This is a genomic window from Rossellomorea aquimaris (assembly GCF_001877785.1).
In the GTDB taxonomy this organism is placed as follows: Bacteria; Bacillota; Bacilli; order Bacillales; family Bacillaceae_B; genus Rossellomorea; species Rossellomorea aquimaris_A.
Genome location: NZ_MINN01000074.1, coordinates 288,358 through 346,028 on the forward strand (window position 1 = coordinate 288,358; position 57,671 = coordinate 346,028).

A 57,671-nucleotide genomic window follows, 5' to 3' on the forward strand; every position below is an offset into this window, starting at 1 on the left:
TTTATTGATTTCATAAGGGATTTCTGTGATGACGATCTGCTGTTTGCTTCCGCGGATATTTTCTACTTCAGCTTTACCGCGGACAACTACTTTCCCTTTTCCTGTTTCGTATGCCTTTTTGATACCATCCACACCCTGGATGATTCCCCCGGTTGGAAAATCAGGTCCTTTCATGACGGTCATTAAATCATCGACCGTGCATTGAGGCTTCTCGATCCTCAAGATGGCTGCATCGATCACTTCCCCCAAATGATGGGGAGGAATATCGGTTGCATAACCTGCAGATATTCCCGTGGAACCGTTGACCAGGAGATTCGGGAACCGGGACGGCAGGACGGTGGGTTCACTTGACGTATCATCGAAGTTTGGGATGAATTCAACCGTGTCCTTATCGATATCCCGGAGCAGTTCCATCGAGATTGCTGAAAGCCGGGCTTCTGTGTAACGCATCGCAGCAGGGGGGTCTCCATCGATACTCCCGTTGTTGCCGTGCATTTCTACAAGGAAGTTACGCACCTTCCAATCCTGGCTCATCCTTACCATCGCGTCGTAAACGGATGTATCACCGTGGGGATGATAGTTACCGATTACATTACCGACTGTCTTGGCAGATTTACGGAACCCTTTTTCCTGCGTGTTCCCGTCCACATACATGGCATAGAGAATTCTTCGCTGTACAGGTTTAAGCCCGTCCCTTGCGTCCGGCAGCGCACGTTCCTGAATGATGTATTTACTGTATCGTCCGAATCGGTCGCCAAGCACCTCTTCGAGAGGCAAATCCTGATATCTTTCCACTGTTGTCATATATTACCCCTCCTCCTGGACTGTAATGTTCTCATTTTCCAGAATGCTGCCGTCTTCTTCCAATCCGAAAGCCACATTGCTTTCAATCCACTTGCGGCGCGGCTCCACCTTGTCTCCCATCAATGTGGTCACACGGCGTTCGGCACGTGCAGCATCATCGATCCGTACTCTGATCAAAGCGCGCGTCTCGGGATCCATGGTCGTCTCCCATAATTGATCTGCATTCATTTCCCCAAGACCTTTGTATCTTTGGATCATGTACCCTTTCCCGATTTTCTTCATGGCACCTTGAAGCTCTTCATCCGTCCATGCATACTCGATTTTTTCTTTCTTTCCCGTTCCTTTGCTTACTTTATAAAGCGGCGGCAGGGCAATATAGATTTTCCCCGCTTCAACAAGCGGCTTCATATAACGGTAGAAAAATGTCAGAAGCAGGACTTGGATATGTGCTCCATCCGTATCCGCATCAGTCATGATGACGATCTTATCATAATTAATGTCATCCACGTTGAATTCAGGACCGACTCCGCCTCCGATGGCATGGATGATGGTATTGATCTCTTCATTCTTGAAGATATCCTGCAATTTCGCCTTTTCAGTATTGATGACTTTACCGCGGAGAGGCAGGATTGCCTGGAACTTACGGTCACGTCCCTGTTTGGCAGAGCCTCCGGCAGAGTCACCTTCGACAAGGTACAATTCATTCCGCTGAGGATTTCTCGATTGAGCAGGGGTCAACTTCCCGGAAAGAACGGTTTCTGACCTTTTTCGTTTTTTCCCGTTGCGGGCATCTTCCCGTGCTTTTCTCGCTGCTTCCCGGGCCTGGGCCGCTTTAATCGATTTCTTGATCAGAAGGGAGCTTGTATCCGGGTTCTCTTCAAGGAAATAAAGCAGATGTTCTGAAACGACGGAGTCCACCGCTGAACGCGCTTCACTGGTACCAAGCTTTCCTTTTGTCTGTCCCTCGAATTGAAGCAGTTCTTCCGGTATTCGCACAGATACGATGGCTGCGAGACCTTCCCTGATATCTGTCCCTTCAAGGTTTTTATCACGATCTTTAAGGATGCCAGTCTTACGTGCATATTCATTGAACACCCTGGTCATGGCCGTCTTGGCACCGGCTTCATGGGTACCGCCGTCTTTTGTCCGCACGTTATTGACGAAAGACAGGATATTCTCAGAAAAACCGTCGTTGAACTGAAAAGCAAATTCCACTTCTATGTTATGGTTAACCCCTTCAAAAAAAGCAACCTTGTGAAGGGAGTCCTTTTCTTCATTTAAGTATTGTACGAATGCCTGTATGCCGCTCTCATATTGAAACACTTCTTTTTGATCATGACGCTCATCTTTGATTTCAATCTTCAAGCCTTTCAGCAGGAAGGCTGATTCTCTTAAACGTTCACACAAAGTGTCGTAATTATAAGTAGTCGTGCTGAATATACCGGGATCTGGTTTGAAGTGGATAAGTGTACCCGCTTTTTTTGTATTGCCGACCCTTTCAAGGGTCGTTGCCGGTTTCCCTCCGTCTTCAAAACGCTGCTCATATTTGATTCCGTCTCTTTCAATCGTAACGACAAGCCACTCGGAAAGCGCATTAACAACAGAGGCACCTACCCCGTGCAGACCGCCGCTTGTCTTATATCCTCCCTGACCGAACTTACCGCCTGCATGAAGGACCGTAAGGATGATTTCTGGTGTGGGTTTCCCCATCTTATGCATGCCGGTTGGCATCCCCCGTCCCCTGTCCTGTACGGAAATACTGTTATCTTTATGTATGGTGACGATGATTTCATCTCCGAAGCCCGCTAAAGCTTCATCTACAGCATTATCTACAATTTCATATACTAAATGATGCAGCCCTCTTGTATCAGTAGAGCCAATGTACATCCCAGGTCTTTTGCGAACGGCTTCCAAGCCTTCTAAAACCTGAATTGCATCATCATTATAAGCCATGGGCTGTGTCTTGTTGGCCACGAACATTCCCCTTTCAAACTTCTCTGCCCGTAAATAAAACCGTATACGGGATTTTATGTTCTCTTATTATCATAACACAAGAACATTTGTTCGTTTACCTGTTTTTCGTCATTTCAAGTAAACCACTATGCTATATTGTAGCGTTTTATTTCATTTTCGCAAATTAATTTTATGAAAAGGGCCTCAGTCAAATCATACTATTTCCCCGTTTTTCACTTAAAAAAGAGTGTGAATTCATGACATTAATGCGGTCCGAAAAAAAGCAAGCGGTAGACGCCGCTTGCACCGGAAGAGAACTATTTGGTTAAAGCATGTTCAACCTTTATGCATCGGTCCATAATGACCGTATAGCCTCGTTCTTTAAGGAAAGAGTAAGCTTCTTCATTCATGACACCCAGCTGGGCCCAGAATATTTTTGCATCTATCTTATCAAATTCACGTGCGAGATCAGGCAGAAATTCCGAACGCCTGAAAATATTGACAATATCAACAGGTCCTTCAATTTCCTCTAACGAAGCGACTGCTTTCACTCCAAGGGCCGAGTCGATGACCGGGTTGACCGGTATGATTTCGTAGCCCTGGTCCTGCATAGCTTTTGATACCGAGTGAGAAGTGCGTTCGGGATTGTCGCTCAGTCCCACGACTGCTATCCGCTTGGATTGTTTTAGTATCTGTCCGATTTCTTCACGTGTTGGATTTTCAATCATGAAAATGCACCGTCCTTTTGAATATCTGTGTAAGCGTTCTAAAGTCCTATTCTCTTTTTATAGCATAATATCCTCTATTTTTCAAAATTTTACGAATAAGTCTCTAAAAGATAAAGTGAACCCTGCATTGGATTCACTTTATCTTTGATTATTCTTTTATTAAGCCTTTTGAAATGAGGAATTCCCTGGCGACATCTTTCGGTTCTTTCTTATCGATGTCCACCTTGGCATTCATCTCGCTCATTTCTTTTTCAGATATCTTGCCTGCCAGTTCGTTCAGGACATCTTCCACTTCAGGGTGCTCTTTCAGCACTTCCTGTCTGATGACCGGTGCAGCATCATATGGGGGGAAGAAACCTTTATCATCTTCTGTTGACTTCAGATTGTACCTTTCGATCCTTCCATCCGTGGTAAAAGCAGGAATGATATCGACATCACCATTTTTAACGGCTTCGTACATGATATTCGGATCGTAGCTTTCTTTCGCTTTGAATTCAAAGCCGTATGCTTTAGAAAAAGCGTCATACCCATCGCCTTCACGTTCATAAAATTGATGCGGTGCTCCAAAGCTGAGGTCTTTGGAAAGAGGCACCAGGTCAGAGAATGTTTTTGCATCAAAATCCTGATCTTCTGTGTAAGCAAGTGTGTACGTGTTTTCAAATCCAAGCGGTTTTAACCAGGTTACATCAAACTTTTTCTCATACCCTTTTCTTACTTGTTCAAGAATCTCGTCTCCAGAAGCTCCTTCGGCTGCCTGTTCTTTAAGCACAGCTTCCAGTCCCGTTCCTGTGTATTCAACATACACATCAATATCGCCTTTTTCCAGGGCGGGGGTCAGGATGGAAACCTCCCCCAATCCTTCGTCAACCTTAACATCAAGGTCTGTTTTTTCCTTAAGTAACTCAGCCATGATATGGGTGAGGATAAATTGTTCTGTCCACATTTTCCCTGATACAGTAATCGTTTCTTTGCCGCCGTTGTTTCCGCAGCCTGCAATCAATAATGAAGCGGCTAGCAGAATGATAAAAGGCGAAAGTATTTTTTTCATATGTATGCTCCTTTTTATTTCTTTTTATTTACGGGCTTTTAAGCCTTTTGGGGTCGTTGCCTTTTCTAAGAGTCTTAACAAAAAATCAAAAAATAATGCCAATAATGCAGCTGGGACCGCTCCTGCAAGCACAAGGGAGTTGTTCCAGGTGGAAAGTCCGCGGTAAATCAGGTCACCCAGTCCTCCTGCCCCGACAAATGTTGCAAGCGTTGCGACACCCACTGTCAACACGGTTGCGGTCCTGATACCGGCCATGATAAAAGGCAGGGCGAGAGGGAGTTCGACCTTGAATAATAGCTGTGAATTCGTCATTCCCATCCCTTTTCCTGCTTCTATGACCCCTTCATCCACTCCTGCAATACCGGTGAATGTGTTCCTGAGTATCGGAAGCAGTGCGTATACAGTGAGGGCGATGATGGCCGTTGTGCTGCCTGTACCGAGAAGCGGGATCAGGAACCCGAATAATGCAAGACTCGGGATGGTTTGAAATACAGCGGTGATCCCGATATAGAATTCTGCAATATTCTTTTTACGTGAAATATAAATCCCTAACGGCAATGAAATGACAATCGCGATAAAAATCGATACGAATGACAGATAGAGATGCTCGACCAACCCTGTTATGATGGCATCCGATCGGTTTGTAATCGTAGTGATGAATGATAGCGAAAGGGCATGAATCATTTTGACTGTGCCTCCCTTCTATGTTTTGAAGCGACAGCCCCCAGAATATTGCTTCTGGATACACTTCCGATGCGTCTGCCCTCTTTTGTTACGACCAGCATAGGAGGTTCCTTTGAAACATAGAGAGCCGCAGCTTCAGCAATCGAGGCATCGTGCGGGATGCTTTCGAATTCAGATTCATCATATTCGAGAAATATCGGATTTTCACTCATGATATCCGAAACTGACATTTCTGTTTTGCCTTCATCCAGCCGGTGCTCTCCGATGAAGGAACGTACGAATTCATTTGCGGGAGAAGAAACCAATTGACCTGGTGAAGCAATCTGTTCGATTCTCCCGTCTCTCATGACAGCGATTTCATCGGCGATTTTCAGCGCTTCATCGATATCATGCGTGACAAATACAATGGTTTTATGTATGGAACTTTGAATGTGCTTCAGTTCGTCCTGCAGCTGCTCCCTGCTGATCGGGTCAAGTGCGCTGAAAGGTTCATCCATCAGGATGATAGGGGGTTCTGCCGCAAGTGCACGGATGACACCGACACGCTGCTGCTGGCCGCCGCTCAGCTCCAGGGGATATCTCTTCCGGTAGGTTTCCGGTTCGAGCCCCACCAGATTCATCAACTCGTCCACCCGGTTTTCATATTTTTCCTTCTTCCAGCCTTTCAATCGTGGAATCAGGCTGATATTCTCTTCGATCGTCATATGCGGGAGGAGGCCGATGCGCTGAATGACATAACCTATATTCCTTCTCAGTTCCACTTCATCTTCTTCCGATATGTCCCGTCCGTTGATTGTAATTGTACCGCTTGTAAGTCCAATCAGTTTATTGATCATTTTCATCGTGGTCGTTTTACCACATCCACTGGGACCGATCAACGCGACGAGTTTTCCTTCGGGGATAAGCAAGTCAATTCCCTTTATCGCTTCTGTCCCGTCTTCGTACACTTTCCTGACATTCTTGAACTCAATCATGTAACCACCTGCCTGAAATCTAATCTAAACATATTAAGAATACCCCCAATATCAACTGGATAAACATGTCAGAATCCTCATAAGGAAATTCTTCCACAAAACCATGCTATACGAAAAAAAGCAAGTAAACAAATAGTTTACTCGCTTTACATTGATTTATCCGATTTTGCCTTAACCGTCTGCTCTACTATGATTCCAGTTATGGTACCAAGAATCAATCCGTTATTAAGCAGGGAAGCGGCTGCGACTGGTACATTCGTGAAGGCCTCCGCAGGTACGAACATGGCACCGACCCCCACAATCAGAGAAATTCCTGCGACAAAATGTGTACGCTCCAAATCTGTTTCTTTTTGATATTCACCGAGTGCAAGCCCAACCATCTTGATAAAGATGACTGTCGTAACAGCATATCCTACCGGAGCCGGCAGACTCGCAAACACATTCATCACTTTTGGAACGAGAGAGATGATGATGATCATGGCACTTCCCGCTATGAACGGTATTATGCGGTACATTTTAGTGGCAGTAACGAAGCCCGCCGATCCGGATATCGGCACAGAACCGATTGCAGAAAATATCCCTCCCAGTATCTGATTAATACCAGATGCATACCCGCTTGAAGTATAGCGTTCATATACGGGTTCACCTTTCGACCTCATCACTTCCTCCATGACCCTGATCGAAGCAATCATATTTGTCGTCAACAGGAAGGTGATGAATACAGATGTAACAATAACACCCGTATCAAAGGCTGGTGCGCCGAATGAGAAAATCTGCGGCAGGGAGAACCATGAGTCTGAAACCGTTACATGACCGCCGAGCCCCATCACAGCAAAAATGACCCAGCCGGCAATGAGGGCGAGGATGATGGAATACTGCTGAATCCATTTAATCTTATGGCTTGAAAAATAAAGAGCAATCAGGACTGTCAGCACACTTCCAATCAACACGGCCGGCTGCAGTGTTTCCGATTCTCCGCTGATTCCGAACATCCCCTTCACAAACGACCCGCTCAGCTGCAAAATCAGAAGCATCAAATATACGAATGTGATTGTCGGAGTAAATAGGGTGGTCAGTTTTTTTAACAGGCCAGTCGCACTCAAAATGAAGAAAATAATTCCACTGACGATCATCCCGCCCTGCAGGACAGTCAATACTTCAAGCTGGCTGCTGTAGAGGGTCCCTGAAAACCCGGCATAAATGGCAAATACACCCCACCACAATCCAGCAGGCCCTTCATTGATCGGCAGTTTATGACCGATCAATGCCTGGATGAGGCTGGCTGCCCCCAACACAAAAATAGTGCGCTGTATGAAGCCGGCTGTCTCCTCCGCTGGCAGCTGAAATAAATCCGCTATTGCAATGGGAGCGGCAATCGACCCGGCAATCATAAAAGCAACCCATTGCAAAGCTGATAGTAATAAATGCATTAAATATCCACCTTCTGTTCATCTAGTATCAGCCTTGATGCATCATCAACTGAATGTTTCGCTCAACCGCCAACTTTTATCATATGGCGTAATCATTTTACCATATACAGGAGGGAATTCCCGGGAATTCAAACTGGTTTTAATGATATTATCTAGTTTTATGAACAGGTACTAAAAAAAAGCCTGATTTTCTCCCGTTTTCATGGTAAAATAAAGAACGCAATACATAAAAAAGGAGCAGTGATCATGTTTTATGCCCTTATCCTTGTTATAGCTTATCTCCTTGGTTCCATCCCCTCAGGGTTGATCATCGGAAAGAAGTTCTATGGAATCGATATACGGGAACATGGAAGTGGAAATCTTGGCGGTACGAACACTTTCAGGACACTTGGTGTAAAAGCAGGGCTTATTGTCACCATCATGGACATCCTGAAAGGGACAATCGCAGCATTATTACCGCTGTTTTTCAGTGTTGAACCAAAGATGTTCATGCTGGTGGCCGGTATATTTGCCGTAATTGGACATATGTACCCGCTTTTCGCAAACTTCAGAGGCGGAAAAGCCGTCGCAACCTCCGGAGGGGTCCTGTTGGGGTACGACCCCCTATTGTTCTTGATATTACTGGCTGTTTTCTTTCTCGGATTATATGTATCTAAATACGTTTCATTATCTTCGATGATTGCTGCCATCATTGCTTTTACTTATACGTTATTTACCGGGGATATACCTTTGATGATTGTCGTAGGTGTACTTGCCTTCTTTGTCATCTACAGGCACCGTGCAAATATTGTACGCATCAAAAATAAAACCGAACCTAAAATTAAGTGGCTTTAAACAAGAAAAAGCGGCTGAAATTCATTCAAAATATGAATGGATTTCAGCCGCTTTTTGTTTTCTGTGTCATCATTATGACGTGCCGTTCCATTCGGTGCATACAGTAATGCAAGACGGTTACTTCGCTGTTGATCCGGCAATAATGGTATAAATAGTGATTCCGCTTTTCATATTTTTACTGTAAAATAATGTTGTGTATGTGAAAAGAGGACAAAGGGGTTAGAACATGAACAAAAAGATGTATTATATGGGTTTATTTCTGGTGATTCCATTGGTAATGGTGATAGGTTATTTGATTACTGACCAATATAAAAGCTGGAATTCGGATAAGCAGTCCGTCAAGACTTCCCTTCTTCATGCGACGAGGGAAGTGCAGGCAGAAGGAAAGACCATGAAATCCACCGCCAGCATTGCAGCCATCGGTGACATCCTTCTCCACAATACAGTATATAATGATGCAAAATCAGGGTCCGGCTATAATTTTTCACCGATGTTTGCACCCGTTAAGGAGATGCTGGCAGAACCGGATTTCTTGATAGCCAATCAGGAATCCACGCCTGGCGGCAGTGAGATCGGCCTATCAAGCTACCCTCTTTTCAATAGTCCCAAAGAGATTGTTAAATCGCTTCAGGACACAGGGGTGGACGCAGTCACCACAGCAAATAACCATTCGCTGGATCAAGGAGAAAAAGGGCTTCTGAGTGCAATTGATTACTACGAAGAGATTTCAATGCCGTATGTGGGGGCTTTTAAAAGCCCTGAGGATAAAAAAAGAATCCGCACATTCAATATGAATGGCATCAAGTTTGCCCTGCTTTCCTATACGTATGGTACGAACGGAATCCCGGTACCGGAAGGAAAAGATTACCTGGTCAATCTTCTGGATGAACAGAAGATGGTCGCTGAAATTAAGAAAGCCAGGACAATGGATGTTGATCTTGTTGTTATGAGTCTTCACTGGGGGAATGAATATCAACGCTTTCCTACGGAGGAACAACAAAGACTTGCAAAGGTTTTGACTGATAATGGGGCAGATATTATTTTCGGTCATCACCCACACGTATTACAGCCGATTCAGACCTATAAAACCAGTGATGGACGTGACGCTGTTGTCATCTACTCTCTCGGGAATTTTCTTTCAGGACAAAAAGATGATTTTAAGGACATCGGCGGCATGGCAGAGATTCAGGTAGAAAAACAACAAAGTCCTGCGGGTACTCTTATTAATTATCCATTGATCGAGTTCCATCCGACGTTTGTAGCTGAGAACAACTATAATAATTATCGTATTTACCCACTTGACTTTGCTCAAAAAAATGGATTCATCACATATTCCAAAGAAGAGATGGTATCTCACATGATGAATGGAGTTGAGCAATAAGAGATGCAATGGATCATCATCTGCATATCATCGCACCTGTGAAGAGCTGCCGGAATGCCCCGGGTACACGCAAGAAAAAAAGAGCTGACTTCTTTCAAAAAGACGTCAGCTCTTTTCTGTATCCAATTAATGTGTTCCAAACAGTACATGATTGAAAAAAATCCCTCCAAGTGCAAGGACGGCCAGGACCAAATTAACGGTTAGAAATGTGTTTTTCCTGCTTCGATAATATAGGGCAACCATACCATAGTAAAGAAGCGCAGATATAATAATAAAGGTGCCTGCTTCTATCTTATAGCTCGCTTTTTCCAACTGTAAGAAGGTCAATACACCCAGACCCCCGAATATCAGTGCGCCGATATAATATAAAAGTACTTGAGTTTTCAATTAACCCACTCCTTCTGTGCGAATTAGTAGATGTTCCGGTGTTGTTATGTATATAATATTAAAACGGTCTCCGGTTTGTCCAGGAGCGCCGCGGGTGGAAAATCATTGTAGAGAAAGGAGTCCAATCCTCATGAACATACATATATCAAAAGATGCCCTCCAATGGTTCAAGGACGAAATGCTCGTAAATGAAGGCGAATATGTCCGTTTTTATGTGCGTTATGGAGGTTCCAGCCCTCTGCATGACAGTTTCTCATTAGGCGTCACGAAGGAAGAGCCTATAGAAGCTGGTGAGCTCATTGAAGTTGACGGCCGCTTGTTTTTTGTAGAAGAAAGGGATCTGTGGTACTTTGATGGACACGATTTACATGTTGGTTTCAATAAAGAACTCGAAGAACCTTTATATGAATATAAAAAATAAGCGGATGCTGAGGCCTGATGTCTTGATCAGGCCTCTTATTTATTCAATGAAACGCTTAATATGATCATGCAGGCCTTCCTCTTTCAAGATATGGAGCTGAGTATCGCCCATAAGATCAAAATGTGGGAAACCGTCGCTGCGCATATGGATCCAATCTTTTTTCAATCCATACTTTTTACCCCATTGAGAGAGTTTCTCAAGATCCGCACAGCCTGCTTTTGTAACGGATTTGACTGCAGGGAATCGTTCGTCCACCCAGAAATGGGTGATAAATGCCACTTCACCTTTTCCGACCCTTTCTTTCCATTTGTTCAATTCTCTCCTGTTCACCCCGAACGCCATTTAACTTCCTCTCTTCTTCTATTGTTCATTAGCCTGCTTTTTTGCCTTTTCATATGCTTCATGCCAATCCGGAAACATTCTGCGGATTGATATTGGTCTGAAACTTTCTTTCTTGACGCAAACATGTTTTGATTGTCCGCTGACTGCCAGCTTATTTTCCTGATTATATATTTCATATGCATATGTAATTCTGATTCCATCATATTCTTCGACCCATGTTTTCACAAGCGCTTGTTCACCATATCTAACCGGTATCTTATAACTTATCGTAAGATCCACGACCGGAGAAAGGATCCCGTCCTTTTCTACCTCTGCATAATTAAATCCGAGATCTTCAATAAGTTTGGTTCTCCCGAGTTCCATCCAAATGAGATAGTTCGCATGGTAAACGACACCCATTTGATCAGTTTCAGCGTACCTGACTTGAACTGTGTTTTCTGAAATATGCACTCTGTGTTCACCTCTGTAATTATTTTATTCATGTTAATTATAGTAACACAGTAGTGCCCGTCATTGTATAAAAACGCTTGTTGCAGACCCCCATGGAAAAAGCGCGAATATGCTTATATAAGAGCATATTCGCGCGCGTTGTACCAGTAAATTGATTACTGGTTATTATTTTGACCGGCTTCATCTTTGATTTCGCTGCGGAATGCCTCAAGACTTTCGCGGCGGCGTTCATTCTTAGCCTTTATAGACTGAAGCTGTTCTTCACTGTCTGTGAAAGCCATGGATTCTTCTGCCTTCTCCATGTTTTCAATCGTATGTTGAACCATTCCCTGAAGCTTTTCGACGTTATCACTGCGATCATCCGGATTCGGTTTACTGTTCCATGCCATCCTGAATTCCCCCTTAGTTGTATGAAGACAAACCACAAGCTGGGTCGGTCCCTTCATTATTTTTCTTCAAACTAAGCGATGTTATTCACCTTTTGTCTGGATTACCTGTGCATGCTTTCCGGATTTATCTTGCATTTGCTTTCCTTTGTTTCCACCAGCTTCTCTCGATTGTGTTCCGATATGGTTCGGATTGAAATGCTTATTGTTTCTTTTAGGATTGCTCATTGTACTTCCCCCCTTAGTAGTATCATTTCCATTTTAGAGAGGAATGTTAGGCGTAATAATTGGCAGGAGATTATTTTTATCCCCATAAATAAAAAATAAAGCCTCGTAAAAGATTACTCGGCTTTATTCAAGGGACGCTTGATTTCAAATCGTGCGTCAATTCTTTCTTCAATTGCATTCATGGCTTCCTGATCGAGAAGCAGCTGTTTTTTGTTCTCTTTTACCAGGTCGGCAAAAGATTTCTTTCTTGGTCTGCGCATATAAAGGAAAACCTCGCTCTCTTTAACGACTTGTATAAATAGTATATCCAAATTTCAGATATTTTAAACAAAGGTCATAAAGAGAGCCAGTCCCTTATTTTATTAATGCTTTGAAGGCTTCCAGGCTTGTGATTGCACCGATTTGTTTATGCGTGATTAATCCCTGTTCGTTGATTACGTAAGTTGTCGGAACCGTTAGGATATCATAGGCCTTGTTGATCTTATCATCTTCATCAAGGAGGATAGGAAAGGAAAGTCCCAGTGATTGTTGATATTCCTTAACGTTATACTGAGGATCAATATTGATGGCGAGGATCTCGATTTCATCCCGATTCTTCTTATAGAAGTCCTCCATGACCGGCATTTCTTCTTTACAAGGCGGACACCAAGTTGCCCAGAAGTTGATGATCACTTTTTTACCTTTGAATTGTGACAGTGTCACCTCTTCACCTGATAAGTCCTTTAGTTTGAAGTCAATGGCTTTATCCCCTGCATTCGGTCCCGGAAAATGTTCAGCTGGTTGGGAGCTGTCAGCTGCTTCGCTTTCTTCAATATCAATCAGCTGGTCGAAGGATTGATTGACAGGTGACTGTTCAAACTGATCTTTGGAAATAACATTTGGGCTGGACTTATTTTCAACATAAAAAGTATAGACCAATAATGCGATAAGCAATATTCCAAAAAAAGATTTCAAAAGTCCGTCTCTCCTCTTCCGATTAGTTGCTTATATTAATATATGATGGCTTGTCTCGGTTTAGTCGTGAATAGTGGGGGAATTATGAAGGAAACTTTGTGTAAAATGGTTTTGGATGTGAACTCAGTTATACTTGCTCAACATTTTTTTATTCTTCAAATAGGACGAAACTATAAAGCCAATAACTTAAGATGAACAATTTAGAAGGAGCTTCAATCAACGCTAATGATTTCCGTGCAAGACTTCGCTTTCCGCGGGTAGCCCGTGAGCCTCCTCGGCAAGCCTGCGGGAAGAAAAGCGGAAGGGCTTTGCTCAGAGGCGTGTGGCATAAGACGAATCGACCACGAAGGCGTTCTTTGCCTTCTTGGTCGGTTTGACTTATGACATGTGCCTCTAAGCCCTGCAGCTAGACAAATAGAAAAGCGGAGGCGGCTCGTTCAGCCCCGACAAGCATAAGATGAATGGACCGAGAAGGTGCTTTTTGCCTTCTTGGACCATTTAGCTTATGACCTCGAGGGGCTAGCCGCCGTAGCTAGACAAGTCTCACATAAACTATTCTTCCCGCAGGAGTCTTCGTCTTGCACTCCAATCAACCGCTGGAATGAGTTGATATATCTAAATGTATAATTAAAAACCCGAACTGATTTACCAACTATCAGGCAAATCAGTTCGGGATTATTCAGGCTAAAAGACTTATGTCCCAGCCTCATCTATCTGTTTATTATGATTGGAACTTGCCGCGCAGAACCATTTGAAGGATACCACCGTGACGGTAGTAGTCAACCTCTACTTCTGAATCGAAGCGTGCAAGAACTTCGAATTCTGTCTTCGTTCCATCTTCAGCCACAGCAGTGACAGTTAAGATGTCGCGTGGTTTAACATCATTCGTAATGTTAACAGAAATGCTTTCTCTTCCAGTCAGACCCAGAGTTTCAGCGCTTTCGCCTTTCTTGAACTGAAGTGGAAGCACACCCATCATCACAAGGTTTGAACGGTGAATACGCTCATAGCTTTCAGCGATGACAGTCTTGATGCCAAGAAGGTTCGTACCTTTGGCTGCCCAGTCACGGGAAGATCCCATACCGTAATCTTTGCCTGCAAGGACAACCAGTCCAGTTCCGTCTTCTTGATACTTCATGCATGCATCATAGATCGGCATAACTTCATCTTCAGGCCAGTACGTAGTGAATCCGCCTTCTGTACCAGGAGCGATTTGATTTCGGATACGGATGTTCGCAAACGTTCCGCGCATCATGACTTCGTGGTTACCGCGGCGGGAACCGTATGAGTTGAAGTCGCGTGGTTCTACACCATTTGCGCGCAGGTATTTACCGGCTGGTGTATCTTTACCGATCGCACCTGCAGGGGAAATGTGGTCAGTTGTCACTGAGTCACCGAATTTACCTACAACCCGAAGGCCGTTCAATCCCTGGATATCTTCAGGTGTCGGAGCAAGCCCTGTGAAGAATGAAGGATTTTGGATGTATGTTGAATTCTCATCAAAACTGTACAAAGGTTCATTGCTTGTTTTGATTTCATTCCAGCGGTCGTTTTCTGTGAACACATGCTCATACTCCCTGCGGAATAGTTCAGGTGTCACTGTAGCTTTCACAACATCCTTTACTTCATCCTGAGATGGCCATATATCTTTGAAGAATACATCGTTCCCGTCTTTATCTTTACCGATCGGATCATGTTGAAGATCGATATCGACTGTGCCTGCGAGCGCATAAGCAACTACAAGCGGCGGTGAAGCAAGGTAGTTTGCTTTCACTAACGGGTGGATACGTCCTTCGAAATTACGGTTACCTGAAAGCACAGATGTTAAAAGAAGATCTGCATCAGAAACTGCTTTTTCGATTTCCGGACGCAGTGGACCGGAGTTACCGATACATGTTGTACAACCGTAACCTACAAGGTTGAATCCGATTTGTTCCATATAAGATAACAATCCGGAGTCTCTTAGATAGCCTGTAACAACCTTTGAACCAGGAGCCAATGATGTTTTCACAAAGTCAGGAACGTTCATTCCAAGTTCCACTGCTTTTTTAGCTACAAGACCTGCTCCAAGCATGACATAAGGGTTGGATGTATTTGTACAAGATGTGATCGCAGCAATTCCGATCGCTCCTGTAGGCATCGTTACATCCTTGCCGTCTTCTGTTGTATATTTTGCTGTTTTATTGATTTCAGATGCATCCAGACCAAAGCCTTGAACGCCTTCTTTTGCTGTGATTGATTTGTGGAAAGTTTCTTTCATATCAGAAAGAGGAATCAAGTCCTGAGGACGTTTTGGTCCAGAAAGGTTTGCTTCAACTTCTGAAAGGTCGATTTCCACTACATCTGTGTAAACAGGTTCTTCTTTTTCAGGTGTGAAGAACATTTCGTTTTTCTTAAGGTACTCTTCTACCATCTTAATATGCTCTTCATCACGGCCTGTCAGTCGCAGGTAGTCAAGTGACTCTGCGTCAACCGGGAAAAATCCGCAAGTTGCACCATATTCAGGAGCCATGTTGGCAATTGTTGCACGGTCTGCCAGTGGCAGAGTGGCAACCCCAGGGCCGAAGTATTCAACGAATTTACCTACGACACCTTTTTGGCGAAGTACTTGTGTCACTTTAAGTGCCAGGTCAGTAGCCGTTGCTCCGTTTGGAAGCTCGCCGGTGAACTTAACACCGATTACTTCAGGAATCGGGAAGTATGAAGGCTGGCCAAGCATGCCTGCTTCTGCTTCGATTCCGCCTACACCCCAGCCAAGAACACCGATACCGTTGATCATGGTTGTATGTGAGTCAGTTCCAACAAGTGTATCCGGGAACGCTTCAAAGTCGCCTTCTGTTGTTTCAATAGCGTGGACTACATTTGCAAGAAATTCTAAGTTAACCTGGTGAACGATACCTGTAGCCGGTGGAACGGCACGGTAGTTTTCAAATGCTTTTTGAGCCCAGCTTAGGAATTGGTAACGCTCGGCATTACGTTCGAATTCAAGATCCATGTTTGCTTTCAAAGCGTCTGCTGTACCGTATTTATCAACTTGTACAGAGTGGTCGATTACAAGGTCAACCGGAATTTCAGGGTTGATTTTTTGAGGATCTCCTCCGATATCCGCCATTGCTTTACGCAAAGAAGCCAAGTCAACGACAGCAGGTACTCCTGTGAAGTCCTGAAGGATAACACGTGAAGGCTTGAATGGAACCTCCGCGTCTTTGCTTGATGCTCCCCAGTTTGCTAAGTTTTCAACATGCTCTTTACTGATTACACGTCCATCAAATTGGCGCAGTACAGATTCAAGTAATACCTTTACACTGTATGGTAAACGGTTAATGTTTGAAACGCCTGCTTCTTCAAGTGCCTTTAAACGATAATAATGATAACGTTTCCCTTCAAGTTCGAAGGAAGATCGTGCATTAAATACATCGTTCTTTGCCATTTTAATTCCCCCTCTAACTACAAATGCGCATTAAGTCGAAAAGTCTTCGTTCTTAACTAACGAACTTTTCTCACATTAATAATCTTAATACAAGCGATTACATAAGTAAATAACAATAAAGTTATTGTTTTTGATAAGTTTTACTTATCTGAAAAACTAAACACCTTTTGTTTTCTAACAAATGATTGATGCATCAGCATTATCGTCATTGTCAAAAGATGTCGGATGGAGAAAAAAATTATTCCAAAAAAACATTAGGACATGTTAGGGTTTTCCTCTAATAGCCGCCCTTTTCAAGTGGCACCCTAACTGTATGGAGGTGTTTCAATTGGCCAAACGCAAAGCAAACCACATCATCAATGGAATGAACGCGGCTAAAGCGCAGGGTAAAGGAGCAGGGTACAACGAAGAGTACTCCAACGAGCCATTGACGGAAGCGCAGCTGCAGAACAATAAAAAGCGAAAAACAAATCAATAAAATCCGGGACTGAATCTATGTATCAGGCGAAGGGAATTTCCGCATCTATCCGGACTCCCTCCTTCATTACCCTTTCTTGACATAAATAAACAAAAAACTCTGCAAATTTCTTGCAGAGTTTTTTGCTGCTTACATATCGTGATTACTATTATGCTTTTGGCGCGTATGGTTTTGGTTTTTTACTTTATGGGATCCGCTCAGCGGTTCTGGCTGGCCGGATTGTTTAGGTGCATTCTTCCTCATGTCTTTGCTGTCATTTTTGTTCATTGTCCATCCCTCCTCTTAATTAGGATGGATACCCGTCCGTCCGTTTATGCATACGTATAGAAAGGTGCTGAAATGCCTATAATATAAAGGCTATTTTATATTTGAAGGAGAGAATGAAAATGCCTTATCATAAAGATAAACAACAAGCGTTCCAAGCTGCCCAGCAGGGGTTCACTGACGTACAGAATACCGTGAACGAACTGGTCCTGGACGGTGGAAGTTACGGTTCCCAGCTTTCACACCTTCGTAATGAAGTGAACGAAGCGTATCAGCAGATTGAAAATGCACTCGAAGTTGCTTCTGAGACACAAAAAGAGCAGCTTCAAAAATTCAAATCCGATCTCGAATCGATTGTAAGTGAAGTCAACGGACAGCAATAAAGTAAAAAGAGGCACTTTCGTTATCCGAAAGTGCCTCTTTTGTTTAGCTGAAAGGTAAGTCCTTTTCAATTTGACCGTTGAGTTCCACGAGAGCTTCCAGGATTTCGTCATGTTCCTCAGGGCTAACGGTCCTGAGATCGATAAGTATGTGATCTTGGTGTATCCTGGTAATGACTCCGGGATCTTGCATCCTTAGTCTTTTATGAATTTCATTGGCTGGAATATGATTATGTTGAATAGAAACAAGATATGTATCGAGTTCAACTTCCGGCATGGTCCCGCCTCCTACTTTGCTTGTGCCTTCTCTCAATTCAAGAATGAATGAAACGTTCCGGTGTTTAAGCTGCTCAACCAGTTTCATCGATTGCTGATGGATATCTTCTTTCTGCCGGGTGATTCCGAATACGGCAGGGATTTTATCTTCCTCTTTTTTCAAATAGTGAAGAAGGGTCATTTCCAGTGCTGCAATGGTCATTTTGTCAACACGCAGTACACGTGCGAGCTGATGTTTCTTTAGCAGATCAACAGCTTCTTTCTTACCGGCTATGATCCCCGCTTGGGGACCGCCCAGCAGTTTATCCCCGCTGAAAGAAACGAGGTCGGCCCCTTTCTCGATCACATCGCTTACGAGTGGTTCTTCTCCAATACCATACTTCGAATAATCAAAAAGTGCCCCGCTGCCTAAATCTTCATAATACAGCACATGATCATACTCTTTTGTCAGCCCTGCAAGCTCTGCCGATTCAACAGCTGAAGTAAAACCCTTCATAACAAAGTTGCTCTGGTGCACTTTCATGATCATCGCAGTATCTTCTCCTATATGGCCTTGATAATCCTTTAAGTGCGTTTTATTGGTAGTGCCCACTTCAACAAGCTTTGCCCCGCTTTCTTCCATGATCGAAGAAACTCTGAAGGACCCTCCAATTTCAACGAGTTCCCCCCTGGACACAATCACTTCTTTATTTTTCGCAAGAGCAGACAGTATGAAGAATACAGCTGCAGCATTATTATTTACGATCATGGCAGCCTCAGCCCCAGTCAATTCACAAATGAATTTTTCTGCATGAGTGTGGCGCGTTCCTCTTTTACCCTCATCAATATCATACTCAAGGTTATTATATGAACCTGCAACAATGCTTATATGTTCAATCGTTTCAGCTCCAATCCTGGCCCTGCCAAGATTCGTATGTAAGACGATCCCGCTTGCGTTGATGATTCTATGTAAAGATATCGAATATTTTTTCCTTTTTATTTTTCCCGCATGCATAAACATTGCGTCAAGAAAGCCTTTGGTGTCGGGCGGCGGTCCCTCCCAAGTTCCTTCAAGAATGTGCTTTCTGATCGTTGCTATGCTTTCTTTCACCAGTTCTTTTCCTTGATTGGAGGAAAGGTCATTGATTTCAATAAATCGATTGAATCCGCCGGTTTCAAGGACTTCATGGATCGGGGGTATCTTTCTCAGCAGTTCTTTCATGATTACCCTCCTTTACTGCTTTTTCCCCATTATAACACCCTCACCAATTAATGCAGAAAGAATAGAATGTGTAAAAGAGAAAGTTAGGGGTCAGATGTAAATGAGTAAGGAAAGGGAAAATTTTTATTTAGAGAACTGGGAAGAGCGAATGAAAGATTGGCTGTTGGATCCCGATACAGTTCGGCTAGATGAAAAGGAATTCCGAATTGACTTCCTGGACACGACAGATGCGTTCATCGTGGAAGTGGAAACAGAAAATATTTGTCCGGATGAATTGATCTTGATGAAGAGGGATCACCGGCTCATTATATCAATCAGATTGAAAAATGAATTAAAAGCGAGAAGCAGATATGTTGAGTTCCCTTTTTGTCTAAAGCAGCGGGATTTAACCTATTCTTTGGAGCACCATACAATTGAAATCAATGTTCCTAAGCAGGAATGCAAGGAGAACACATCATTGGTCATCCGTGTTCAGGGAATTTGTAATGAAGACAGCCCCTCCATATAATATGGAAAAGCCTGGAGAATCCAGGCTTTTCAGGGTTATCGCATCTCTTCAATTTTAGAGATGATGTCATTTACGTCAGGAAAGACTCCTGTATCAAGTTTGGAATAGATTTTGGTTTCGCCTACTGTGATTTCGAAGGCGCCGCCAGAGGATGGAATCAGCAATAGTTCTGGAATATCATATCTAAAATGGGTAAATAACTGTTCCGCGAAACTCGCGGCTTTTGGTGAGTAGTTTCACCTCAGGCAGAACTCAATCTTGATATTTAGGTTATCCATTAAGGAAACCACCTTTCTTTCGTATTTTCTTTCATTTTAAAGCAGGCCTTTTATTGATGCAAATCACAATGAAAGGCCTCTTTATATTTTGCCTCATCTCTTATCTTTCCTGTACAATATGTGTATCTATACATAAAGGAGTGAATGCAATGAGTAAAGAAGAAATCATCCGTTTGACTTCTCTGTCATCAAAAGCCGGCTGAGGATGCAAATTAAGTCCGAGCGACTTGGCGCAAGTTTTGCGTCAGCTGCCCCCTCAGAAAAAACATGAAGAATTACTAGTTGGAAATGAATCCTCCGATGACGCGGGAATCTATCAATTAACGGATGAGATCGCTCTTGTTCAAACAGTTGATTACTTTACTCCTGTGGTCGATGATCCATACTTGTTCGGTCAAATCGCTGCAGCAAATGCCTTGAGCGATGTTTATGCAATGGGCGGATGGCCGAAAACCGTCATGAATATAGTCGGATTTCCCATTAAAAAGCTGGGTGGCGATGTGCTGGCCAGGATCCTTGCCGGTGCTCAGAGTAAAGTGGCGGAAGCAGGGGCCGTCACAGTGGGAGGACACTCCATTGATGACCAGGAACCCAAATTCGGGCTTAGCGTCACGGGACTCGTACATCCAAAGAAATACTGGACCAATATTGGTGCGGCACCAGGGGATGCCATTGTACTGACGAAGCCTATCGGTGTCGGGATATTAACGACCGGGATTAAGCGCCAGGCTGTTACAGAAGCTCAGGAAAATGAAGTGATTGATACAATGAGGACGTTAAATAAGGAAGCCTCTGAGGTGCTTAAGGATTATCCTGCGAATGCCGTGACGGATGTAACCGGATTCGGTCTATTGGGCCATGCCTTTGAAATGGCAAGCGGAAGTGAAGTAACCCTGCATATTTCCTATGATTCCATCCCGCAGCTGCCGGGTACGAAAGAACTGGCTTTGGAGGGCATTATCCCTGGCGGATCGAAAGCCAACCATCAATGGTTGAGAGATGATGTCCTTTTTGACCCTGGTCTGACCCTTGAAGATCAATTGATTCTGTGTGACTCAATAACATCAGGCGGATTATTGATCAGCCTGCCGAAAGAACAAGCCGGAAAATATCTGAAGGAAATGAAAAAGCGTTCACTCAATGCGTGGATTATCGGGGAAGTTACAGAAACAGCAGATAAACGCCTTTATGTCACCAAATAGGTGTTATCCGATTTCCGAAGGCGAAGAATAGAAATAGCCAAACAAAAACGCCTGGAGTCAGACTTTCCGGGCGTTTTTGTTTATAAGCTTGAAAAAATGATGATGAATCATTTTTGAAAATATCCTTATTTGCAAAAGGTGCCTTTTTCCCCCTCCAGCCGGAAAGCAATTAAACCACATGACTTTCTTATCAAGACTGATAAAAGGGATTGGGGACGCAGGCTCTTCTACTATAAAATCGTGATCACCCAGATCATCATGTTTACATAGCATTCTTATCGTTGCCTTATTACTTGCATCCGATAGAATAGTTAACATTTTGAATGGTATGTCGCTCAACTTATCAACATTGACGATGATTTCCTCTTTGCATGCCAAGAGATCTTTATGAATCCTTCCCGAATCAGTTACAGGATACCATGTGAATTTCTTTATTGGACTTTTGTTGGAATCAATTACATCAATTCCCTGTTTTACAGAACCTTTCGTGTCAAGGAAGTCAATTAATTGATGGATGGGCTGGCCGGCATTGGTTTTTTTTCTGAAAAATGCATCATTTGCAACCAGGATGAACTTCCCTCTGGCTCGTGTCACAGCCACATTGATAAGCCTGTCGCTTCCTTTCTTTGTAAAGAGCGCACCAACCTTTTCATGTGCAGTCCCATCTACAGCATCGAAGACGATCATATCATTTTCAGATCCTTGAAAACCGTGAACTGTAGCAGCATAAAGATTGGTTTTGTTTTTCGGGAAGAAGGGTTCAATCAGTTCTTGAATCAGTAGATTATACCATCTTGCCTGCGCGCGATAGGGGGTGACGATCCCTATTGAAATGTTGCGGTCATTCAGCGCCCTGATGACGAGAATCAAGGTGATAAAACTTGAAAAGATGTTCCATCTTGAGCCCCGGTCGGTAACTCCCCATTCTGATCCTTCCTCTAAAGAAAATAAAATACTTCCTTCTCCGGAGAATGGTTCACTTCCGAGAATGCCGTCTCTCATCTGTGCGGCATCTGGATGATCGCCAACTCTGGAGTGATATATATGGCGGTTGGTAAATGCAGATATGCTCGGATGCATTCGCCTTTGTTCAGGAAGCAGCAGTAATTGAGGATGTCCGCTCCCTTTTTCAACCGAATCCGCTACTTTTGACAGGTGAAAGATATCATCCTTTAACCACTTTTCAGCTAATGGATGAAAGCTTCCTGCAATGGGAGGCAGCTGTTTGAAATCACCGCAAATGATGATATTTTTTGCCATCGTAGACGCAAATGCCACTTGAGGCACATAGGCCATACTTGCTTCATCCACAATGACGAGGTCGAATTCCTCCTCATATATGAGTGGGTCGATGGCCGCTTTACTCAGGGTGGTACCAATCACCATTGCATCATTAAGAAGCGTCCCTTCCTTTCTTTTCAGTTGTTCCTTCAGTTTTTGATAGTGTACTTCTAATTGGGATAATCGTTCTGAATCATAGCTTGAGAAGTTTAATGACAGCTTCTTTCTCAATCTCCTTCTATACGTTTCCACTTTCCCCTTTTCTTCGGCAAGCTTCGGGTCCTGCTTTTCCAACAGCTGTATCACATTCAGATCAGTTATGTCATCCTGATATGATTTCCTGTTGATGCCGTATCGGATGACTTCTCCAGATTTCCAGCGGTCGTGAGCGGACAGGAAATGATATATTTCTTCTATTAATACATCAACAGCTGCATTGCTGTGAGACAATAGTAAAATGCGCCTGCCCTCTGAATAATGGTAAGAGGCAACACGGGCGAGTGTGTAAGTTTTACCGGTTCCCGGCGGCCCCCACAGATAGGTTACCGGATTGTATTTGCTCCTTAAGTAGGCTTCATGCAGTGTGCTTTTAATTGAAGCTTTGTTATGTGAAGTACATTTGGGCGGGACCATTATATCCCTGATTCTCAGGGCTTTATTATGTCTTTCTTTTGCTTCTTCAAGCCTTTCAATCAGCTTTTCAAGCAGTTCTCCCTGATCGTGAAAGAGCTGCCCTGATGTAATGGGGTCTCCGATAAACTGTTCGAACTCAATTACACACTCCCTTTCTTCCGAACTGATCACTGTTCCGGACACTTTTTTTCCCCGGGTTTCACACGTAACCGTCCCTCCTTCAGGAATGGACACGGGATACACAAGGGTAAACCAGTAGATGAAAGCTGCGTCACCCTTCCTGAGGCATTTTCCTTCTTCTATAAAGACCCCGGAAGAATCACGTTTTCTTAAATGCGCTATTTCTATCTCAAGAGCGGTCCTCCACTCTTCTATCAAAGATGTAATTTTCATTATACAACCACCTGCAGTTACAAAATCCACACAAAGTTTAATCATAACAATTCCCCTTGAACGTGTGAAGTTAAAATGCTGTACAAAAAAAAGAAACCGGAGTTTCCTCCAATTTCCTTTTGAGATAAGTTATAATTCCGTTGTCAAATTGCTCAGTTTGTCAGCAGACTGGGCCAATTGGGATATCGCCTGTGAGATTTCTTCGACAGCCCAGGAGATTTCTTTCATTTCTCCTTCAACCTTTTCGCTTTTAGTTTTACTTTGGTCGATCGAATCCACTATCCCTTCAAAAAACACATGGGCTTCATTAGTAGAAACCATACCGGTTTTTGCAAGACCTTCCACGGATGTAATATATCTTGAGATCTTGTCTACCTGCTCCTTTGTCCCCGATATCAGCCCTGAAACATTCGTTACCGAACTTTTCGTCTGATCAGACAATTTACGCACCTCTTCTGCCACCACTGCAAAACCTTTTCCGTGTTCACCTGCTCGGGCAGCCTCTATACTGGCGTTAAGGGATAAAAGATTTGTTTGTTCAGCAATTGTCTGTACAATGGATACAATGTCAAAAATTTGATTGGATATTTGATGAAGCTGATGGATTTCCTTCAACATTTCTCCCAAATCAGAAAGGATTTTTCTCATATGATCTCTCTGAAGGCCCATTTTCTCTTTACCTTCAATTGAAAATTCCCCGATTTGTTCGATTGCTGCCGTTCCTTCTGAACTTAACGTACTTACCTGATCCATGCGAGCAGTTATGGTTTCAAGGGAGGCCATTGATTCTTCAGAGATTGCTGCAAGTCCGTTTGTTGCCTCTTGTACACTAGCGGTGACATTTTCCTTAAGCAGGCGTGCATCTTCCCTCATTTGTTCGTTTTGGGATTCGTACGCCTCCAATACCAACTGCTGTTCAAGATTTAAGATCTTCGTTACTGACTTGATCACTTTATGGTAATCCTCGACATTTGAATAAGCGCGAAACAGTACTTGAAAAAGTGTCATCTGCAGGTTCTGGAAGGAAGCTATATACCACTTGGTGGGTAAACCGATATGGATATGCATCCTAGCAATTTTTCTTCTCTTGTCAATGAACGATTGATCAATTTTTCCATTCATCATCTCTGTGATATGAATTGCGAGTGTACCTTTTAATCGATTTATTGAACTGTATTTATTCACGATGGATGTAAGGGTCGGATTTTGTTCGATGGGAAAGTAAAAACCGTCTACAACTTCCCTGATATTTTCCTCGACGACGTCATGGCAGGCTTTCAGGACAGTCAAGTCCTCCTCGGTCAGCTGAATCATTTCGAGCTGCTCTTCCATTTCCTTTGAAACAGTGATCGATACTTCACTTTTCCAAGCTGATTCTTTTAGTCTAGTTGCCTGAACACTCTTTCTCTTTTTTAATAACACGTAAACCCCTCTTTTGTTTGTATAATATATCCTTTAAAGGAAAAAACTTATGTTTTTACTATATCAAAAAACACCCTTTCAGGCAGGGTGTTTTTTGAAAAGTTTATGACCAAAAAGGGACTTTTGTATGATGTTGATGTCAGTTCCCCTCAGTTTCCTCGATATATTTTTCAGCGAAATACAAAACATCTTCCACATACTCATCACTGTGGTTGTAGGCAAAAACAGCTTGTTCTATTTCGCCGTCAGCCGCTCCGTTCCGAGCCAGATAATTTGCGGCACTGAATACTGCATCTTCAATTTGAAACGGATCAGCAACACCGTCCCCATTGGCATCCACCCCATAACCTCCATATTTTTCAATGATGTCGGGATTGGTTTTCTGGTCTTCAGGGATATCCCCTTTTCCGAGATCGCGGCAAGAAGGGTGTGACCAGCCGACAAAAGTGCATGGCATGAACTGCATATGACCTTCGGCGCCCACAGGGGAAATCAGGGAACTCATTGTGGAAAATTTAGTTTCAACCCTGTGGTGGGCAGCCAATAGGTTCCAAGGGACACCGTATTCCTTTTCAGCTGCCTTATAAATTGGAAGGTATTGAGACGGTACTTCTTCCTTTCCTAATAAGGACAGCTTATTAGAAGGTACTATATTATTGAGATAAAAATATAACAGCAAAATGAAGAAAGGAATGAATAATATTTTGATGGGAGAGGCGTGTTTCTTTTTATAATCAGCTTTTTTCTTTTTACGTTTCTTCGCCATCGGCACCCCTCCTAACTATGTGATTCCATTAAGTATTTTAATATGAGAATGTTTTTAATACAATCAAAGAGTGTACCCTTTTTCAATACAAATAAAAAAATGACCCGATTGAGTCATTTCTGAGCTCTTCGGATCATCCAATTTGATTATTTAGTAACAAAACGCTGCTCCAACGATAATTAACAAGATGAATAGAACAACGATTAGTGCGAAGCCTCCCGCGTATCCTGCTCCGCCGTATCCGCATCCGTATCCAGGGTATCCGTATCCATACATAATCAGTCACCTCCAGTTATCTAACTACGATATTACTGTATGTATAGGACAAATTGTAGGTTAATCATTACTGTTGAGATTTGAAATGTTTTTAATTCTAAATCGCGGTATGATAAGCTTCCTCTCTTCAATCAGGCGGAAAAATTGATTAAAATGTCCAGAAATAAAAAAACGCCCAGACCGGGTCTGGACGCTTTTCTAGCTTATATTTTTTCATGGGCTTCTGTTTTCTTCCTTGGTTTAGGTTTAATGTAAAGGCCAAGTTCCTTTTTTTCATGATTCAATGACTTGTACAGCGATACCATCATCAGTGCCATAATGACTGAGAACGGCAGGGCCGCTACAATAAGGGCATTTTGCAGGGCCTGCAATCCACCGCTGTATAATAGGATCAATGCCACTACAGATTGGGCAATCCCCCAAGTTAACTTTACATAGTTCGGCGGTGTCAATGAACCATATGTCGTCTGCATGCCAAGTACGAATGTTGCTGAATCGGCAGATGTAATAAAGAATGTACCGATCAGTGTAATGGCTACAACCGACAAGATGGTAGACCATTCAAAGCTGTTAAAGACAGCGAAGAGGACTTCTTCTGTAGCGAATTGAGTCAAATCTGTTCCAGCTCGCTGTACTTCGATCGCAGAAGTACCGAAAGCAGCGAACCAAAGGAAGCTGACCAGTGCCGGCAGAAGCAATACCCCGATAAGGAATTCACGGATGGTCCTTCCTCTTGAAACACGGGCGATAAAGATACCGACGAACGGTGACCAGGAAATCCACCATGCCCAGTAGAAGATCGTCCATCCGTTTATCCACGAACGATGCTCTGGATTCAATGGAGCAATCCTGAAACTCATGGCAGCGATATTCTGAATATATGCCCCGATGGTGTCAGTGAACATATTCAGTATTAATAATGTTGGGCCGATGAAAAAGACAAGGATGAATAATCCGACAGCCAATACCATATTCGTATTGGATAAATATTTGATCCCCTTACTCAGTCCGGACCACGCAGAGATCATGAACAATACAGTGACGATCGCAATGATGATGGACTGCACGGTGAAATTATTCGGTATGTCGAATAAGTATGACAGCCCTCCATTTATCTGTGCTGCACCGAATCCGAGTGTAGTGGCAACACCGACAACTGTTGCGAATACTGCAAGTACATCGATAATCGTGCCCAGGATGCCATCCACCTTGTTACCGAAGATTGGTCTCAAGGTAGCCGAAATCAACCCGGGCTCATCTTTGCGGAACTTATAATATGCCAGAGCCAATGCAACAATCGCATAAATTCCCCAGGCATGGATGCCCCAGTGGAAAAACGTATAGCGGAGCGCTTCTTTGTTTGCCTGATTAGTCCCTCCTTCAGCCAGCGGCGGCGTCATGAAATGGGAAAGCGGCTCTGCAGCCCCCCAGAATACAAGTCCGATTCCCATACCTGCACTGAATAACATGGCAAACCATGTGCCTTTTGTGTATTCAGGCTTTTCATCTGGTTTCCCCAGACGTATCGTTCCCATTGGGCTGAAAATCAGGAATATGCAGAATATTACAATGACAGTTACTAATATTAGATAATACCATCCAAATGTAGAGGTAATGAATTCCTGCATATTTGCTGTTACGTCCTCAAAGGACTTCGGAGCGATCACTCCATATGCTACAGCTGCAGCAACTAGTACAACTGTGATCCAAAAAACATTTGATATTCTTTTCATAGAAATCTCCTTTCTTTAATTGTTTTTAAGTATTCTTAAAAATGTGTGCGGAAAGTAAAAACAGAAATAGGCCCATTTCCTTATTCCCTTTTTTCCGCTTTCGAAACCAACAGTTGTTACCCTATCAAAAATAAACTTAAGAATGCAAGCAAAAACCTTTGATTTTCCTATTATTTGCGAATAGAACGTTTTCATTCTTGTAATTTTCACTACTGTGAATCAAATATGGGCTGGATCATTAAAAAGAGACGCCCTTGAAAGGACGCCTTCCTGCATTATTCTTTAATAACTTTTACTTTTACGTCCCGCACTCCATATTCCAGTGCGTCTTCTTCATGCTGCATATAAATATCAATGCGGTTCCCTTTAATCGCTCCGCCCGTGTCCTCTGCACGAGCATATCCATATCCTTCAATATATACCTTTGAACCTAAAGGAATAATATCGGGATCGACAGCAATGACTCTGGCGTCAGGGTTCGCAATCAGGTCAACACCCGTTTTGGTGATTCCGATACAGCCTTCACAGTGAGCAGTATAGGCTGTCGCGGTAACATCGACCTCTTTAACGACATCTGATGTATTTTCATTCTTACTGTTCTTTTCTTCAGATACAGCTTTTACAGCTTCACTCTTAGCTTCCTCTTCGTTCACAGTAATCCCTTTTTCAAGCAACTCCTGGCGGGTATCTGCTTCTTCAATGGAAAAATGATAACGATTCGCAATTTCCCACAGGATATCGCCTTTTTCTATATTATGATACTCATTAAGTGCTTTCTCAGTGTTATCGTCTTCTTCTGCTGATGCAGATGGCAGTCCGATTGAAAGAATGAACGCGAAGGAAAGAATGGAAAATATACCTTTTATCATATTGTAAAATTCCTCTTTTTGTGGTTATGGATTAAAACCAACAAAAGAAATGGTAACATAGACATACATCAGTTATATAACAATTTATTTATAATAAGATAACAATTAGATAACACGGCTGTAATAGTCGGCAATATTGAGACTTTTCTAATCACGGCCATTCAAGAGATGCCTTCTTTTGGATATCCAGGGACTGTTAAAGAATTAGCACATGAAAAAACCCCATCGGGAACATGTCCCAATGGGGCAATCTATATAAATTATTTTGTTTCAAGTACTTTAACATTAACTGTTTTTCTTCCCCAGTCTACCGCTTGATCTTGAGATGGGATGAATACATCGATTCGGTTGCCTTTAATTGCTCCTCCTGTATCTTCAGCAGTCGCATAACCATAACCCTCGACATAAACTTTTGATCCAAGTGGAATTACGTCAGGATCAACCGCGATGACTTTTGCATCAGGGTTCTCTTTCAGGTTCACACCCGTAGCAGTGATGCCGGAGCATCCTTCGCAATCCGCAGTATACGCAGTAGCTTCCACAGAGAGTTCATTTGCGACAGCTTCCTGTTCTTGTTGAGGCTCAGCTGAAGCTTCTTCAACTTCTGGAGCTACTTCTGGTTTTTCTTCCGGTTGAGGAGCAGGTGCAGCCTCTTCTTGCTCAGAAGTATTTGCAGGAGTTGAAGGTGCTTTATCATCCAGATTGATTAACAATTCCTGACCTGGAACGATAAGGTCACTTTCCAAGGCATTCCAACCTTGAAGATTGTCCACTGAGATACCGTAATTAGATGCAATGGCCCACAGCGTGTCACCTTTTTTTACTGTATAATATTCTTTAGATGATACTTTAAGTTCCTGGTCGGGAAAAATAACATCCGAACCTAAATTGTTCCAAGTTTTCAGTTGATCAACAGATGTGCCATATTCCTTCGCCAATCCCCACAGCGTATCACCCTTTTTGACTTCAATCTCTTGTGCTGAAGCGCTCGCACCACCTGAAACTGCAAGTGTAGTGAAAGCAGCTACAGAAATAATCGATTTTTTTAGTTTCATAGAAAAATTCCTCCTTATGTAGCTAGCACTATTTATTTTTGCTAACAGGGAAAATACTAACATAGTAAAATCTCAATACAATAACAAGGAAATTATAAAGATGCGTCAGAAATATTTCACCCCTGTAATATTAAGCGTTTTCCTGTATAAATTATCTTATAGAGGAATAAAAAACCATTATAAGTAGATAATAAAGGTTTATGTGGATTATTATGGATAATAATCAGCTTACCGAAATTTATAAACAACAATAAGAAAACACTTAACAAGATATTTTTTTCACTTTATACTGGTTGAGAAATATGAAATGCATGGGAGGTAAAAACCTGTGGAAAATCAAGAAGATAATATCGTACTCTATAGAGATGAACCGGACGAACATGCGGGACGTTGTGAATGCGGCAATAACGTATTTAAATCAACCGTGCTTGACGGTAAATTTTATCGGAAATGCCAGGAATGCGGCAAAACGAAAATCGTGTAACTTAAAAAAGGGAAGTGCCTGTGTTTCAGGCACTTCCCTCCCTTATTTACTGAGTTATGATGATCGGTTCATTTTTAGTAATGATGATAGTATGTTCGATTTGGGCAACAAGGCTCTTATCAGGCGTAATATATGTCCAGCCGTCGCCTTTTTCTATTACATTCTGGGCTTTCATTGATATAAATGGCTCAAAAGCGATAACCATTCCATCCTTTAACAGCCCATTATCCCATGGGTCGAAGTAATTCAGGATGTGATCCGGCTTCTCGTGCAGTGATTTGCCCACACCATGTCCAGTCAGATTTTTGATGACTGTAAAGCCATTTCGTTTTGCTTCGTTATGCACTGCCTTGCCGATACCATTCAGTTTTGACCCTGCTTTTGCTTTATGAAGGCCGGCTTCAAAAGATTTAACCGCTGCTTCACATAAAGCTGCAAGTTTAGGATCGCCTTTACCGACAACAAATGAGATGCCTGTATCTGCATAATAACCATTCTTCGACCCTGATACATCGATGTTAACAAGGTCGCCTTCTTGAATCACTTTGTCGCCGGGGATTCCGTGCGCCACTTCTTCATTTACGCTGATACATGTATAGCCGGGAAATTCATATTCCCCTTTTGGCCCGGAAATCGCTCCATTGTCATTGAACATCTTTCCTGCGATTTCATCAAGCTCTTTTGTAGTGACGCCTGGTTTTGTGTGAGATTTCAATTCTTCACGTATCATTGCCACAATTCGGCCGATTTCTTTTAATGCTCGTAAATCCTCTTCAGTTTTTACTATCATACAATCTTCCTTCTCTATTTGATTTCATCTTCCCTTACTATACCTAATACAGCCATTTTTTAAAAGGAAAAGCTCTATAAAACCTCGGTCTATTACTGGTGAAATATGATCGCTTCACTAAACAAACAAAAACAAAATCGGCATGAGAACAGACATGATAACAGCAGTTAACGCCATTGCCGCTCCGCTTACAGCACCTTCAAGTTCACTTTCTTTTAGTGCTTGTGCCGTGCCTATGCCATGTGAAATGACCCCGAAAGACAGCCCCTTTGCGATCGGGTGAGTGATCTTTAATCGTTTATTGAGAAAAGGCAGAAACATGGCCCCAAGGATTCCCGTCACAATCACTGCAGCGGGTATCACTTCAACCTTTGCATTTATCAGTCTTCCTATATCCACAGCTACCGGTGTAGTGATCGTTTTCACTAGTAAAGAACGGTTGAACTCTGCAGGTATGTCCATAAATGAGGCGAGTAGATATGTTAGAATCATGGAAACTCCGCTTCCTGCCATGATGCCTGATAAGATAGGCTGCCAGTGACGCAGAATAAGTTTACGGTGCTGATACAATGGATATGCAAGCGCGACTGTGGCAGGACCGAGCAGGTAAGTAATGATTTCGGTTCCTTCTTTGTAAGCCTTGTATGGTATATCGAAAAGAATCAATGTAAAAATAAGTCCCGATGAACTCAAGAATATGGGGATGGTGACCGGGCTGGTCCAAAGACGGTGCACTTTTATTGAGAGGTTAAAGTACAAGACCGTTAATCCTATTGCCCCGATACCTTCAATGAGTGCTGTCATAAGCTTTTTTCTCCCTTATTCGAATAAAACCCTGAACCCATGCAGAAGTGGCTGTGAATCCTGCTAACACGCTTAGGAGGAGAATCAGGATAAGCTTCCATCCAAATTCAGAGAGGTATGGACCAAGTGCCATAGCACTTATTGATAATGGCAAGAAAAAAAATGAGAAGTACTTCAGGAAAAAGTTCGCTCCCTCAATCAATATCTTTTCTTTAAAAACTCGTGTGAATAATAGTAAAAATAGTATCATCATTCCGATGATACTTCCGGGTATTGGTATATGAAAGAAGTCAGCAATCCACTTTCCTGCTTCATTAAATAAACATAAAGTCATAATCTGTATAAGTACTCTGATCATTATCATGCTCCTATCGCTTAAATGTCCCCATTAGATTTTACCATATGGCAGGGATAGAATTAATATGGTTGTTTCATGGGAATATAAATCACTTGAAACGCGAAAAAGATGATCCTCCGAAAGTGCGGGGACCATCTTTTAATTTTATTGATTTGTTGAACTCTGTGGAGTATTGACTAAAGTCAGGACAAGATTGAAAATTAAGATAGAACTTTTACGAATGCTTCAGCCGTTGCCTGACTTGATTGCGGATTCTGACCCGTAACAAATTTACCGTCTGTTATAACATGTTCACTCCATGCTTCCGACTTTTCAAATTGCGCTCCTTGCTCGCGAAGCTTTGTTTCCAGCAGGAAGGGCATTAAAGAATCCAGACCCGTTTGCTGTTCTTCTTCGTTTGTGAATCCAGTCATGCTGATTCCGTCAACAAGGAATTTACCGTTTGATAACTTTGTCCCTGTAAATCCGGCTGGACCGTGACAAACAGCTCCGATCGCTTTATTATTTTCTGCAAAATGAGCCAAAGCATCCTTCAGTTCCGGGCTGTCGGGCAGGTCGAACATCGTTCCATGACCTCCAGGCAGGAAGATTCCATGATACTCATTTACATTCAGCTGGGAAAGGACCAGTGTTTGATCGAGTTCTTTGGTGATTCCTTTCCAAGTTTCGACATTTTCATCATCCAGACTGTTTGGGTCAAGTGGAATCCTGCCACCCTTCAAACTGGCTACATCAACTTCAAACCCTTGATTTGTAAACTCCTCGTATGGTTCTGCAAACTCTGACAGCCATAAGCCTGTTTCATGTTCATCGTCGATTTTGCTTGCATTTGTCAATACCATTAATATCTTTTTCATCTATAAACCCTCCAAAAACAACTTTTCTTTGTGTACATAGTTGTTTTATCCTTTCTGACAGGAATTAAACGTGGAGGGGAGAATTCTTTCTATTTTCAATACATAATAAAAACAGCGATGCATTACTACGCATCACTGTTTTGAAGCGGTAAGCTGATTTTCACTGTTGTTCCATCCCCATAGTTTGATTCATAAGCTATGCTTCCGCTGTGATTTTCTATGATTTTGTGAGAAATCAGTAAGCCCAATCCGGTCCCTTTTTCTTTAGTTGAATAAAACGGCTCTCCTAAATGCTTAAATACTTCTTGTGGAATGCCTTCTCCATCATCTTTTATGAGTATATGGAATTTATTTCCTTCAACAGCTGTTTCAATTTCGATACTTCCATTAACTGAAATAGCATCTATGGCGTTTTGAATGATATTGAAAAAGACCTGCTTCATTCCATTAGGACAGCCATATAGAGATACATTTTGCTCAACCGCATTCATGGTTATGACACCATTTTTAGTTTTTATTCCAGTTTCAACAATCGTGATAACTTCTTTCAGCAATTCCTCTATATTTAGAGAATTACGCAAAATACCCTGGGGCTTGGCAAGATATAAGAAGTCCGTAATGATTTCTTCCATTCTATTGATCTCTTTCACTACAACTTTTAAATATTCTTCGTTGTACTGTTTCTTATCATCGCATAATTGAAGGAACCCTTTAATCGGAGTAAGCGGATTCCTTATCTCGTGAGCAACTGCAGCAGCCATTTGCCCAATCACAGCAAGCTTCTCCGACTTTTTAATTTGTTCCTCAATCATACGCCGTTCCTCAATATTACGGGAGACAGACACTACATTGAGGATCCCTCTTGTTACTGGATCAAAGATAGCTTTCAGGACACTTTCAAACCAGCTGTAATCCCCTTCACTTCCCATCACCCTATAAGTGACCTGGATGACATTGTTCGCTTCGTTTAAAGTGGTTAATAATTCTTCTATTTTCTGTTGATCTTCCGGATGAATAATATCAAATGGGTGTCTCCCTATCAATTCATCTGGAGAGAAACCAAGTGAAGAGATAGAGGGAGATATATAAATATAAGACCCATCAGGCTCATGAAGATTGATGATATCTGATGAATTTTCAGCAAGCAGGCGGTATTTTTCATCACTTTTTTGTTTCTTTACTTCTATTTCTTTCTTTTCTGTAATATCGATTACCTGTCCCAGTACATAGGACACCCCTTGATCTTGTATGAGAGATACATGCAAATCTCCTGTCTTTATCTCTCCTGTCCTTGTGATGAAGCGCTTCTCCATATGATACTCATGGCGGTTTCCTTCGATGACTTCCCCGAGGAATTTCATATCGACTTCATAATCTTCGGGATGGGAAAAATCCTTTAGTGAACTCCATTGCCAAGTTTCATCTTTATAACCGATAAATTGTTTGAAAGCGGGATTGACCATCACCTTCGTCTCATCTAACGTCATTACTAGCTGAGGGATTCTTGATTGATAGAAAACTTCTTTAAACAGACTGGCTGCCAGCAAGATGTCACCGCCTCATTTCATTTGTCACCTAGTTTACATCAAATAAAAATTGGATCTTTTTTTGCTGAGGATCCCATCCAAGGTAAGCAGAAAATTGCTTATCCCCCTTTTTAAACCCGTCAATGCGATCTGACTTTCCGTCTTTTAACACTTTTTTGATAACAGTACCTGTAATCTTTTTGGATAGGATCGTTTTTGAAATCGTAAAGCTGCATTTTGTTTTTTGATAATTGGTGCAGCCATAAAACTTTCCTTTGTCAATGACTTTACCCCCGCACTTCAAGCAAGCGCCCAGGCTTTCTTTACTTCCCCGTTTTCCGTATTTCTCATTTTTGCGCTGTATGGATGCTGTATCGAGATCCGCGAAACTCCACGATCCCGCTTCCTGTAACGCATTATTCACCAGGGAGTGACTCAATTTCTTCACTTGTTCCATAAACTCGGGAGCTGAAGCTTTTCCATCTCCTATTTGGTGCAGCCGCTGCTCCCACTTCGCCGTCATTTCAGCAGAGGCAAGTACGTTTTCACCTATCGCCCTGATAAGTACTTTTGCTTTATCGGTTGGATATACGATATTTTTCTGTATCGTGATATATTGACGATCTTTCAGCATGGTGATGATGCCGGCCCGTGTCGCTTCCGTCCCCAGTCCTTCCGTTTTCATCAGAACTTTCTCAAGTTCATCATTTTCAATGTACTTCCCTGCCGTTTTCATCAAGGTAATTAACTGACCTTCTGTGTATCTTTTAGGAGGCTGGGTCTTGCCTTCCTTTATATTTACTTTTTTCACCATGCCCTGATCTTCTTTATTCACAGGAGGCAGCAGAGGATCCTTCTCTTTTTCATTTTCAATGATGATCTTTCTCCAGCCTTCCTGGAGAATCTGTTTTCCTTTTGAAATAAACTCAGCACGTCCATCGACAATTGTTACAATCGAGGTGTAATTCATGATTGCCTTCTCGTGATGAGCCGCGATAAAGCGTTTAATGATGACATCATATATCTTTCTCTCGTCAGGTGACAAAGAAGAGGGGTCGGTAACCTGTTCGGTCGGGATGATGGCATAGTGATCGGATACCTTGGCGTCATTAACAAACCTCTTGTTATTGATCAAGCTCATGTGAGGAACCGGGATCCATTGATGATAAGGTTCAAACTGCTTTAATTTGTTCAGTATATCGGGAAATGTCTCCGCCTCCCCTTTGGTTACATATTGGGAATCTGACCGGGGATAAGATACAATGCCTTTTTGATAAAGCTTTTGAAGTATATCAAGCGTTTTCTTTGGAGAAAACTTGAACATCTTATTGATGGTTGCTTGTAATGCAGAAAGATTGAACAGCATAGGAGGTGAAAACTCTTTTCTTTCCGTTTTCACATCTTTAATCACAGCCGGTTTATCCTTACAAAATAAAGCGATTTTCCTCGCAAGTTCATCACTTTGAATTCGGCTTTCTCCTTCCTTTTGCCATGTGCCCTCATAAGAGTGTTCTCCAAACTGAAAATCAGCCTTCACTTCCCAGAAGGGTTCACTGTTGAATCGTTCGATTTCCTCATCCCGTTTTACAATAAGTGCAAGCGTAGGGGTCTGCACACGCCCAGCTGAAAACACATCCGACATTCCCTGCTGTTTCAGCAGGATACTGTAAACTCTCGAAGCATTCATACCAACCAGCCAATCGGCGCATGCACGCGAATAGGCTTCATAGTAAAGGTTGCGGAGCTCGTGTTCTTCCTTCAGATTCTTAAAGCCATTTAGTATCGCTTTTTCCGTCAGTGAAGATATCCACAATCTTTTCATAGGTTTTTGCACGCGTGCCATAGAGATGATGTTTCGAATGATCAATTCTCCTTCGCGCCCTGCATCTCCTGCATGGATGATTTCACCTACATCATTATTTTGAAGAAGCTTTTTGATAATTCCAAACTGCTTTGCCTTTGCTCTTGACAGTTCATATTGAAAACGAGCCGGGATGATCGGCAACTCATCAAGCGTCCATTTTTTCCATTTGCCTTCATACTTTTCGGGAGCCTGCAGTCCAAACAAATGTCCGACTGCCCAAGTAACATATGCTCCCTCGGGAAAAATTTCATTCGGCTGAATTTCTATGTAACCTTGTTTCTTCCTATGTGGAAACGGCTTGGCTAAAGTTGCTCCTTGATCGGGTTTTTCGGCAATCACAACTTTCATCGAATGTCTCCTGTTCATCTTTATTATTTCCTCATTATAACATGTTTTTCCGAACCTTTGTTCTGAAAAATCCTAAATTCCCCCCGTCTTAAATGTATTTGACAAGAGAAAAAAATCCAATAAAAAAATGGTACAGCAATATTCATTTATATTACTGCACCACTCGTACCTTTATTGCCCTAAGTTTTCTAAGTTTCCTTTTATTTCCTGAAGCTGATTGAACGTTTTGACGACTTCAAGGCTTTGAAGCTCACTTAAGCTTACTTCCCCTTTATCGATTTGAGTCTGAGCCTGTTCGATGCCCTGAAGTGCTTTATTGTTATAATCCGTCACCTTTGCATGAATATCTTCTGCCATTGAAGGAGGGGTAAGATTGTTTATTTCTTCTATTTCCGATTTCATGTCGTTTAGGCGTCCTTCTAGTTCAGGTAAGGCGGAACTGTTTGCAGAAGCGTTCTCCACCAGGGCAGGAAAATCATTGGCAAACTGTTCAGCTTCGTTCAAGTAATCAGTCATTTCTTCTACGTACGTTAAGCTGTTATTGGCTTCTTCTAATAATCCGCAGCCGGTAAGAAGGGATAGTGATAATAGTACTAATATAAATTTTTTCATAGCTCTCTCCTTTTTAATGCTTGATAATAGTTTATACGTATGAACCGCAGATAAGTTTCAACTTAAATCGTCTGACGCTGACTTATCATTTAAGTCGTATGACAAAAAACAAAAGAAGAGCTGATATTGCACCAGCTCTCCTCCTTTCACTCAATAATTTGAAGTTCCTTAGGGAATTTGGTTAGAGTTTCGTGACCGTCTTCTGTAATGAGTACATCATCTTCAATTCTTACTCCGCCGATTTCAGGTACATAGATTCCCGGTTCGATTGTATAAGTCATGCCTTTTTTTAGGATGCCGTCGTTCAAGTGGCTCATCGAAGGAAATTCATGGACGTTGATCCCAAGGCCGTGACCGATGCGGTGAGGGAAGTGATCTCCATATCCTGCTTCCATGATGATATCACGGGCAATCTGATCCAGGTCTCCAATCCTTGTGCCAGGCTTGCTCGCTTCAAGGGAAGCAAGCTCTGCTTTAAGAACAGTTTCGTATATTTCCCTTTGTTTGTCCGAAACGGATTTATAAGCAAAGGTCCTGGTGATATCAGATGTGTACCCTTCAAGGACCACTCCCAGATCGAACAGGACAAAGTCACCAGCTTTCAGCTTTCTGTCTCCGGGATTGCCGTGTGGATCGCCTGCCTTCTCACCGAACAATACCATTGTTGAGAAGGACATTTCCCTGATTCCTTTTTTCTTCAATTCATACTCGATCTTAGCCAGGACTTCCATTTCGGTTATGCCTTCCTTGAGGGCTGCTTCCCCTACCTCTACACCGAAATCCGCCATCTGGGCCGCGCGTCTCATAATCTCGATTTCTTTTTCATCTTTCACCACGCGCATGTCGTTTAATTTATCTTCCACATTGACAACCTCTGGTTCGTTAAAGATGGATAAAAACGCTTCACTGCGCCCAAATGTCAAAACATCCTTTTCGATAGCTGCCCTATTTCCAATGGGTCCGCGTTTACTGATTGCTTGTTTAATGAAGTCCCAAGGATCCTCATGATCAGAGTAGCCGATAATCTCGCCTGACCAGCCGGCGTCCTTTGCTTGTCTGGCTTCCATTCCAGGTACCACGAAAAATGGTTCAGCATCAGGGAAAATGAATAGACCCATCAGCCTCTCATGGGGATCTGTGAGGAAATTAGTAAGATAAAAAACATTCTCCGTTGAATTGATAAAAGCAGCTTCAATATTTTCATCTTTCAGCCATTGTTGGAAAGTCTCTAATCTTTGGTGCATTTGTTGTTCCTCCCACTATTTCATAAGTTTATATGTAATCGTATTTAATGAGCATATTCATGCTAACATATTTTTATCTTTCCGTGAAATGTTCGCTATCAGCCGATCAATGGGTTGTCAGAGGAGACCCTTGCGTTTTTTTGTCAAGGTGGTGCTTTTCCTACCTCTTTCCTATAATTGGCGGGAGCTTTATATGATATAATTTTGATACACAGCAGATGTAGGGTGGGAGTGGCCACTTCCTGGCTAAAGGAGGTGGTGCCTATAGTGACAACGTATGAGGCTTTAACGCTAATGATTACTTTTAGCTCTTTGATCGTCTCCATCATTGCCATTGTTATTTCGAATGACAATAAGAAATAACCCCACCCTCGTTAAGCGCCTGAACTTGGAAGGGCAGAGTTATTTCCTTTCTTTATTGGGCCACTGCTTTCCTTGCAGTTGCTGTGTGGCAAGAGACATCGGCTGCAACCGGTGTCTCTTTGTTATTAGTTATGCTCTACTTTCAAGATAGTATAGAAGTTAAAGAAAATCAAGAAGTTAGAAAGAAAAGGGGTTTTTCTCCAATTGAAGAATATGTTAATGATAATATATTTTGATTGGATGTAGATATGATAAATAAAATAAGAGTATAGGTTCTTTATACCGCTAATGATTTCCGTGCAAGACTTCGCTTTCCGCGGGTAGCCCGTGAGCCTCCTCGGCAAGCCTGCGGGAAGAAAAGCGGAAGGGCTTTGCTCAGAGACGTGTGGCATAAGACGAATCGGCCACGAAGGCGTTCTTTGCCTTCTTGGTCGGTTTGACTTATGACATGTGCCTCTAAGCCCTGCAGCTAGACAAATAGAAAAGCGGAGGCGGCTCGTTCAGCCCCGACAAGCATAAGATGAATGGACCGAGAAGGTGCTTTTTGCCTTCTTGGACCATTTAGCTTATGACCTCGAGGGGCTAGCCGCCGTAGCTAGACAGGTCTCACATAAGCTACTTTTCCCGCAGAAGTCTTCGTCTTGCACTCCAATCAACCGCTGGAGCTAAAATCTAAATGTACATTGGATAAATTTAAAACCCGAACTAATTTGTCTAGTCTTGTGCAAATTAGTTCGGGTTTTACTTAGACTAAAACAGTTTTGTCCCAGCCTCTTCAAACAGTTTCTTGCCTAATATACCGTTTCACTTGGTTTCGGTTTGCGGACAAATGCCATAATTCCCGCAATCAAGAAAAGCAGGCCGGGGACAAAGCCGAACCCGATGGTTCCGACTCCAATCACCAGGGCGGCGAGAATGAACATGATGCCCGAAAGGATCGGTTTTCTATTTTTTACAATCGTCAGCACCGCAATGAGGCCAAGGATGGAAGCGATGACTCCAATCAGGATAAGGTACCATCCCATTGACTCCGCAATCCCTAAAATAAATGACGAATCCTGGGTCGTAATTGCAGGATCGCTTTCGATCATCTTTTCCATTTCTTCCATGACCATTGGATCGTCAATACTCATATTTGTTACGATTCCAATGATTGAAAATAAAGCTGACAAAACAATTCCGATGATTCCCATCACTACTTCTCCAGTTCTTTTAACCATTCATAACATCTCCTTCACCAATCACTCTTTAAGATTATATTGAGAGTTCTCAAACATATCACGAATGTGATCATGCTTTCCTATGTAATTCTATCTTTTGACAAAATTCTCCTTCAACGAATCGGAAGTCCCATAATTCAGATAACTCTTTCAAAAGCTAGAAATTCAACTTATTCAGTACGATTTTTTCAATAATGCTCCAAGGAAGGATGCTTTTCAATAGGATGGCAAACCTGGTCCCTTTCCCTGCCGGTATTCTGAATCTGGATATTTTACCTGTTCCTATAGCTCCTACGATGGCTGCTATTTCAGCCGGATTACCCAAGCTGGACTGACCCGCTTCCATCTCAGATTGGATTTTTTCCATATATGTATGATAAGGCGATTCTTTAATAAGTGATCCGGATGCCACCTTCATCCCTGTAGTCCAGATATTCGTCTGGTATGAACCAGGTTCGATCAAAAAAACTTCAATCCCAAACGGCTTTAATTCCAGCCTGAGACTTTCGCTGTAACCTTCAAGAGCATGTTTTGAAGATACATATGGGCTTAATCCGGGAAACCCGAAACGTCCGCTGATACTGCCCATATTGATGATTTTTCCCTTCCGCTGCTTCCTCATGAACGGTAATACAACTTGAGTGACGGCCATCACACCAAATACATTTGTCTCAAATTGCTCCCTATATTCTTTAAGATCAACTTCTTCTGCAAAACCTCCAATTGCAAAACCTGCGTTGTTCAATAAGAGATCAATCGAGTCATATCCTTGGGTAAGATCATTTTTGAAATTCTGAATTGAAACCGCTGATGTGACATCAAGTGGAAGGGGTATGATGAGTGCCTCCACTCCTTTATCCTTTGCACTATCCATTAATTCTCCCGATTTCGAAAGGTCACGCATTGTTGCCAGTACCTTATATCCACACTCTGCGAGCTCGATCGATGAAAGTAAGCCAAACCCGCTATTTGCACCAGTCACGATGGCGATTTTTTTATTCACAGTAAATCACGCCCTTTATTACGAATAATATTATACCGATATTAATAATCATAGAAAAAAGGCGGCTTCATCCCATTGAAGCCGCCAAAATCGAGGATATGGTGTCAATTTCATATCTCATACTACTAGTTTATCGCTTAAGTTTCAAATACAGCATATGGTTAAGAATGCTTCTCTGCTTCGATGCACATAAGAGAGTGTTGATTTCCGCACGAATTCATATATTTATATAATTTTAAGCATATCATGCTATTCCCTATTTTGCAGGAAGGGCAGCCACTTCCTCCCCTTCATTGCTGATGAATCCTTCTTCATCCCCGTATACCCAGCTCTTTAAATGCGTATTCCCTGTAACTCGTAAATCCCTGCTTTGAAGTCCTTAGCCATCTTATTATTACGCCAATAATCCAGCTCGATCCTGGATATTTGCTTATCCGCTGCCAGGCGAAACAGTTCGTTCATCATATATGTCCCGTATTCCTTTTCCCGTGAATGTTCTTCAATGCTTATTTGGTTTATGAACAAAAACTTATATTACTTCTTGAATGGATTTTCTGGGTAATGTTTAATTTCACCCAAGCATAATCAATCGACCGGTCTTTATCCTCAAGGATGAAAAAGAAATGATCTGGCTTTGAAATAATATTTTTAAAAACTGCTTAATTTCTTCATAACAATACTCTTTAAAATGATCAGGATAAATTTCTGCATGTACATTTTGTACCGCTTCATTCATGCCCGCTATTTTCATATAGTCTTTTGCATTATATAACTTCACGTGAAGCCCTCATTTTTCCTTGTTTTCCCATTATACCAAACAGGCAGAATTCCGGAGGCATTTTTTGTTGGTTTTTATATAAAAAATTCAGCAGGGTGCATTTACCCTGCTGAAGAAAATATTACTGCTGATCGACCGGTACTACAGCATTTTTAAGCTCTTTCTTTAAGCTTGAAGTGAATTGAACTTTTTGTTCCTCACTCCAGTTCAGTAATTTGGCCATAATGTCGATTGCCGGTTCGTGCCACTTCTCTACCCACTCACGGTCAAAGAACATTGCACCGGTCCTGCGGATGAAGAAGTCAACAGGTGTTGCAGCCATCTCTTCCTGGATGGCATAAATGAGCTGTGCATACAACGTGACTGGCACTTCACTGGCTTCGGAAGATCCGCTGTAGGCATGAGCGAGCTTGAACAACTGATCGACGTTTGACCCGTACATGCCTGCAAGCTTACGCCCTTCTGCCTCGGTCAATCCGTATTGAACGGCTTCTTTTGACTTTTGGTCTATAAATGCAGGCAAATTTTTCGATCCTCCTACATGACCTCCGGAAATCGGCATGTGTTTGGTTGCAGAAGCAGGGAATTTCTTCTTAACTTCTTCCTTCAAACGTTTTGAAACAAGATCTACAACCGTCTCGGCCATCTTGCGGTAACCTGTGAGCTTTCCGCCGGCGATTGTAATGAGGCCGCTCTCTCCTTCCCAAATTTCATCTTTACGGGAGATTTCAGAAGGATCCTTTCCTTTTTCGAATATGAGCGGGCGGATTCCGGCCCAGCTGGATTCCACATCTTCTTCTGAGACATTTACATCCGGAAACATATAGTGAATCGCGTTAAGGATATAATCCCTGTCTTCCGTTGTCATTTGTGGGGTCGCTTTGTTTTTATCATAAAAAGTATCAGTTGTACCCACGTATGCTTTTCCATTTCTCGGAATTGCAAAGACCATGCGTCCGTCAGGTGTGTCAAAATAAACAGCCTGGCGCAGAGGGAATTTGCTTTGATCGATGACAATATGCACTCCCTTAGTCAGACGGAGCTGTTTATTATTGGTGCTGTAGTCTTTTCCTCTGACTTCATCAACCCATGGACCTGCAGCATTGACGATTTTCGTCCCTCTTATTTCAATCGTGTCACCATTTAGAAGATCCTCGGCTTCTATGCCGACTACTTTTTTATTTTCGTAAAGGAATCGCTGGGATTTTGTGTAGTTGATGGCTGTTGCACCATGCGCAATCGCTTCCTTCATTACTTCGATTGTCAGGCGGGCATCATCCGTACGGTATTCAACATAATATCCTCCGCCTTTCAAACCTTCCTTTTTCACAAGCGGCTCTTTAGAAAGGGTCTCTGCAGAAGAAAGCATGGATCTTCTTTCATTTCTTTTAACACCTGCAAGATAATCATATACCTTCAATCCGATTGACGTACTGAACTTACCGAATGTACCGCCTTTATGAAGAGGCAGAAGCATCCATTCCGGAGTTGTCACATGCGGACCGTTTTCATAGACGATTTCACGTTCTTTCCCTACTTCGGCTACCATTTTCACTTCGAATTGCTTTAAATAACGCAGTCCTCCATGAACAAGTTTAGTTGACCGGCTTGATGTTCCTGCAGCAAAGTCCTGCATTTCGACCAGTGCCACCTTCATGCCGCGCTTTGAAGCATCAAGTGCGATTCCGGCACCCGTGATACCGCCGCCAATGACGATAAGGTCATAATGTTCAGATTGCAATTGATTTTTAATTTCCTGTCTTGCTGTACTTGAAAACGTCATAATGTATATCCTCCTAAATAACAATTTGTATAGGGATTAATAATTTCGACTCTGTTTATAAATGCACATTATAGTAAGTGTATATCCATAAAAAAAGAGACCAAAACTAACATTATGGATTTTCATCCATAATGAAGCTTGGTCTCTCTGGATCTCTTACCGATTTATTAACTTAAATTGATTATAACACAAACGAATCTTATTTAAAAGCCATTGCTGCCTTCACTGCTTTTTTCCAGCCTGCATACAATTCTTCACGGTTTTCTTTCGTCATCCCCGGCTCGAATTCACTGTCTTTCTTCCATTGTTTCGAAATTTCTTCACGATCTTTCCAATATCCTACAGCAAGTCCTGCAAGGTATGCAGCACCAAGAGCTGTCGTTTCATTGACCACCGGCCTTTCAACCGGAACATTTAAAATGTCGCTCTGGAATTGCATCAGGAAGTCATTTTTCACAGCTCCGCCATCTACACGGAGTTTTTTCAGTGCGATACCCGAATCTGCTTCCATTGCCGAAAGTACATCCCTTGTCTGATATGCGAGCGATTCCAGCGTTGCACGCACGAAATGCTCTTTCGAAGTCCCGCGTGTCAGTCCAAATACCGCGCCGCGGACATCACTGTCCCAATATGGAGTACCGAGTCCTACGAATGCAGGGACTACATAAACGCCATCAGTCGATTCTACTTTTTCTGCGTATATCTCACTATCTTTGGACTCTTTTAGCATGCGGAGACCATCACGCAGCCATTGGATGGCAGAACCGGCTACAAAGATGCTTCCTTCCAATGCGTATTCCACTTTGCCATCAATTCCCCACGCAAGGGTTGTCAGAAGGCCATTATCTGATTTCACGGCTTTATCTCCGGTGTTCATAAGCATGAAGCAGCCTGTACCATACGTGTTTTTACCCATTCCCTTTTCATAGCACGCTTGACCGAAAAGAGCAGCCTGCTGGTCTCCCGCTGCACCTGCAATCGGAATTTCCTGTCCGAAGAAGTGATGAGGGATCGTCTTGGCGTATACTTCTGAAGAAGGACGTACCTCAGGCAGCATGGATTCAGGTACTCCAAGGATTTCAAGAAGTTCGCTGTCCCACTTTAACTCATGGATATTGTACATAAGTGTCCGTGAGGCATTTGAATAATCTGTCACGTGAGCCTTGCCGCCTGACATCTTCCAGATAAGCCAAGTATCGATCGTACCGAATAGGAGTTGTCCCTTTTCTGCTTTTTCCCTAGCCCCTTCTACATTATCCAGGATCCATTTCACTTTTGTTCCCGAGAAATAAGCATCAATCAATAAACCTGTCTTTTCCCGGAATGCATCATTGAGGCCCTGTGTCTTCAACTCATCGCAAATCCCTGCTGTCTGTCGGGACTGCCACACAATGGCATGATAAATCGGAGTCCCCGTCTCTTTATCCCAGACAACCGTTGTCTCACGCTGATTTGTAATTCCGATACCTTCGATCTGCTCAGGCTTCACATTTGCTTCTGATAAAACGGTTGCAATGACGGACAGGATCGATCCCCAAATTTCATTTGCATTATGTTCCACCCAGCCCGGTTTAGGAAAATGCTGAGTGAATTCTTTCTGGCTCGTATGGACGATCTCTCCCTTTTTGTTAAAAAGAATCGCCCTTGAACTCGTCGTCCCCTGATCCAATGATAAAATATATGTTTCCATGATGATTCCTCCCGTGAACTTAGTTTTCAGTTGATAATTTTTCTACTTTCTGAGATAGCGTTAATTTCCTGTCGCTTAAGTAAGCTGCACCCAGAATGGCTAAAGTAAGGATTAAAACAACCCAAAAGCCGGTAGTCACTTTACCGGTGAAGATCGCTTTGTAAAACAACCCTCCGAATGAGCCCCCTAATGCAGGCCCTAAAACCGGGATCCAGGAATATCCCCAATTCGAAGTTCCTTTCCCCGGAATTGGAAGAAGGAAATGCGCAATCCTCGGTCCGAGGTCCCTCGCCGGATTGATGGCATAACCGGTTGTCCCCCCCAGGGAAATCCCGATTGCGATGATCAAAAATCCTACAATGAATGGATTTAATCCATCAGTAAAAGTATTCGCGCCGATTGACAATAATCCTACCACCAAAACAAATGTACCGATGAATTCGCTCAATAAATTAGAGAATACATGTGGAATGGCCGGACCGGTTGCGAATACACCCAGTTTGACGCCGGGATCCTTCGTTGCATGCCAATGCGGCAGGAAATGCAAGTACGTAATTGAAGCCCCGATGATCGCCCCGATCATCTGTGCAAGTATATACTGCGGTACCTGACTCCATGGAAAATCACCGTTGAAAGCGAGTCCGAGTGTCACCGCCGGGTTTAAATGAGCCCCGCTGAATTGCCCGACTGCATAAACACTCATGGCAACCCCTAGCCCCCATCCAAAGGTGATGACGATCCAGCCGGAATTATAGGCAAAGGATTTTTTCAAATTAACGTTTGCGCATACACCTGCACCAAAGATAATGAGTAATGCTGTTCCTACCACTTCTCCTAAGAATGCTGTCATATCTTTAACCTCATTTCAAATTGGGATGACTGTGAAGAGACCGTTTTCATAATTGGGTATAGTAATTACTCTAACTTTATATAACCCATTTTCTTCAAAGGAAAACGATTTTATTAAAAATTAAAAAGAGACATACGAAACATGGCCCCCTTTAAAGGCATGAATTGCGTAAGTCTCTTTATCTCTCTGCACAGTGTATTAACTTGGCTACTATGTTAATACGCATTGAAAACGTTGTCAACAGGAAATAATTCCGAGATTAGTTTAAAAATGAGAAGTTACTTTTTATCAAAGTGCTTCCATAACGTCCGGTCTGATGTGGTGATGGCAGTCGCACCGGCCTCAATGGCTGCTTCCACCTCCTCGATTGTATCGATGAGTCCCCCGGCAAAGATGGGCTTGCCGGTCTTTTCCCGGATTTCTGTTATGATTTTCGGTATGACTCCCGGCAGGATTTCAATGTAATCCGGCTCTGTTTTATAGATCAAGTCTATGCTGCGCTTCATTGCGCTCGAGTCGATCACGAACATTCTCTGCGTGGCATATACACCTTTTTGCCGGGCTTTTTTTATCACATTCCCCTTAGTGGAAATGATCCCATATGGTTTCACTTCCTGGCAGATATACTCTGTCCCATACTCATCATTAGAGAGTCCGTGAATAAGATCGATATGCAGGAACATCTTTCGATTTTGTTGTCTTGCATATTGAAAAACACTTTTCAGCATACCCACATGAAGGTCCAGGAACACACCATATTCAAATGATGTCTCAAGCATCTTATCAAAGTCCTTCATTGACCTGACCGCAGGAAGAATTTTTTGCCCTTCGAAACTCATGAATATCACCTCCTGTTTCTATGTTTTGAAGTAGTCATTATTCCGCATGGACAACCGGAAAATAGGATGGTAAAAATCTATACATAACCTGTCTTAATAAAGCCAATAACCTTCAAAAATCAGATCATCCTCTAAAAAGTGAAAAACTTTTTACTCACTCACCATACAGACTTTTACCCCCGCTGATTCAAACACTTCTACTTTCTCTCTGTCAGATTCGTCATTCGTTATTAAGAGGTCGACCTTTGACAAAGGCAGATCCAATCCGGCAAACAAATCTACACCTAACTTCTGGTGCTCCATCAATGCAATATTTTTCTTTGAACGTGTCATGACTGTTTTGAGAAAGACGGCCACTTCGGGTGTGGAAGTACTCAAACCACGGGCGGAGATCCCGCCTGCTGTAGCAAAATTAACGTCTACCGTGAACTGTTTTGTAAATTCATTGGCGATGCTGTCAGTGATATTACCGGATCCTTTCATCATTCCCCCGATCAAAAGGGTTTCAATATTGGCGTATTCCTTGATCCGGTATGCGACTTCCACTGAATTTGTGACAACAGTATATGGTATATTTCTTGGAAGGTATTCAAGCATGGCGTTATGTATGGATGCTCCGCCTATGAATACAGTCTCACCTTCATTAATTAACCCTGCAGCTGATCGGGCAATTGCCTTCTGGCCTGGATTCGCTTTCCCATACCGCTCTTCAGGCATCTGAGGCTTATTCCTTGCCTTCGGATTGGGGATTGCTCCACCGTGTGTCCTCTTCAGCAGGCCTTCTTCTTCCATGATGGATAAATCCCGCCTTATGGAATCAATCGATACGTGGAATTCATCTGCGAGATCTTTTGCCATCACCCTGCCGTTATCCACTACTTTCTCAAGGATTTTTTCTCTTCTTTCTTCAGAAAACACCTCATCTCACCTCCTTTATGCATGTATAGTCATGATTTTCGTGCATACATATTCATATTATTTCTCTATTTGTATGGGAAGTAAAGGTACATGCAGAAAAAAACCGTCGAAATCATGATCGACAGTCAATGTCTCCGCCCTATATGAAACAAAACATAACCTCTCCCAGGTTCCAGTCAGTATGCTTGATAATGTTTATTCCATCTCTATCCAAAAACGAAGGATCACATTACCGTCCTCTTCGACAAAGTCATCCGCCGGTATGCCTCCATTGTTCAAGATCGTCCTTTTTGATGCTTCATTCCATTTGTCACAGACTACCAGAGTCTTTTGGATTCCAAGTTCTTTTGTTTTTTCCAGTGACAGTGATAGAAGCTTCGTCGCATAGCCTTTTCTTCTTTCCGCCGGTCTGATCCCATATCCTACATGCCCGCCAGTATTCAACAGATTTTCGGTCAATGCATGACGTATATTGACAACCCCTATCACCCGGTCATCTTTTCCTGTCATCCAATAAGTGGAATCAGGCACCCAGCCTTCCGGAAGATTTTCCCCTTTCTCTGCATCAAGCAATGATTGAATCATTTTATCAAAATCGGCAGGGTCTTTCTTAATGACCCACGGAACCATGTCTTCCCCTGAATTTTTCCACTCCCGGTAAAAATCAAGGTATTCATCCATCAATCCTGCATTCGGTTTAACCAGCCTGACGTTTTCCCCCATCCCTGTTGTTCTCCTTTAGTAATAAATTTAAAATAGTTTACCATGTTAAGCGTTTATGTGATAGATTTTTCTTGAAGTAAATTCCACTCAAACCAGCGCCCATGCCCATCTGTATCCCCAATAACATGACAGTCCTCTTTGCCGTTGATATAACAATCCAAATGAAGCTTCCTGTCCCACATATTATTGTATAGGTGAAAGATATCACGATGACGGCCGATTTCTTTGATTTTGTCTTGAAGGACCTTTTTTGCAGATTCAGGAATTTGATTGGCGACATGGGTGTGAAAAATGCATATGACTTCGTTGTAAGGGATTTCTTTGACTTTTCCAGGAAAATGTTCGATTCCGTCCCCTTCTATAAAATCAATGTCGACCTCTTTGATACTCTCGGCTGCAGCTGTAAATAAATTCCGCCTTTGTTCATGTTCCGGCCAGATGAGGGCAAGGAGCCACGGGTGATCTTCTTTATGATTGATGTGTAAGTCATATCCCGTCCTCGAGGTAACCGGCGGCGGTTCTGGATGAAGGACAGGAAGATGATTTCCCTTTACTTCGGAACAGATCAGGATGCTGGTTGTATCATTACCGTATGCACCATCCTCATTGGTATATTGATATCGGTATTGATCCCAGCCAAGCTGCAACCCTGCACTCGTTCCTATTTCCAGCAAGGCAAGCGGTTTATTCGTCAATTCATGCATATAACAGAAAGCAGGGTATAGATAGGCGCACCTTCTTACTTCGTTGGTCTGGACAAGCTTTGTTTGAAGGATGTGTATCAATTGATGCTTATTAAAAAGGCAGAATTGTTTGAAGTGGTGAAAAGAGTCTATGACTGGCAATGGGTCCTGTACGATGCTCGGATAATAGTTTCGCAAGTGATGGGAGGAGTCCTTCATTAACAGGAAATGAACCCCGCCTAAAAACAGATTAGGAACAGGCTGACCATCCCTGCAGTAAGTGCATAACTCCAATAGTTCATCATCAGCTGCTATTTTAAGGGAAAGGTATTCATAAAGGGGGCTCGAATCCTTGCATTCCTTTTCTGCAAATGTTTTAAAGCGCTGTGATATCCCTTGCTTATTCATTGGATGTGCCTCCCTAAAATAGGTATGATCCGGTTTTGGATTTCCTGCTGATCGATGTATTGGAACAGCCCGATTCCATTCCCCCACGGATCTTCGAATGTTGCCCATTTCACGGGCACTTCTTTCCTTGAATGGATAATGAAATCTTCTACATTCAGTGAGTGGATCAATCGTGCTCTTTCAGCTTCAATGTCAGCCACCCCAAATCGGACCGGTCCGCTTCTCAGAGCCGGTTCTCCTTCTGCAACCTGCAGCCAGCAGCCCGGAAGCAGCTCCCATTCGGCGAATCCCTCATGAGGTTCAAAATCCGGACCCCTTTTTAATAATACTCCATACCAGGATTTCCCTTCTGATATATTTGCAACACGCACTTGTATGGTCATTTCATAAATCATTAACATTACCCCTTTCCTGAATATGAAGGAGAACAGTGCTCCCAGCACTGTTCCCTGCCTAAATAATCTAAAATGCCCAATTCCCATCCCTGAATATTGCAACTCTGCTGCCGTCACTTAAAATTCCGTCAATATTCATCTGTGAAGAACCTATCATGAAATCTTCGTGAACAATGCTTTCATTCAGCCCTTTTTCCTGTTTTTCTTCATCAGTGAGGTTATTGCCGCCTTTGATACATGTAGGGTAAGATGAACCGATTGCCAGATGATTGGATGCATTTTCGTCGAATAATGTATTAAAAAAGAGTATGCCGGTATCAGAAATTGGAGATTTATGAGGCACAAGTGCAACTTCTCCCAGATACGAAGCACCTTCATCCGTTTCAATCACCTTCTGTAAAATCTCTTTCCCTTCCCGTGCCTCCATCTCAACAATCTTTCCATTTTCAAACCTTAGTGTGAAATCCTCAATCACATTGCCATTGTACGCGAGCGGTTTTGTACTTTTTACTGTCCCGTTCACTCCTGTCCTGACTGGAACAGTATAGACTTCTTCAGTGGGCATGTTTGCGATGAAATCGGTGCCTTCCGGAGTCTTACTCGCGCCGGTAAGCCATAAGTGATCTTCATGCAGCTCAATTGTCAAATCCGTACCCTCAGCCGTGTAGTGAAGGGTTCTTATGTTCATTTCATTAAGCTCTCCGGCTTTATCTTTCAATGTTTCAATGTGCTTCTTCCACTCTGACACAGGATCTGCAGAATCTATTCTGACCGCGGTGAAGATGCTGTCCCAGAGAACTTCTATCCTTTTCTCTTCTTCCAGCTGCGGAAATACCTTTGACGCCCATTTACGGGAAGGCATCGCGATGATCGACCAGCTTACGGAATCATTGTCAATCGCCTCAAAAAAACGGTCGAGTGCAAGGCCCTTTGCCTTTTCAAAATCCTGGATGCGATCCGGGTCAATTCCTTTCAGTAAGTCGGGATCATGCGCCTCCACCTGCAGAAAGGCACCCTTCCGGTCAACGACCCATTCATGTGCATCGGCCAGCCAGATGGGATACTCCTGAAAGGTTTCATCCGGAGCTAGTTCATAATGTGTACGGATGATGTCTTCATCCTCCCACTGAACATGAACTGATTTAGCACCTGCCAGATAAGCATGCCTGACAATTTTCCTGACAAGTTCTTCGGTTCCAAGCGGTGCGGCCACCCATAAATCCTGGCCCTCCTGTACATTGACGCCTACTTTGACAGCAAGTTCTGCATATCGATCCAATTTCTGTTGAAACTCTTTATGTAACATTTTCTTTCTCCTTTTCTACTAAACTTTCAATCATCGATTTCATCTTTTCCATTGTATACGGAAAGGGCTCCTGCGGATCAGCGTTCTCAGGGCTTTCTTGATAAAACTCTGCAAAATCTTGTCCTTTATATCTAGGGACAACATGCATATGATAATGGTTCAAATCACTGAAGATCCCGCCATTCTGACAGATGGTGATGCCATCAGGATGATAAATTCCCTCGATGGTTTTCGATATCAGCTGAACGGCTTTCATTACGGCCATGTTCATTTGTATGTCAAATTCAACGCCTTCCTCAACGTGCTCCTTGGGAAGGATCATTACATGTCCGGGATTAAAAGGCTCATGATCCAGGATGCAGCTTAAAAAAGAATTTTCGTACACCACGTAAACGTTCTCTTCTTTATTGGCCAGCCTGCAGCCAAGGCAATCCATTTTATACATTTTGCCACCTCCTTCTTTTTAAAGGATTTATAAAGGATGAATCGAATAACATACTATTCAGAGAAACTCATTGTTTCTTCTATCATAACATTTTACAGAAGGAAGGGTAGTAAATAATGGAAGTTTTGAGATTGGATCGATCCCATGCAGAGGACTACCTTAGGTTAAGGCTCGAAGCACTTAAGACAAATCCCGAGGCCTTCGGGGCAAGTTATGAGGAAACGGTATCCAGAGAGAACCCGGTCGAGCACACAGCTGCCAGACTTGATGAGCGAAAAAATTTTACTTTTGGTGCATACATTGATGGTACCTTATCCGGCATGCTTGTGCTGGTTCCTGAAACTGCTGAGAAAATGATGCATAAGGCTTCTATATTCGGTATGTATGTGACGCCTGATCATCGGGATAAAGGGATTGCAAGAACAATGATTAAGAAAGCAATCTTACAAGCAGGAAAATTGAAAGGAATTGAACAGATAAACCTGACCGTCGTGACCATCAACGTTTCTGCAAAAAGGCTGTATAGCTCAATAGGGTTTCATACTTATGGAATGGAAAAAAGGGCGATCAAATACAAGGGAGAGTATTTTGACGAAGAATATATGGTGTTATTTCTTTAAAGCAAAAAAGAACGAAGAAGCAGATATCTTCGTTCTTTCCTGTTGGTCAATCTTCAGGGTTGATGATTGCGTAATGCTGGTGGTCTTCCCAAATCCCATTGATCTTCACGTTTTTCACAAAAATCCCCTCTTTGTGAAATCCCGCTTTCTCCAGCACTCTCATCGATGCGACATTGTGAAGCATCACCCCGGCTTCCACCCTGTGCAGCTTCAATTCTTGAAATGCATACTCCACAGCCAGCCTGACCGCCTCTGTTGCATATCCTTTGCCATTGTGTCCCTTGGAAAGAGAATAGCCTATATAGCAGCACTGCAGCGGTCCTCTTATTACATCAGACAGCGAAATATTGCCGATTAGATCATCTGTTCCGTTAAGGAAGATGCCGAAAGCATAGTACTCATCCCTCTCCATCCTTCCTGCAGTCCGTTCCACCCGCTCTCTTTGAGACTGAAGCGAATAGAAATCGTCATTCATCAATGGGGAAAAATCCTTAAAAAAGTTTCGGTTTTCAAGTTCGAATGAGAGCATGGCTTCTGCGTCATCAAAATGATAAGGTCTTATATAAATGTTATTTCCAGTTCTTTTCATTTAATTATATCCTTTCCTTCAACCTGTGGCTTGGCTTTACTTTACATAACTTTCACTTTGCTGTCGTGAGGTTTCAGCAGCCTGATAATTGTTTCTTTTTCTTCATTCTCAAATCGCCGGCTCCATTCGAACATCTTCAGGAGCATGTGAATTGTCTGTTTGTAGTTTCCTTTCCTGAGGCCGGCTTTTTCTTCTATGAACCTTTTGATAATACGGTATGTGCGTTTCTGTTTAGGTGTATCAAGGAAAATGATGAGGTCTGATTGTTCGAGGCTTTCCCACATCCATTCATGATGATGCACACCTTCGACGATCCATGAGTCCTGACTCACAATGGAGGACAGGATGGTCCTCCTCTCCTCTTCCGACCTGCGACGGTCTCCATTCTTCCCCCGCTCCCACATGATATTATCCAGTTCATAGTGTGCTATATTCATATCTTCGCACAGCTTTCTCGCTAAAGTAGATTTGCCGCTTGCGACGGAACCGATGATGTGGATTCTTTTCACAACACCAATTCCCTTCAGTTTCTTCTTCATGAATCGATGACCCTTCCCAAGCTGCGCGCGTTATCTTATCGTATCCAGACCGCTTAGTAACCGATTGTCCTATTTAAAATATTGCTTTATAACCCCTTTGACGCCAGACACCTCTACTTCTGCGTACGCTCCATTTATGAGAGTCACCTGTGGAGGCTGATGTCCGCAATCAATATCATAAATGATCGGGATTCCGAGTTCACTTGATATTTCTTCGTACACATCTTCTGCACCATATCCATTTACCGGCGTATTCGATGAACTCCTTCCGAACATGATTCCTGAACAACTCTTGAACCATCCTGCCATTTTCATATGGAGGAATGCACGGCGCAGCCCGGTCATGTTCAGATCGCAATTTTCAAAATACCACACCAATGATTCACCGTCCGCAAAAGTCTCATGGAATGCTTTTACGTCCCCATATGGTGTGCCTGCAAGGTGATGAATAATATCTATGCAGCCCCCCAGCAGTCTTCCTTTAAGTTTTTCTTCTTTATTACTGACTGTTTTCCATTCTGTATCATGCGTTAAGTGAAAAACACATGGAGACTGTTTTTCGTGCTCCCACTGCTCTTGATATTTTAGTGAAGATGTCTGAGAAACGGATTCTTCGCGCTTTGTGGTCAGTACCTTCTCCCACATCGCGGTTGTCTCGTCCCAATATTCTCCCCTTAAGTCAATGAAATTTGTGCCGTGAGCGGTGGCGATTCCCGTTTTAAGTGTGATCGAGAGAAGGAGGGCGCTGGTATCTGAATAGCCCAATACCCATTTAGCCTTCATTTTTTCAAAATCAAGGAAATCTAGAATTTCTATTAGAAGCTCTCCACCCCATGGGGGCATGATGACTTCAATACTTTCATCGTCCATCATTTTCATGAACTCTGCTGCTCTTTTTTCGGCATCTGCTGATCTTGCTTTTTCCTGAGTCCATACGGTTTCTCCAAATGAAAGGGAATATCCCTTTTCCTCCAACCTCGCTGCCGACTGCCTCAATAAGTTATGAAGTTCTGAAGGCACTCCAGATGACGGTGCTGTGACGCCTATTTTTGACCGTGTGTTTAAATATGGATACGTTATCATTCGCTTCCCCCCAATGTGTTTTTAGAATTTTAGCAGATTATTTGATTGATAACAAGAATTATTTTCCATTCACTCTCAATGCAGCTCAGTTTTTAATGAAGAGAAACTTCTCTTGCTTCGAATGTGATTCAAAGCTATGCGTCTCGTTTTCACGGGATGTCTGCTTGCTTTTATAAGGTTCATGATCAATCAGACCCTCTATGCATTTCACGATGCCGTTGAGCAGTAAGGTCGTCACAGTGAAACACAGAAGCGGCCCCATGAATATCCACCACGAGAGACCAAGCTCCTTATAGCTTGTTCCCATCATCCCGGACCATTCTTGAATGAACGGCTTGGGGGGATGACAAAACGGGGTGTAACATACATCGGTCCCCCCGAAATAAAGGGTGAAAAAACCTAAATGTGCAATGATCAGGAGCATTTGGATGACGATTTTGGGATAAATGATAAATAGACGCATCTTCAAATGCGGGAGCACATGCTTATAAAAAATGAACAATGGGCTTCCCCCCAATACCGTGGCAGATGTAATAAATTCTTCACCGAGAATCTGTTCCGTTTCGTTCGAAATGAGAATGGCGGTCGTCGGAACAGTAATAATGGCGAGTACAAGTACTTCTATTACGATTCTTTCAGAAAGGGTAGTTGTGAATCCTTCCATTGGCTCCCATATGACCGGGTACAATATGTTATAGGCGATAATGGACTGAGGGATAAAATAAAATGATGTAAAGAATTTATGGGCAAAAGATTTTACCCTGAACTTGGAGAATCCCCCGATTATACCGATCCCGAATGCAACAATGAAACTCAGGAGTGAAATGATAATCGCTGCTCCGATTGTATAAACTGCACCTTCCAGCAATTTGTATCCAATGTCATACCCTTCACGGTCAGTTCCAAATGGGAATTGCCATGACGGTGCAAAAGGTGCATCCCCTATGATCCTTCCATTATCATCCCGAAGAAGCAGCATTTGTGGAATGTCGTTATCAGGGAGCAGGTTGTAGATAAGACTGGAAATCAAAAGAAGGAGAATGGAACTTGTACATATAATCATACCGATTCTGTAAAATGCAACTGTCTTCAAAGGCTCATCTCCTTTCCAGTCTTACGCAGAATTACCACCTGTAAAAGTTTTATACACAGGTAAAGCGGAAGAAAAAGCAGGATCGATGCCACCGCAAAGATTGACGGGGTATTATAAGTGAACAGGAAAGATGTTATGCCAAAAACGTTGAATAGATACTCCAGGATCAATAAATTGGAGATCATCATCCAGGCAATCTGCTTGCCGTGATATGTAAGGCTGACCATGACATTCCTCATCATATGGATAAACAGGATCCTGAATTGCGCAAGCCCCTTGCTCTTTGCCAGTTCAACATATGGCCTTCCCTCTTCTTCGCGGAGAAATCCGACCATGTTACTGAAAAAGAAGAAAGAGGGAAGCACACTCAATGTGACAGCGGGTAGCAAAATTACCTGATTTTCTCCTACAGCAGCAATATCGATCAGCAGAAGTCCGGTTATCTTGAAAAACCATATGATTGCTAGTTGGGTCAAGATGATTATAAAAATATCGGGTAAAGATCCAATTAAGAATGAGAATACCTTTACACCATTCTTAAACACCCTGTTTATAGAGAAGTAAAGTATTAGCAGAAGTATAGAACAAAATAATGCCAGTATTAATGATAGAAAAAAAATGCGTGCACTGCTCCAGTATGCCAGGAGAAGAATAGGAAATAACTTTCTCTCGATATCAGAAATCGGGTTAACGTAAACAAGGTCCCCCGGTGACAGTAAATCTTTGAATACTTCCCCTATCTGCCTTATAAAAGAGAAAACTGAAAGTGATTGGTTTTCAAAAAGTGCTGAAGAGGCACTTACAAAAATGATGCCGGTTATGATAAGTAAAACTTCTCCTGCCATGGAAATGATTTTCTTGGGAATGACCTTTCTCCCCCTTTCTAATTCTATCTATCTACACTAAATAATGGTAACATTTTACTTTTATATAGCAATACTTTTTTACAATTTTGTGACTTCGTGAATCTCATCTAAATTTCATGATTCTATGGTAAACTAATTTAGTTGTGAAAAATCCACTTGGAGGTACTGGTTTGAAAAAAGTCACATTGAAAAAGAATTTATCTGCAGCAATGATCTCACTCTTGGCGCTGTCCTCTTTTGGGGGAACCGTCCATGGGGAGTCCAAAACCGGGATCAATGCAGATGCGGCAATCTTAGTAAATGCAGAAACCGGAAAGATTGTTGATAAATATAATGAAGATCAGCCGCTCGGAGTAGCATCGATGACAAAGATGATGACAGAGTATCTGGTTCTTGAAGCAATCGATAAGGGAAAAATAGAGTGGACAGATACGTATAAGATAAGTGATAAAGTATATCAGCTTGCCAATGCTCCCGGCTTGAGCAATGTGCCTTTACGTGCAGGAGACGCTTATACAATAAAAGAACTATATGAAGCGATGGTCATCAAGTCCGGAAATGGTGCGGCCATTGCACTGTCAGAAGCTGTTGCCGGCAGCGAAGGAGAATTTGTCAAGAGGATGAATGCCAAAGCGGCACAGCTTGGGATGGAACATTATAAATTTGTCAATTCAAGCGGATTGAGCAATTATGACATGCTCGGCATGCACCCTGAAGGGACAGGTGTAAATGATGAAAATATGGTGTCTGCAGAAGATATGGCGACACTTGCGTATCGTTTGATTAAAGACTACCCTGAAGTTTTAAAAACATCGGGTACGAATTATAAGTACTTCAGGAAAGGTACGGATGAAGAGTATTTGATGAAGAATACAAATGCCCTTCTGAAAGACCGTGCCTATTCTTATAAAGGGGCTGACGGCCTCAAGACGGGAACGACCCCTTTTGCGGGATCCACGTTTACCGGTACCGCCGAACGGGATGGAGTGAGATACATCACCGTAATTCTCGATGCCAAGGACCAATATGGTCAACCGAGCAGCGCTGAACGTTTCATACAAGCTGCAAAGATGCTCGATTACGGTTTCACTCAATATGAAACAGTCCAATACACCCTTGATGATACGGAAACAAAAGATGC

The 57,671-nt window shown here is 42.6% G+C and carries 61 protein-coding genes and 2 pseudogenes (2 of these 63 only partly in view); 11 read left to right on the forward strand and 52 right to left on the reverse strand.

Annotation, left to right across the window (positions count from 1 at the left end; all coding sequences use genetic code 11):
* The 7 genes from parC to BHE18_RS05320 form a co-directional block, all read right to left on the reverse strand.
* Nucleotides 1–804, reverse strand: the 5' end (the start) of a protein-coding gene (gene parC, locus BHE18_RS05295; RefSeq protein WP_071617572.1) for a DNA topoisomerase IV subunit A. Its footprint begins 1,626 nt before the window's first position; only the first 804 of its 2,430 coding nucleotides appear in the window; the start codon lies at nt 802–804; its stop codon lies off the left edge, out of view.
* 3 nt (nt 805–807) lie between these two features.
* On the reverse strand, nt 808–2,757 hold the full coding sequence (gene parE, locus BHE18_RS05300; protein WP_141771836.1) for a DNA topoisomerase IV subunit B: 1,950 nt from the start codon (nt 2,755–2,757) through the stop codon (nt 808–810).
* Nucleotides 2,758–3,074: 317 nt separating this feature from the next.
* Entirely contained in the window at nt 3,075–3,485 is a 411-nt protein-coding gene (locus tag BHE18_RS05305; RefSeq protein WP_071617574.1) for a CoA-binding protein, read from the reverse strand.
* A 148-nt stretch (nt 3,486–3,633) separates the two neighbouring features.
* Nucleotides 3,634–4,533, reverse strand: coding sequence for an ABC transporter substrate-binding protein (locus tag BHE18_RS23570; RefSeq protein WP_235860255.1), 900 nt, complete (start codon nt 4,531–4,533; stop codon nt 3,634–3,636).
* Between the two features lie 24 nt (nt 4,534–4,557).
* Nucleotides 4,558–5,217, reverse strand: coding sequence for an ABC transporter permease (locus BHE18_RS23575; RefSeq protein ID WP_235860256.1), 660 nt, complete (start codon nt 5,215–5,217; stop codon nt 4,558–4,560).
* Nucleotides 5,214–6,191 (reverse strand): ABC transporter ATP-binding protein, encoded by a 978-nt coding sequence (locus BHE18_RS05315; protein ID WP_071617575.1) that lies wholly within the window; start codon nt 6,189–6,191, stop codon nt 5,214–5,216. Before BHE18_RS05315 ends, BHE18_RS23575 begins: the two co-directional genes overlap by 4 nt.
* A 146-nt stretch (nt 6,192–6,337) precedes the next feature.
* A complete protein-coding gene (locus BHE18_RS05320) occupies nt 6,338–7,621 on the reverse strand; it encodes a purine/pyrimidine permease (protein ID WP_071617576.1) in 1,284 nt (427 codons plus the stop codon).
* Nucleotides 7,622–7,867: 246 nt separating this feature from the next.
* Here BHE18_RS05320 and plsY point away from each other — a divergent pair, with 246 nt between their 5' ends.
* Together plsY and BHE18_RS05330 are read left to right on the forward strand one after the other, a co-directional pair.
* A complete protein-coding gene (plsY, locus tag BHE18_RS05325) occupies nt 7,868–8,455 on the forward strand; it encodes a glycerol-3-phosphate 1-O-acyltransferase PlsY (RefSeq protein ID WP_071617577.1) in 588 nt (195 codons plus the stop codon).
* Nucleotides 8,456–8,681: 226 nt separating this feature from the next.
* Nucleotides 8,682–9,836 carry a CapA family protein gene (locus BHE18_RS05330; protein ID WP_083573625.1) on the forward strand — a complete coding sequence of 385 codons (1,155 nt, stop codon included), beginning with the start codon at nt 8,682–8,684 and terminating at the stop codon, nt 9,834–9,836.
* A gap of 126 nt (nt 9,837–9,962) precedes the next feature.
* Here BHE18_RS05330 and BHE18_RS05335 read toward each other — a convergent pair whose 3' ends face one another.
* Nucleotides 9,963–10,223: a hypothetical protein gene (locus tag BHE18_RS05335; RefSeq protein ID WP_071617578.1), complete on the reverse strand. Its 261-nt coding sequence runs from the start codon at nt 10,221–10,223 to the stop codon at nt 9,963–9,965.
* Nucleotides 10,224–10,353: 130 nt separating this feature from the next.
* Between BHE18_RS05335 and BHE18_RS05340 the strand changes: the two genes are divergently transcribed.
* Nucleotides 10,354–10,644 carry a HesB/YadR/YfhF family protein gene (locus BHE18_RS05340; RefSeq protein WP_071617579.1) on the forward strand — a complete coding sequence of 97 codons (291 nt, stop codon included), beginning with the start codon at nt 10,354–10,356 and terminating at the stop codon, nt 10,642–10,644.
* A 39-nt stretch (nt 10,645–10,683) separates the two neighbouring features.
* Here the strand turns inward: BHE18_RS05340 and BHE18_RS05345 are convergent, their stop codons facing one another.
* The 7 genes from BHE18_RS05345 to acnA form a co-directional block, all read right to left on the reverse strand.
* A complete protein-coding gene (locus tag BHE18_RS05345) occupies nt 10,684–10,986 on the reverse strand; it encodes a hypothetical protein (protein WP_071617580.1) in 303 nt (100 codons plus the stop codon).
* An 18-nt stretch (nt 10,987–11,004) separates the two neighbouring features.
* Entirely contained in the window at nt 11,005–11,436 is a 432-nt protein-coding gene (locus BHE18_RS05350) for an acyl-CoA thioesterase (protein ID WP_071617581.1), read from the reverse strand.
* 155 nt (nt 11,437–11,591) lie between these two features.
* A complete protein-coding gene (tlp, locus tag BHE18_RS05355) occupies nt 11,592–11,825 on the reverse strand; it encodes a small acid-soluble spore protein Tlp (protein ID WP_032088513.1) in 234 nt (77 codons plus the stop codon).
* Nucleotides 11,826–11,906: 81 nt separating this feature from the next.
* Nucleotides 11,907–12,050: an acid-soluble spore protein N gene (locus BHE18_RS05360; RefSeq protein WP_032088514.1), complete on the reverse strand. Its 144-nt coding sequence runs from the start codon at nt 12,048–12,050 to the stop codon at nt 11,907–11,909.
* A 113-nt stretch (nt 12,051–12,163) separates the two neighbouring features.
* Complete coding sequence (locus BHE18_RS05365) at nt 12,164–12,310, reverse strand: FbpB family small basic protein (protein WP_071617582.1); 147 nt, start codon at nt 12,308–12,310, stop codon at nt 12,164–12,166.
* A gap of 94 nt (nt 12,311–12,404) precedes the next feature.
* Nucleotides 12,405–13,004 carry a peroxiredoxin family protein gene (locus BHE18_RS05370; RefSeq protein ID WP_235860257.1) on the reverse strand — a complete coding sequence of 200 codons (600 nt, stop codon included), beginning with the start codon at nt 13,002–13,004 and terminating at the stop codon, nt 12,405–12,407.
* A 721-nt stretch (nt 13,005–13,725) separates the two neighbouring features.
* Complete coding sequence (gene acnA, locus BHE18_RS05375; protein ID WP_071617583.1) at nt 13,726–16,434, reverse strand: aconitate hydratase AcnA; 2,709 nt, start codon at nt 16,432–16,434, stop codon at nt 13,726–13,728.
* A 328-nt stretch (nt 16,435–16,762) separates the two neighbouring features.
* Here acnA and sspO point away from each other — a divergent pair, with 328 nt between their 5' ends.
* On the forward strand, nt 16,763–16,912 hold the full coding sequence (sspO, locus tag BHE18_RS05380) for a small acid-soluble spore protein O (RefSeq protein ID WP_071617584.1): 150 nt from the start codon (nt 16,763–16,765) through the stop codon (nt 16,910–16,912).
* Nucleotides 16,913–17,041: 129 nt separating this feature from the next.
* Here the strand turns inward: sspO and BHE18_RS05385 are convergent, their stop codons facing one another.
* Entirely contained in the window at nt 17,042–17,179 is a 138-nt protein-coding gene (locus BHE18_RS05385; RefSeq protein ID WP_032088517.1) for a small acid-soluble spore protein P, read from the reverse strand.
* A 119-nt stretch (nt 17,180–17,298) separates the two neighbouring features.
* On the opposite strand from BHE18_RS05385, the gene BHE18_RS05390 reads away from it, so the two are divergent.
* Nucleotides 17,299–17,559, forward strand: coding sequence for a hypothetical protein (locus BHE18_RS05390; protein ID WP_071617585.1), 261 nt, complete (start codon nt 17,299–17,301; stop codon nt 17,557–17,559).
* 43 nt (nt 17,560–17,602) lie between these two features.
* Here the strand turns inward: BHE18_RS05390 and selA are convergent, their stop codons facing one another.
* Complete coding sequence (gene selA / locus BHE18_RS05395; protein ID WP_071617586.1) at nt 17,603–19,033, reverse strand: L-seryl-tRNA(Sec) selenium transferase; 1,431 nt, start codon at nt 19,031–19,033, stop codon at nt 17,603–17,605.
* Between the two features lie 100 nt (nt 19,034–19,133).
* On the opposite strand from selA, the gene BHE18_RS05400 reads away from it, so the two are divergent.
* Nucleotides 19,134–19,541 (forward strand): Hsp20/alpha crystallin family protein, encoded by a 408-nt coding sequence (locus BHE18_RS05400; protein WP_071617587.1) that lies wholly within the window; start codon nt 19,134–19,136, stop codon nt 19,539–19,541.
* 35 nt (nt 19,542–19,576) lie between these two features.
* Here the strand turns inward: BHE18_RS05400 and BHE18_RS23920 are convergent.
* A pseudogene (locus BHE18_RS23920) lies at nt 19,577–19,765 on the reverse strand (Rdx family protein); the annotation flags it as partial.
* A 203-nt stretch (nt 19,766–19,968) separates the two neighbouring features.
* Between BHE18_RS23920 and selD the strand changes: the two are divergent.
* Entirely contained in the window at nt 19,969–21,021 is a 1,053-nt protein-coding gene (gene selD / locus BHE18_RS05410) for a selenide, water dikinase SelD (RefSeq protein WP_083573626.1), read from the forward strand.
* Nucleotides 21,022–21,078: 57 nt separating this feature from the next.
* Here the strand turns inward: selD and BHE18_RS05415 are convergent, their stop codons facing one another.
* The 7 genes and pseudogenes from BHE18_RS05415 to BHE18_RS05445 form a co-directional block, all read right to left on the reverse strand.
* Nucleotides 21,079–23,328: a DEAD/DEAH box helicase gene (locus BHE18_RS05415; RefSeq protein ID WP_071617589.1), complete on the reverse strand. Its 2,250-nt coding sequence runs from the start codon at nt 23,326–23,328 to the stop codon at nt 21,079–21,081.
* A gap of 129 nt (nt 23,329–23,457) precedes the next feature.
* The gene (locus tag BHE18_RS05420; RefSeq protein WP_071617590.1) at nt 23,458–24,750 is read right to left on the reverse strand and encodes a globin-coupled sensor protein; all 1,293 of its coding nucleotides are present in this window, start codon (nt 24,748–24,750) and stop codon (nt 23,458–23,460) included.
* A 139-nt stretch (nt 24,751–24,889) separates the two neighbouring features.
* Nucleotides 24,890–25,516, reverse strand: a complete 627-nt coding sequence (locus BHE18_RS05425; RefSeq protein WP_083573628.1) for a lytic transglycosylase domain-containing protein — start codon at nt 25,514–25,516, stop codon at nt 24,890–24,892.
* A 150-nt stretch (nt 25,517–25,666) separates the two neighbouring features.
* Nucleotides 25,667–25,744: pseudogene (locus tag BHE18_RS23580) on the reverse strand (YjcZ family sporulation protein); the annotation flags it as partial.
* Nucleotides 25,745–25,995: 251 nt separating this feature from the next.
* Nucleotides 25,996–27,525, reverse strand: coding sequence for a glycine betaine uptake BCCT transporter (locus BHE18_RS05435; RefSeq protein ID WP_071617592.1), 1,530 nt, complete (start codon nt 27,523–27,525; stop codon nt 25,996–25,998).
* A 275-nt stretch (nt 27,526–27,800) separates the two neighbouring features.
* On the reverse strand, nt 27,801–28,394 hold the full coding sequence (locus BHE18_RS23840; protein ID WP_071617593.1) for a 3D domain-containing protein: 594 nt from the start codon (nt 28,392–28,394) through the stop codon (nt 27,801–27,803).
* Between the two features lie 260 nt (nt 28,395–28,654).
* Nucleotides 28,655–29,449, reverse strand: coding sequence for a 3D domain-containing protein (locus tag BHE18_RS05445; protein WP_071617594.1), 795 nt, complete (start codon nt 29,447–29,449; stop codon nt 28,655–28,657).
* Between the two features lie 328 nt (nt 29,450–29,777).
* Here BHE18_RS05445 and BHE18_RS23140 point away from each other — a divergent pair, with 328 nt between their 5' ends.
* Nucleotides 29,778–29,933 carry a hypothetical protein gene (locus BHE18_RS23140; protein ID WP_171910659.1) on the forward strand — a complete coding sequence of 52 codons (156 nt, stop codon included), beginning with the start codon at nt 29,778–29,780 and terminating at the stop codon, nt 29,931–29,933.
* Nucleotides 29,934–29,979: 46 nt separating this feature from the next.
* On the opposite strand, the gene map is transcribed toward BHE18_RS23140, so the two are convergent.
* The 8 genes from map to BHE18_RS05485 all read right to left on the reverse strand — a co-directional run bounded on the left by map (nt 29,980) and on the right by BHE18_RS05485 (nt 38,336).
* Nucleotides 29,980–30,723, reverse strand: coding sequence for a type I methionyl aminopeptidase (map, locus tag BHE18_RS05450; RefSeq protein ID WP_071617595.1), 744 nt, complete (start codon nt 30,721–30,723; stop codon nt 29,980–29,982).
* 117 nt (nt 30,724–30,840) lie between these two features.
* Nucleotides 30,841–31,527 carry an LrgB family protein gene (locus tag BHE18_RS05455; RefSeq protein WP_071617596.1) on the reverse strand — a complete coding sequence of 229 codons (687 nt, stop codon included), beginning with the start codon at nt 31,525–31,527 and terminating at the stop codon, nt 30,841–30,843.
* Nucleotides 31,511–31,885: a CidA/LrgA family protein gene (locus BHE18_RS05460; RefSeq protein ID WP_071617597.1), complete on the reverse strand. Its 375-nt coding sequence runs from the start codon at nt 31,883–31,885 to the stop codon at nt 31,511–31,513. Before BHE18_RS05460 ends, BHE18_RS05455 begins: the two co-directional genes overlap by 17 nt.
* 200 nt (nt 31,886–32,085) lie before the next feature.
* Nucleotides 32,086–32,742: a type 1 glutamine amidotransferase domain-containing protein gene (locus tag BHE18_RS05465; RefSeq protein WP_071617598.1), complete on the reverse strand. Its 657-nt coding sequence runs from the start codon at nt 32,740–32,742 to the stop codon at nt 32,086–32,088.
* Between the two features lie 125 nt (nt 32,743–32,867).
* Nucleotides 32,868–34,289: a PAS domain S-box protein gene (locus BHE18_RS05470; RefSeq protein ID WP_071617599.1), complete on the reverse strand. Its 1,422-nt coding sequence runs from the start codon at nt 34,287–34,289 to the stop codon at nt 32,868–32,870.
* Nucleotides 34,290–34,317: 28 nt separating this feature from the next.
* A complete protein-coding gene (locus BHE18_RS05475) occupies nt 34,318–36,480 on the reverse strand; it encodes a DNA topoisomerase III (RefSeq protein ID WP_071617600.1) in 2,163 nt (720 codons plus the stop codon).
* 171 nt (nt 36,481–36,651) lie between these two features.
* A complete protein-coding gene (locus BHE18_RS05480; protein WP_071617601.1) occupies nt 36,652–37,092 on the reverse strand; it encodes a DUF6376 family protein in 441 nt (146 codons plus the stop codon).
* Between the two features lie 146 nt (nt 37,093–37,238).
* On the reverse strand, nt 37,239–38,336 hold the full coding sequence (locus BHE18_RS05485) for a M24 family metallopeptidase (RefSeq protein WP_071617602.1): 1,098 nt from the start codon (nt 38,334–38,336) through the stop codon (nt 37,239–37,241).
* Nucleotides 38,337–38,603: 267 nt separating this feature from the next.
* Between BHE18_RS05485 and BHE18_RS23925 the strand changes: the two genes are divergently transcribed.
* Nucleotides 38,604–38,699 carry a putative holin-like toxin gene (locus tag BHE18_RS23925; protein ID WP_224874344.1) on the forward strand — a complete coding sequence of 32 codons (96 nt, stop codon included), beginning with the start codon at nt 38,604–38,606 and terminating at the stop codon, nt 38,697–38,699.
* A 791-nt stretch (nt 38,700–39,490) separates the two neighbouring features.
* On the opposite strand, the gene BHE18_RS05495 is transcribed toward BHE18_RS23925, so the two are convergent.
* The 14 genes from BHE18_RS05495 to BHE18_RS05555 form a co-directional block, all read right to left on the reverse strand.
* The gene (locus BHE18_RS05495; protein ID WP_071617604.1) at nt 39,491–39,919 is read right to left on the reverse strand and encodes a DUF4064 domain-containing protein; all 429 of its coding nucleotides are present in this window, start codon (nt 39,917–39,919) and stop codon (nt 39,491–39,493) included.
* A gap of 157 nt (nt 39,920–40,076) precedes the next feature.
* Nucleotides 40,077–40,922 (reverse strand): SDR family oxidoreductase, encoded by an 846-nt coding sequence (locus BHE18_RS05500; protein ID WP_071617605.1) that lies wholly within the window; start codon nt 40,920–40,922, stop codon nt 40,077–40,079.
* 333 nt (nt 40,923–41,255) lie between these two features.
* Entirely contained in the window at nt 41,256–41,447 is a 192-nt protein-coding gene (locus BHE18_RS22665; RefSeq protein ID WP_083573630.1) for a hypothetical protein, read from the reverse strand.
* Between the two features lie 46 nt (nt 41,448–41,493).
* Nucleotides 41,494–41,700, reverse strand: coding sequence for a hypothetical protein (locus BHE18_RS22670; protein WP_083573631.1), 207 nt, complete (start codon nt 41,698–41,700; stop codon nt 41,494–41,496).
* 121 nt (nt 41,701–41,821) lie between these two features.
* Nucleotides 41,822–43,483, reverse strand: coding sequence for a glycerol-3-phosphate dehydrogenase/oxidase (locus tag BHE18_RS05510; protein WP_071617606.1), 1,662 nt, complete (start codon nt 43,481–43,483; stop codon nt 41,822–41,824).
* A gap of 199 nt (nt 43,484–43,682) precedes the next feature.
* Nucleotides 43,683–45,173 (reverse strand): glycerol kinase GlpK, encoded by a 1,491-nt coding sequence (glpK, locus tag BHE18_RS05515; protein WP_071617607.1) that lies wholly within the window; start codon nt 45,171–45,173, stop codon nt 43,683–43,685.
* A gap of 19 nt (nt 45,174–45,192) precedes the next feature.
* The gene (locus BHE18_RS05520) at nt 45,193–46,023 is read right to left on the reverse strand and encodes an MIP/aquaporin family protein (protein ID WP_032088536.1); all 831 of its coding nucleotides are present in this window, start codon (nt 46,021–46,023) and stop codon (nt 45,193–45,195) included.
* A gap of 278 nt (nt 46,024–46,301) precedes the next feature.
* Nucleotides 46,302–46,862: a glycerol-3-phosphate responsive antiterminator gene (locus BHE18_RS05525; protein ID WP_071617608.1), complete on the reverse strand. Its 561-nt coding sequence runs from the start codon at nt 46,860–46,862 to the stop codon at nt 46,302–46,304.
* Between the two features lie 150 nt (nt 46,863–47,012).
* Nucleotides 47,013–47,780: a DeoR/GlpR family DNA-binding transcription regulator gene (locus tag BHE18_RS05530; protein ID WP_071617609.1), complete on the reverse strand. Its 768-nt coding sequence runs from the start codon at nt 47,778–47,780 to the stop codon at nt 47,013–47,015.
* A 195-nt stretch (nt 47,781–47,975) separates the two neighbouring features.
* Complete coding sequence (locus BHE18_RS05535; RefSeq protein ID WP_071617610.1) at nt 47,976–48,503, reverse strand: GNAT family N-acetyltransferase; 528 nt, start codon at nt 48,501–48,503, stop codon at nt 47,976–47,978.
* A gap of 53 nt (nt 48,504–48,556) precedes the next feature.
* Entirely contained in the window at nt 48,557–49,594 is a 1,038-nt protein-coding gene (locus tag BHE18_RS05540) for a DUF2332 domain-containing protein (protein WP_071617611.1), read from the reverse strand.
* Complete coding sequence (locus tag BHE18_RS05545; protein ID WP_071617612.1) at nt 49,591–49,989, reverse strand: VOC family protein; 399 nt, start codon at nt 49,987–49,989, stop codon at nt 49,591–49,593. The genes BHE18_RS05540 and BHE18_RS05545 overlap by 4 nt, the downstream gene beginning before the upstream one ends.
* A 67-nt stretch (nt 49,990–50,056) precedes the next feature.
* Nucleotides 50,057–51,295, reverse strand: coding sequence for an aminopeptidase (locus tag BHE18_RS05550; protein WP_071617613.1), 1,239 nt, complete (start codon nt 51,293–51,295; stop codon nt 50,057–50,059).
* Nucleotides 51,285–51,731 carry an HIT family protein gene (locus BHE18_RS05555; RefSeq protein WP_440480383.1) on the reverse strand — a complete coding sequence of 149 codons (447 nt, stop codon included), beginning with the start codon at nt 51,729–51,731 and terminating at the stop codon, nt 51,285–51,287. The genes BHE18_RS05550 and BHE18_RS05555 overlap by 11 nt, the downstream gene beginning before the upstream one ends.
* Before the next feature lie 125 nt (nt 51,732–51,856).
* On the opposite strand from BHE18_RS05555, the gene BHE18_RS05560 reads away from it, so the two are divergent.
* Nucleotides 51,857–52,360 (forward strand): GNAT family N-acetyltransferase, encoded by a 504-nt coding sequence (locus tag BHE18_RS05560; RefSeq protein ID WP_071617615.1) that lies wholly within the window; start codon nt 51,857–51,859, stop codon nt 52,358–52,360.
* A 46-nt stretch (nt 52,361–52,406) separates the two neighbouring features.
* Here the strand turns inward: BHE18_RS05560 and BHE18_RS05565 are convergent, their stop codons facing one another.
* The 5 genes from BHE18_RS05565 to BHE18_RS05585 form a co-directional block, all read right to left on the reverse strand.
* The gene (locus tag BHE18_RS05565; RefSeq protein WP_071617616.1) at nt 52,407–52,949 is read right to left on the reverse strand and encodes a GNAT family N-acetyltransferase; all 543 of its coding nucleotides are present in this window, start codon (nt 52,947–52,949) and stop codon (nt 52,407–52,409) included.
* Between the two features lie 41 nt (nt 52,950–52,990).
* Nucleotides 52,991–53,488, reverse strand: coding sequence for a DNA topology modulation protein FlaR (locus BHE18_RS05570; RefSeq protein ID WP_083573632.1), 498 nt, complete (start codon nt 53,486–53,488; stop codon nt 52,991–52,993).
* A gap of 69 nt (nt 53,489–53,557) precedes the next feature.
* Nucleotides 53,558–54,571 carry a S66 family peptidase gene (locus tag BHE18_RS05575; RefSeq protein WP_071617617.1) on the reverse strand — a complete coding sequence of 338 codons (1,014 nt, stop codon included), beginning with the start codon at nt 54,569–54,571 and terminating at the stop codon, nt 53,558–53,560.
* 85 nt (nt 54,572–54,656) lie between these two features.
* Entirely contained in the window at nt 54,657–55,664 is a 1,008-nt protein-coding gene (locus tag BHE18_RS05580) for an ABC transporter permease (RefSeq protein WP_071617618.1), read from the reverse strand.
* On the reverse strand, nt 55,661–56,509 hold the full coding sequence (locus BHE18_RS05585) for an ABC transporter permease subunit (protein ID WP_071617619.1): 849 nt from the start codon (nt 56,507–56,509) through the stop codon (nt 55,661–55,663). Before BHE18_RS05585 ends, BHE18_RS05580 begins: the two co-directional genes overlap by 4 nt.
* A gap of 191 nt (nt 56,510–56,700) precedes the next feature.
* Here BHE18_RS05585 and BHE18_RS05590 point away from each other — a divergent pair, with 191 nt between their 5' ends.
* Nucleotides 56,701–57,671, forward strand: partial view of a D-alanyl-D-alanine carboxypeptidase family protein gene (locus BHE18_RS05590; protein ID WP_071617620.1) — the 5' portion only. It continues 340 nt past the right edge of the window; the window shows 971 of its 1,311 coding nt (coding positions 1–971); its start codon is at nt 56,701–56,703; its stop codon lies beyond the right edge, outside the window.

Coding starts and splice junctions, on each gene's coding strand:
- map (WP_071617595.1), bottom strand. CDS start 30,723: ATGATAGTAAAAACTGAAGAGGATTTACGAGCATTAAAAGAAATCGGC.
- BHE18_RS05315 (WP_071617575.1), bottom strand. CDS start 6,191: ATGATTGAGTTCAAGAATGTCAGGAAAGTGTACGAAGACGGGACAGAA.
- BHE18_RS05510 (WP_071617606.1), bottom strand. CDS start 43,483: ATGACGTTTTCAAGTACAGCAAGACAGGAAATTAAAAATCAATTGCAA.
- BHE18_RS23575 (WP_235860256.1), bottom strand. CDS start 5,217: ATGATTCATGCCCTTTCGCTATCATTCATCACTACGATTACAAACCGA.
- BHE18_RS05540 (WP_071617611.1), bottom strand. CDS start 49,594: ATGAATAAGCAAGGGATATCACAGCGCTTTAAAACATTTGCAGAAAAG.
- BHE18_RS05560 (WP_071617615.1), top strand. CDS start 51,857: ATGGAAGTTTTGAGATTGGATCGATCCCATGCAGAGGACTACCTTAGG.
- BHE18_RS23840 (WP_071617593.1), bottom strand. CDS start 28,394: ATGATAAAAGGTATATTTTCCATTCTTTCCTTCGCGTTCATTCTTTCA.
- BHE18_RS05550 (WP_071617613.1), bottom strand. CDS start 51,295: ATGTTACATAAAGAGTTTCAACAGAAATTGGATCGATATGCAGAACTT.
- BHE18_RS05585 (WP_071617619.1), bottom strand. CDS start 56,509: ATGGCAGGAGAAGTTTTACTTATCATAACCGGCATCATTTTTGTAAGT.
- BHE18_RS05320 (WP_071617576.1), bottom strand. CDS start 7,621: ATGCATTTATTACTATCAGCTTTGCAATGGGTTGCTTTTATGATTGCC.
- BHE18_RS05465 (WP_071617598.1), bottom strand. CDS start 32,742: ATGAAAAAGATATTAATGGTATTGACAAATGCAAGCAAAATCGACGAT.
- BHE18_RS05415 (WP_071617589.1), bottom strand. CDS start 23,328: ATGAAAATTACATCTTTGATAGAAGAGTGGAGGACCGCTCTTGAGATA.
- selA (WP_071617586.1), bottom strand. CDS start 19,033: ATGAAAGAACTGCTGAGAAAGATACCCCCGATCCATGAAGTCCTTGAA.
- BHE18_RS05360 (WP_032088514.1), bottom strand. CDS start 12,050: ATGAGCAATCCTAAAAGAAACAATAAGCATTTCAATCCGAACCATATC.
- BHE18_RS05485 (WP_071617602.1), bottom strand. CDS start 38,336: ATGCACCAAAGATTAGAGACTTTCCAACAATGGCTGAAAGATGAAAAT.
- BHE18_RS05545 (WP_071617612.1), bottom strand. CDS start 49,989: ATGATTTATGAAATGACCATACAAGTGCGTGTTGCAAATATATCAGAA.
- BHE18_RS05435 (WP_071617592.1), bottom strand. CDS start 27,525: ATGAAAAGAATATCAAATGTTTTTTGGATCACAGTTGTACTAGTTGCT.
- BHE18_RS05305 (WP_071617574.1), bottom strand. CDS start 3,485: ATGATTGAAAATCCAACACGTGAAGAAATCGGACAGATACTAAAACAA.
- BHE18_RS05365 (WP_071617582.1), bottom strand. CDS start 12,310: ATGCGCAGACCAAGAAAGAAATCTTTTGCCGACCTGGTAAAAGAGAAC.
- acnA (WP_071617583.1), bottom strand. CDS start 16,434: ATGGCAAAGAACGATGTATTTAATGCACGATCTTCCTTCGAACTTGAA.
- BHE18_RS05575 (WP_071617617.1), bottom strand. CDS start 54,571: ATGATAACGTATCCATATTTAAACACACGGTCAAAAATAGGCGTCACA.
- BHE18_RS05525 (WP_071617608.1), bottom strand. CDS start 46,862: ATGAGTTTCGAAGGGCAAAAAATTCTTCCTGCGGTCAGGTCAATGAAG.
- BHE18_RS05455 (WP_071617596.1), bottom strand. CDS start 31,527: ATGACAGCACTCATTGAAGGTATCGGGGCAATAGGATTAACGGTCTTG.
- BHE18_RS05400 (WP_071617587.1), top strand. CDS start 19,134: ATGAGTAAGGAAAGGGAAAATTTTTATTTAGAGAACTGGGAAGAGCGA.
- BHE18_RS05475 (WP_071617600.1), bottom strand. CDS start 36,480: ATGAAAGTTGTGATTGCCGAAAAACCCGATCAAGGAGCAACTTTAGCC.
- BHE18_RS05480 (WP_071617601.1), bottom strand. CDS start 37,092: ATGAAAAAATTTATATTAGTACTATTATCACTATCCCTTCTTACCGGC.
- BHE18_RS05535 (WP_071617610.1), bottom strand. CDS start 48,503: ATGGGGGAAAACGTCAGGCTGGTTAAACCGAATGCAGGATTGATGGAT.
- BHE18_RS05520 (WP_032088536.1), bottom strand. CDS start 46,023: ATGACAGCATTCTTAGGAGAAGTGGTAGGAACAGCATTACTCATTATC.
- BHE18_RS05330 (WP_083573625.1), top strand. CDS start 8,682: ATGAACAAAAAGATGTATTATATGGGTTTATTTCTGGTGATTCCATTG.
- BHE18_RS05555 (WP_440480383.1), bottom strand. CDS start 51,731: ATGGATTGCCTTGGCTGCAGGCTGGCCAATAAAGAAGAGAACGTTTAC.
- tlp (WP_032088513.1), bottom strand. CDS start 11,825: ATGGCATGGAACAGTAAACCGAATCCGGATGATCGCAGTGATAACGTC.
- glpK (WP_071617607.1), bottom strand. CDS start 45,173: ATGGAAACATATATTTTATCATTGGATCAGGGGACGACGAGTTCAAGG.
- BHE18_RS05425 (WP_083573628.1), bottom strand. CDS start 25,516: ATGGCGAAGAAACGTAAAAAGAAAAAAGCTGATTATAAAAAGAAACAC.
- BHE18_RS05385 (WP_032088517.1), bottom strand. CDS start 17,179: ATGAACAAAAATGACAGCAAAGACATGAGGAAGAATGCACCTAAACAA.
- BHE18_RS05565 (WP_071617616.1), bottom strand. CDS start 52,949: ATGAAAAGAACTGGAAATAACATTTATATAAGACCTTATCATTTTGAT.
- BHE18_RS05390 (WP_071617585.1), top strand. CDS start 17,299: ATGCCTTATCATAAAGATAAACAACAAGCGTTCCAAGCTGCCCAGCAG.
- BHE18_RS05460 (WP_071617597.1), bottom strand. CDS start 31,885: ATGATCAGAGTACTTATACAGATTATGACTTTATGTTTATTTAATGAA.
- BHE18_RS05445 (WP_071617594.1), bottom strand. CDS start 29,449: ATGAAACTAAAAAAATCGATTATTTCTGTAGCTGCTTTCACTACACTT.
- BHE18_RS05345 (WP_071617580.1), bottom strand. CDS start 10,986: ATGGCGTTCGGGGTGAACAGGAGAGAATTGAACAAATGGAAAGAAAGG.
- BHE18_RS05495 (WP_071617604.1), bottom strand. CDS start 39,919: ATGGTTAAAAGAACTGGAGAAGTAGTGATGGGAATCATCGGAATTGTT.
- BHE18_RS23570 (WP_235860255.1), bottom strand. CDS start 4,533: ATGAAAAAAATACTTTCGCCTTTTATCATTCTGCTAGCCGCTTCATTA.
- BHE18_RS05340 (WP_071617579.1), top strand. CDS start 10,354: ATGAACATACATATATCAAAAGATGCCCTCCAATGGTTCAAGGACGAA.
- BHE18_RS05570 (WP_083573632.1), bottom strand. CDS start 53,488: ATGAAGAAGAAACTGAAGGGAATTGGTGTTGTGAAAAGAATCCACATC.
- parE (WP_141771836.1), bottom strand. CDS start 2,757: ATGGCTTATAATGATGATGCAATTCAGGTTTTAGAAGGCTTGGAAGCC.
- plsY (WP_071617577.1), top strand. CDS start 7,868: ATGTTTTATGCCCTTATCCTTGTTATAGCTTATCTCCTTGGTTCCATC.